Source organism: Shewanella sp., from assembly GCF_048265805.1.
Lineage (GTDB): Bacteria > Pseudomonadota > Gammaproteobacteria > Enterobacterales > Shewanellaceae > Shewanella.
The window spans coordinates 1-55,582 of the sequence record NZ_JBLXAT010000023.1; the positions used below are offsets into that span (position 1 = coordinate 1).

Consider the following 55,582-nt stretch of genomic DNA (forward strand, 5'->3'; position numbering starts at 1 on the left):
TCATTTGATCACATGACAAGATGCGCATCTACCTTAATTTGATGATTTTTATCTAAATCATCAGGGGATTCCTCAGGGCTAGATACCTCCGGCTACCCGATTAGGTTCTTATTCACCTACATGAATTTTTAGCAAAACTTCACTACCATCTAAATTTTTAACTAGCAATGGTAATATTTCTCCTGCTTCTTTATCCATTAACTTTTTGGCTTTATTCGCTGGGCAGCCAGGGATTTTACAACCATCAAGTTCAATAACTAGCTGACCAACTTTAGCTCCCGCTTTTTCTGCGGGGGATCCAGTGTGAACTTTATCGATCTTAAACTCAGTTATTTCAGGACTAAAGAATCCATCAACAGACACACCTGCGGTAATACCAATTTTACCTTCTGCGAAAGCACCAAATGATAAAAATAAGCTTAAAATTATAATCTTCCTAATTGACTTCAAGAGCCATACTCCTTTAAAAATCTAACGCATTACTAATGGGCTGCCGCAGCGCAGGCAGTCCCGTGGAGGCCACGTTGTTTGTGGCCGGAACGAAATTAAGTAACTTGTTATAAACCATTAAATGCAATCCAATTGTGTATAGCAGCCAAGTACAAGGGCGAAGAAGGGCCAAGCGAAACAATTTATCAATCCAAATCCTGCTGCCCATACATGCCTGCTACTTGCACTAAAATGCTTTGTAAACAAAGCGATAAAATACAACGCAACTGCCGGGGTTAGGTAGGCGAAAATACTAAAAGCTACTAGTGAGACGGTTTGATTGTCTCTCACGTACTCGGCCACACTTAAATACGAATAGAAAAAACCTGCGATTACACCCAGCACAGAAATTCCAGCTGTTGTTACCTTGCCAAAGCGATTCAAAGCTAAATAAAGTAACTCAGCCCAGCAAAAGGTAACAATAAAGACGATAAAGAATAGAGTCGCCAAATGTGATTCCCTATGGCTTATAACGATCATAACGCAACGGCGCGATTTTTCGTGTCCGTTGCCGTGGCTTGTTTTGTGAGTGACAGATGACGTAGGAGGTGCGCATGATGATGGGCTATTTGACTTCCTTGTATCTGAACTCTCCGTATTCCGCCAACCTTGAGAATGTTTGTTCCTTACTTGAAGCTGGCTGGCGGTGGCTGCGTGCAAGCTCGCTTCACCTGCGACGCTAACGCTTCAAGCGTGCCTGCATAAAGTTGTCCATGTTGAGCGTTTTGTTATGTTTTTAACCATAGTAATCTACTTGATTAATTACAGTTAAGTCGTAACAAAATTTTTTAAAGTTCTCCTCACCAAACAGGGAAAGAAGGCTTGGGACTGAAGGATCCCCTCATAAATCCGCCAGTGCATAGCCATTTTTTAAGAGCTGCTCAGCTAGAACTACCGCCGCTGCTAAGAGGTGTTGAGTAGTCATCTCGTAGTCTGGCCGCCTGAGGACTTCCATACCTAATCGAACGGTAGACAGAACATTTCGCTCTCTGACGGTATTCGCTTGAAAATGTCTGTCCCATCCTTGTTGCTGAGCATGTATTCCTGCCAGCCAAAACATGAGTTGCAGCATTAAAGCTATCAGCAAAATAACATCGAACCTTTTGGGACAACTCGTGCGGCTTTGACGCAGGCCTAATCCGTAAGCGGGACTCTTTAAGTCTCGGAAGGTTTCCTCGATTTGCATACGCTTTGCGTAAAGCCTCACTAACTGCTTGGGAGTATGAGCCGCTGTCGGTAAGTTAGTTGCCAATACCCATGGCTCCTTGGCTGAGTCAGCGTACACCTTGGGCGATGGATGGTGACAATTAGTTCGGGTAGAACGCTGATTCTTACGGCCTTTAGGCAAGGCTCTATACAGCGCTATTTGGCAGTGAATGGCATTGCTTTTGGTCAGTTTTTGATACCCAAGACTTTTGGCTCTGCTAGAGGCTTTGTTATGTAAGCTGCTGACGGGTTGCCAGTTTTCGGCACCGAGTTCAGCAAACTGGACTTTCCCTCTGACTCGACTCAACCAGTACCATCCGTGCGCCTCAACAGACTTGTACCATGGCACTTTAAATCCAGCATCACTGATAATGAGTGGGGTCACAGAGGAAGGTAAAATGCTTGCTAAGTCAGATAAAAACTGGTCATGAGCAGACTTAGAACACTGCTTTGAAAGTGGAAAGGCCTTTTCATATAAAGTGACCGAACGCCCTTGTAGCGCCACTGATGCACGGAGCACCATAAGTCTCTTGTGTTCACGGATATCAGACCAATCAACGAGCACCACCGGCATGGGGTTGCCCGCACAGATAAAGCTTGCGTGCCAACGATAGACGGCGAGTCTTTCTTGGTGCAGGTGATGGTTACCTAAAAGACGATCCATCCGCTTGATGTTGTGCTTCGTTCTCGCTTGGCAGGGTAAGTTACGACCAAGCTCGGTGAGCGTAAGCGTTTTGCTATCAAGCAATGCTCGACAAGCTAGCATCAAACTATTCAGTCGCTTTAAGTGCAGTTCAGGGCAGAATTGGTAGAGAGAATCATGTAAGATATTGAGTTCGCGCATCTTGTTGTCTGGTTGTTGTTTTTTGGCGAAATCATTTGATCACATGACAAGATGCGCATCTACCTTAATTTGATGATTTTTATCTAAATCATCAGGGGATTCCTCAGGGTGTAGTAGTCATCACGTTGATCATAGGTCTTTACCAAAATATGCTCAGGATCATCTCTCAGAGTAGAGGCAAGCGAATAGTCAACGTATTTAAAAAATGTCTCTTTTCGGTTTTTACTGTTCGAAAGTTCTCGAATGTCTTTTGTTTTAATATCAAGGCGATATAGGCGCTCAACTCGAAATGTATCACCTCGGTAATACTCAGGATATGACGCACCAATAATAAGATAGCGGTTACCTGACCAAGCGAGGGTTTCGATACGATCTTTATCTCTACTGAGCTGGGCTAGAGGGGTGAATTCTGTTGTAGGAAAATCCATCAACACTACCTGTGGGCCATCTTTGCTGTTGTAAACGGCGGCAATATTATTGCCATCAGGAGAGATAGCTGGCGATTGCATTATCGGTAGCGATGCAAATTTCTCATAAATATCTGCTGCTTCAGCAAAATTAAAACAAGATACTACGAGGCAATAGGCGAGTAAGATGATGGCCCGTTTCATTAACACTCCTTTGAATACTAAAACGATTCCTGATGGAGCATCATCTTACATTTTTATAACTTAAAAAATAAATAAGTTTAATAAAGTGTTATTTAGTTGCTCTTAGAATCACAAATTTGCTGTTACCTGCGACGGTCTCGCAGTTGCCAAATAACCGTTTGAGTTTGATGTGATAGCCCAAGTGACGATTGCCAACGACTTGTAACATACCACCTTGCTGCAACCGCTTTTTGGCATCAACAAACATCTGCCACGCAATATGGTCGGTGATGGCTTCGCCCTGATGGAACGGTGGATTACACAGCACTAAATCAGCGGCGACATCAGCTGGTAAGTTGGTGAGGCAATCATCCCAATGAAAATGCAACCGCTCCGTTGCGAGGCTATTGGCTAGCGATGCTAAACTTGCGCTGCTGACCGCTTGATAAGCGTCATCAACAAAATGTACGGACGCATTGGGATAACGCTGCGCCGCAGTAAGTCCAAGTACGCCGTTGCCACAACCCAAATCGACCACTTGTTTAAATTCGCCTTGTGGCAGATGTTGCAACATAAAGCGCGCGCCAATATCCAGCTTAGTCGCTGCAAACACATTGGCCATGCCGATTAAGGTCAGTTGTTCATCAGTTTGCCAGCGGACAGGCGGGGCGAGTGGGCGCGCCTTACCATCAGCAATGGCGGTGATTACCCGTGTTTTTTTCCACGTCAGGCTTGCACTGGCTGGGCCAAAATGTTCGGCAATTAATGCCAACAATGCTTGGTTTATATGCTTGGCTTTCGCCCCAATGAGAATACGGCTACCCGCAGGGAGGCTCTGACTCAACGCCTTGAGCTGCTCGGCAAAATAGTTGAGATTTTTAGGCAGTTTTAGCAAGGTCAGTTCAGCAGCAACATCGGTTAACGCTTCATCAGTTAACCAGTTGATAGCGTCACCACTCAGACGATTGACCTGTAGGTTCTCTTGCGCGCCTAAATGGCTAGTTTTCGCATCGGCGACCCAATGGATCTGTATCATCGGTTGGCGTTGACGTAGGCCACAGACCAATGCACCAAAGCTGTCGTTAATTATCAACGCGCTACCGGCGGCGGGTTCGGCGGCGATAACCTTAAGCAGGTGTTCATCGGCGGCATCCCAAGCTTGGAGGTTGGCATTAGCGTTGGCGGGGTAGCGCGTTAGCGTAAGCTGTAAATCATCTAATTGAAACTGGGTCGTCATAACGTTATTGGTTAACTCTTGGCTGCGGCAATTATCGCAGTAATTGGACTAAATGCCACGGGTTTAGCGTATCGCGGCGAGATCAATTAAGCTTGCAGCAAGAGTGAATGATGGAGTTAGGCTTGGGATATGTCGCAGCTTTCGTTACTTGAGACACCACCGAACAGAGATTGCAGCGCGTTGCCGTGGCAACATGTGAGGCAATATCTATCGCTTAAGCAGCAACAGTTACTGCAAGCGGAGGCGGCGCAATATCCGTTTGAACGGCCAACATTAACAGCTTATGGCAAACAGCATGCGATTCCGCGCCAACAAGTATGGTTTGCCGATGATGGATGCGATTATCTTTATTCCGGCTTGATGATTTGTGCGCAGCCTTGGCCGCACTATCTACTGCGGCTACGCTTGCAGCTTGAGCAGGAATTTAACCAGCCGTTTAATGGTGTGTTGGTTAATCATTACCGTGATGGCCTAGATAGAATGGGGTGGCACAGCGATGATGAACCGGAGATGGTGGCGGGTAGCAAGGTGATTTCTGTCTCTATCGGGGCGGAGCGCGACTTCGATATTCGCCATAAACAGCGGGCTGAGCAGCATCGTATCTCCTTAGCTAGCGGCGACATGCTGGTGATGCATGCAGCGATGCAGCAGCAATGGCAGCATAGCTTACCGCAGCGTAAAAAATTGCGTGCAGATCGGCTCAACCTAACATTTCGCCAGTTGATTCCGTTTTATCATCAACGCTGATTGCGCGCATGCTTGATTGATCTTTAACGGCTGACGCAGTAATCTGCCGCGCAGTTACTACTGGAATGGGTGAATATATGTCTGTTGCCGCTGTTATTGAGCAAAAGTTACACGCCGCACTGCAACCAAGTTATCTACAGGTGATCAATGAAAGCCATAATCACCATGTGCCGCCGAACTCCGAAACCCATTTTAAAGTGGTTATTGTTAGTGATGAATTTGATGGCTTGCGCTTGTTGGCGCGTCATCGCAAAGTGAATGAAACCTTAGCCCATGAGTTGGCCAATGGCGTTCATGCTTTGTCGATGCATACCTATACCGCCGCGGAGTGGACGTCTGAGCAACAAGTGCCAGCATCGCCAAAGTGCAAAGGCTAATTAACCTTTGAATGCCTGAAATAATTTGAATTAGAGGTCAGAAATTATGCCATTGTTAGATAGTTTTACCGTTGATCATACCCGCATGCACGCGCCAGCTGTTCGCGTTGCCAAGACCATGACCACACCCGGTGGCGACACTATCACAGTGTTTGACCTACGTTTTTGTGTGCCAAATAAAGCGATTTTGAGTGAACGCGGTATTCATACCTTGGAACATCTGTTTGCTGGTTTTATGCGTGACCATCTGAACGGCAACGGTGTGGAAATTATCGATATTTCGCCAATGGGATGTCGTACCGGTTTCTATATGAGCTTGATTGGTTCACCGTCTGAACAACGGGTTGCTGATGCTTGGTTAGCGGCAATGGATGACGTATTGCAAGTGCAAGATCAGTCGGCCATTCCTGAGCTGAACGAATACCAATGTGGTACTTACAGCATGCACTCATTGGAACAAGCGCAAGCGATTGCCCGCGAAGTGATCAGCGCTGGCGTGCAAGTAAACCGTAACGATGAGCTTAAGCTCAGCGACGAGATTTTACGAAAACTGTAATTTAGCAACAAATGAACTAGCGGTTCGAATTTTCGAACCGCTTTTTTTTTACGCAGAATTCCGTATAAGTTACTAAAATGTGATACGAAGGTGCTTATCAATCAGCAGTCTCAGGCTGTTGGTGATTGATTAATCACTAGTGGTAACAAAGTCACTAGCAAGATTCACTATTGCTGCTTTAGTGACCAAGGAAATGAGATTGCTGAAATAAATTTTCGTTTTGCGTATACAACTTTAGTTGTAAAGAGGTTGCGGAATATGAAAATGGTGGCGTGAATTTATTCAAATATACGCCTTATCACGAAAATGAATTGGTTTGCTGAATAGCCGCTGAATCTCTTAGTTATCAAACTGTTGCGTTGTCTGCTTGATTGTTCGGAATTCGCAAAAATGTCGGCGAAGTAACTGAAATGCCGAATATTTATGCAGAGGGATAACACCACAATTTTCGTGGCGATAAGATGTTAATTGGGTTAGAATGCCGCCGTTCAACGTGATTGCGATCGCATTTCTGAGATAAATCTGCGCTAGCTCAACGGGCTGGAATTTATAAGTGTGATTCCTCTGTGTTGACAGGAACGCGGCGCATTGTCTTTCCTCCAAAACGTAGTGCATGTGGATATGATTACAATCAAGAAAGGATTGGATCTACCTGTTGCAGGTACTCCAAAGCAAGTTATCCATGATGGGCCAGCCATCAAACACGTAGCTACATTAGGTGAAGAGTATATTGGCCTTCGCCCGACCATGAAAGTTCGTGTCGGTGATAAGGTGAGCAAGGGACAGGTAATTTTTGAAGACAAAAAGAACCCTGGCGTCAAATATACCGCTTTTGCCAGTGGCACAGTTACCGAAATCAACCGCGGCGCCAAACGTGTTTTACAGTCTGTCGTTATCGAAGTTGAGGGAAATGAGTCTGTTTCATTTGCTCAATTTGATGCGCAACAGTTAGACACTCTGGCAGCGGAAAAAGTACGAGAAAACCTTGTTGAGTCCGGGATGTGGACTGCATTTCGTACTCGACCTTTTAGTAAAACACCCGCAATAGATTCTACTCCGGCAGCAATTTTCGTTACTGCCATCGATACTCAACCGCTCGCTGCAGACCCTCAAGTTGTGATTGCCGCTCAAAAAGAGGCGTTTAGCAACGGTTTGAAGGTGATCTCTCGTCTAACTGACAAAGTTTTTTTGTGTAAAGCGCCAAGTGCGGATATTCCGTCAGCAAATGCACAGGTAGAAGAGTTTGCTGGTCCGCATCCAGCAGGTTTAGCCGGAACTCACATTCACTTCCTGTTGCCAGCTTCTTCCAAACGCACGGTTTGGCATATCGGTTACCAAGATGTCATTGCTATCGGTCAGCTGTTTACTACCGGTGAACTGCACGTAGAGCGCGTTGTGGCAATTGGTGGACCTAAAGCAACTAACCCTCGTTTGGTGCGTACTGTTGCTGGTGCGAGTACTGACGCGTTGTTAGCCAATGAAAAATCGGCTGGCGATGTGCGTGTTATCTCAGGTTCGGTACTTTACGGTGCAACTGCTCAGGGGCCTCATGCTTACCTTGGCCGCTTTGCTAATCAAGTGACTTTGTTGGAAGAAGGTACTGAGAAAGAATTCTTCGGCTGGGTATTACCAGGTGCCGATAAGTTCTCAATCACGCGCGCATTCCTCAGCCATCTGACTCCGAAAAAGCTGTTCAATATGACAACCAGCACCGGTGGTTCAGAACGTGCCATGGTGCCGATTGGTAACTACGAGCGCGTAGTGCCAATGGATATTCTGCCGACTATGCTGTTACGCGATCTTCTTGCTGGTGATACCGACGGTGCTACTGCCCTTGGCGCATTGGAGCTAGATGAAGAAGATTTGGCACTGTGTACATTCGTTTGCCCAGGCAAATATGACTACGGTACCTATCTGCGTGATTGCCTCGATACTATCGAGAGGGAAGGTCTATGAGTTTAAAAGATTTTCTTGAGCGTATTGAACCGCAGTTTGAAAAAGGCGGTAAATACGAGAAGTTTTATGCGCTTTATGAAGCCGCAGCCACTATCTTCTACACCCCAGGTAAGGTCAATAAAGGTGCGACTCACGTTCGTGATAACCTCGATCTGAAACGCATGATGATTACCGTGTGGGCATGTACTTTCCCTGCCATGTTTGTCGGGATGTACAACGTAGGTTTACAAGCGCAGATCGCTTTAGCCGCTGGATTCGGCACACCAGACGTATGGCAAGTGGGTTTATTCCAGTTGTTGGGTGGTGAGCTGACCGCAAACTCTGGCTGGGCTGGCTTGATGTTTTATGGTGCTTGTTTCTTCCTGCCGATTTATGCAGTGACCTTTGTGGTCGGTGGTTTCTGGGAAGTTATTTTCGCCTCAGTGCGTGGCCATGAAATCAACGAAGGCTTCTTCGTTACCTCGGTGCTGTTTGCCTTGACCTTGCCTGCAACTATCCCGTTGTGGATGGTGGCATTGGGTATCAGCTTTGGTGTGGTGATGGCCAAAGAGGTATTCGGTGGTACAGGCCGTAACTTCTTGAACCCAGCGCTGGCCGGTCGTGCGTTCCTGTTCTTCGCTTACCCACTGAATATGTCAGGCGACACCACTTGGGTGGTGGCAGATGGTTTCTCCGGTGCGACAGCGCTGAGCCAAGCTGCTGCAGGCAAGATGAGCTACGCCCTAGATCAAAGCTGGTGGAATGCTTTCTTAGGCTTTATCCCTGGTTCAGTAGGTGAAGTATCAACCTTAGCCATTTTGATTGGTGGTTTGATTATCATCTATGCGCGTATTGCGTCATGGCGCATTGTTGGTGGTGTGATGGTGGGTATGATTGCCGTTTCACTGCTGCTGAACGTTCTCGGTTCTGACACTAACCCAATGTTCGCTATGCCTTGGTACTGGCACTTAGTATTGGGTGGTTTTGCTTTCGGTATGATGTTTATGGCGACTGACCCAGTATCGGCGTCGTTTACCAATAAAGCTAAATGGGCTTACGGTATGTTGATTGGCGCCATGGTGGTGTTCATTCGCGTCGTTAACCCAGCGTTCCCTGAAGGCATGATGTTGGCGATTCTGTTTGCCAACCTGTTTGCGCCATTGTTCGACCATTTCGTGGTCCAGGCGAATATCAAACGGAGGATTGCTCGTGGCTAAGAAAGAATCATTCGCACGGACGCTATTTATCGTTGTCGGCTTGTGCTTAATTTGCTCAATCTTCGTATCGACCGCCGCGGTGTTATTGAAGCCTACGCAGCAAGAAAACAAGTTATTAGACAAACAAAAATACATCCTTGAAGCGGCTAACTTGCTCGACAGCAAGTCGCAGGTTACTAAACAAGAGATTTTGAATAAATACGAGAAGTTTGTTGAAGCAAAAGTGATCAACCTTAAGACCGGTGACGAAGTGACGGGTGTTAATGCCGATACTTTTGATCAACATAAAGCCTCTCGTGATCCAGAAACCTCTTCAGTGCCTGAACACGACATCGCTTCGATCAAACGTGTGGCCGATAATGCTGTTATCTATCTGGTTCACGACGAAGCGGGTAAAGTGACTAGCGTTATCTTACCGATACACGGTTACGGCCTTTGGTCAACCATGTATGCATTTTTGGCGGTAGAGCCAGATTTGAATACAGTACAAAACCTCGTTTATTACAGCCAAGGTGAAACTCCAGGGTTGGGTGGCGAAGTGGAAAATCCAAAATGGAAAGCTAAGTGGCACGGCAAAAAACTGTTTGATGAACAGGGTAATATTGCCATTTCAGTAACCAAAAACCCTGCAGTAGCCGAAACTCCATACGGTGTCGATGCATTGTCTGGTGCAACGCTGACCAGTAACGGTGTACAACACTCACTGACCTTCTGGTTAGGTGAAGAAGGGTTTGCTAATTTCATTAAGAAAGCACGCAATGGAGGATTGAGCTAATGGCCGACGCTAAAGAACTCAAGCAGGTTCTCACCGGACCGATTCTCAGCAATAACCCAATTGCGTTGCAGGTTCTGGGGATTTGTAGTGCGCTGGCAGTGACCAGCAAAATGGAGACTGCCTTGGTAATGGCGCTAGCGCTTACCGCGGTAACTGCATTTTCAAACCTATTTATCTCTTTGATCCGTAACCACATTCCTAATAGTGTGCGTATCATCGTGCAGATGACCATTATCGCGTCACTGGTAATTGTGGTGGACCAGTTCCTGCAAGCCTACGCTTACAACGTGTCTAAGCAGTTGTCGGTGTTCGTTGGGTTGATTATTACCAACTGTATCGTAATGGGCCGTGCTGAAGCCTACGCGATGAAATCACCACCGATGATGAGTTTCATGGACGGTATCGGTAACGGTTTGGGTTACGGTGCAATTTTGCTGACCGTTGGTTTCTTCCGTGAACTGCTTGGTAGTGGCTCGCTGTTTGGTTTCCAAATCCTGCAGAAAATTTCTGACGGTGGTTGGTATCAACCGAACGGCCTATTGCTGTTGCCACCAAGTGCCTTCTTCCTGATTGCTTTCGTGATTTGGTCGTTGCGTACTTATAAGCCAGAACAAGTTGAAGCGAAAGGATAAGCACAATGGAACATTATATTAGTCTGTTCATCCGTTCTGTTTTCATTGAAAACATGGCGCTGTCCTTCTTCTTGGGTATGTGTACTTTCTTGGCGGTATCTAAGAAAGTGGAAACAGCGATTGGCTTAGGTATCGCCGTTATTGTGGTAATGAGTATCTCAGTACCTGCGAACCAGATCATTTATCAAGGTTTGCTAGCACCAGGCGCATTGTCTTGGGCTGGTTTCCCTGATGCTGACTTAAGCTTTTTGAAGTTCATTACCTTTATTGGGGTTATCGCTGCACTCGTTCAGATCCTTGAAATGGCATTGGATAAGTATTTTCCACCGCTTTACAACGCGCTAGGTATCTTCCTGCCGTTGATTACGGTGAACTGTGCCATCTTCGGTGCGGTATCTTTCATGGTCGAACGTGATTATAACTTGGGCGAAAGCGTGGTATTCGGCTTTGGTTCTGGCGCTGGTTGGGCGTTGGCAATCATGTTGATGGCGGGTATCCGTGAAAAACTCAAATATGCAGATGTGCCTGCGGGACTACGAGGCTTAGGGGTAACCTTCCTCACTGCTGGTCTGATGGCGTTGGGCTTCATGTCGTTTTCTGGCGTGTCTTTATAAGACGCAGCGGTCAACGGCCGAACAGGACCTTCTAAGGATAAGTTAATGGATATTCTTGGTATTTTTAAGTCCACTCCACTTGAGGTATACCTCGGTGTGAGTATGTTTACCGTCATCGTATTGGTTTTGGTGTTAGTGATCTTATTCGCTAAATCTAAGCTGGTATCTGAAGGCGATGTAACAATTTCAATCAACGGTGATCCTGACAAAGCGATCACCACACAAGCCGGTGGTAAATTGTTGGGCGCGCTAGCTAACAACGGTATCTTCGTGTCATCTGCTTGTGGTGGCGGTGGCTCATGTGGCCAATGTCGTGTGATTGTGAAATCGGGAGGTGGTGATATTCTGCCAACCGAACTGAACCACATTAACAAGGGTGAAGCTCGTACTGGCTGCCGCTTGTCATGTCAGGTCAACGTGAAATCTGACATGGATATCGAATTAGATGAACACATCTTCGGTATTAAGAAGTGGGAATGTGATGTTATCTCTAACGATAACAAAGCGACCTTTATTAAAGAGCTGAAGCTCGGTATTCCCAAAGGTGAGTCTGTACCATTCCGCGCGGGTGGTTATATTCAGATTGAAGCGCCTGCTCACCACGTTAAGTACGCTGATTTTGACGTGCCAGAGAAATACCGTGGCGACTGGAATCACTTTGGTTTCTTCAAGCTGGAATCAAAAGTGGATGAGCCAGTGATCCGTGCATACTCTATGGCTAACTACCCAGAAGAACACGGCATCATCATGCTTAACGTGCGTATTGCTACGCCACCTCCACGTAATTTGAGTCTGCCTTGCGGCAAGATGTCATCTTACATCTGGAGCTTAAAAGCAGGTGATAAAGTGACTATTTCTGGTCCATTTGGTGAGTTCTTTGCCAAAGATACTGATGCAGAAATGGTATTCATCGGTGGTGGCGCAGGTATGGCACCAATGCGCTCGCATATTTTTGATCAACTTAAACGTATCAAAACCAACCGTAAGATAAGCTTCTGGTACGGTGCTCGTTCAAAACGTGAAATGTTCTATGTAGAAGATTTCGACGGTTTGGCGGCAGAGAATGAAAACTTCGAGTGGCACGTGGCCCTGTCTGATCCTCAACCTGAGGATGATTGGGGCGGTTACACCGGTTTCATTCATAACGTGCTGTATGAGAACTATCTCAAACATCATGAAGCGCCAGAAGATTGTGAGTTCTACATGTGTGGACCTCCGGTGATGAACGCAGCTGTTATTGCCATGCTGAAAGACTTAGGTGTCGAGGACGAAAACATCCTGTTGGATGACTTCGGCGGTTAGTCGATACACAAGAAATCTCGGCACAGCATTCGCTGTGCCGTTTTTTTTAGGGAAATCTATGATGCAGTTTGTTTTGCCGTTTAAGGCGACACTTACCCAGCCTATTAGGCAGCTGTTGCTGTTAGTCACCGCTTTGGTGGTGCTGGCAGGGTGCTCGCAAGCGCCGGAAGTGATTTCACTGTCAGGTAGCACCATGGGCACCACGTATCACATTAAAGTGGTCAGTAATGAGCGCATGCCTGAAGCGCAGTTGCTACAGGCGAGGATTGATCTGCTACTTGATAATGTTAACAATCAGATGTCGACCTATCGCCCTAACTCTGAACTGTCACGTTTTAATCAACTGGAACCGGGTCAGCCGATTCAGGTCGCAGATGACACGGTTAAAGTGATTGAAGAGGGGATTCGACTCAATCAGGCGACTGAGGGGGCATTAGATATCACGCTAGGCCCATTGGTGAATTTATGGGGCTTTGGCCCAGATAAGCGTCCAATCAAGATCCCATCCCCCGAAACCATTGCTGCCGCTAAAGCACGTACTGGCATCGATGGTATTGACATTGATGGCAATCAACTCACTAAAACTAAACCTTCGCTCTATGTCGATCTGTCATCCATTGCGAAAGGGTTTGGGGTCGACAAGGTGGCCGAATTATTAGATGGCTATCAGGCGGAAGGCTATTTGGTTGAAATCGGTGGAGAGTTGCGTGCTAAGGGAACTAAACCGGGGGATCTACCTTGGCGAGTAGCGGTTGAAAAGCCTACTCAAGAAGACCGTGAAGTACAGCAAGTGATTGAGCCCGGCAATATTGCGGTGGCGACGTCAGGTGACTACCGTATCTACTACGAAGAAGATGGCGAGCGCTTTACTCATATAATTGACCCTCGCTCTGGTTATCCGATCAAACATAGGTTAGCCTCGGTAACCGTACTCAATAAGAGTTGTATGACTGCTGATGGTTATGCCACGGCGATGATGGTTCTTGGAACTGAAAAATCGCTGGCATTAGCCGAAAAAGAGCACTTAGCCATTATGTTAATAGAGAAACAAGATGATGGATTTAAGGTATACTACAGCTCAGCCTTTAAACCCTTCTTGAAGCAGTGAGGTAAATTTATGGCAACCTTTATTGCAGCATTTTTATTCTTGTTAGTTTTTTTCCTTTTGATGTCAGTTGGTTATCTCATTAAGCGTAAAGCGGTGCAAGGCAGCTGCGGCGGGCTAGGGGCGTTAGGCATTGAAAAGGCGTGCGATTGCGATGAACCTTGTGATCGCCGTAAAGCACGTGATGCAAAAGAACGTGCTCGACAAGAAAAGCTAGCTAAGCATCGTATTATTTAACGGCGTTGTAAGCACTTGGGGCTGTTTAGCTTTGCTGGTTGTTTTTGCAGCAGGAAGAGCGTGATTTAGGCAAGGCAGATGGTGTGCCGTGTAGTTATTTATTCTCCACCAACAACACCTAACGCTGAATAAATTGCGCTCAGTCTCTGCCCGAAGGGTTCATTTAAACGCCTCCTTAACTTGTTTCGCCCCGCTTGATTAGTTGACTAAACGTCGCAGGACGAGACTCGTTCATAATGCGGTTAATTTGAACAAAAATTAAACACTAAAGATAAACAGCTTCTAGCAAAGGCGACTCCACTGAGTCGCCTTAATGTGATGGTCCGCCTCCCTTCTCAGCGACTATGCTGAGATTAGGCTTAGACAAGAGGTAGACCATCATGTTTATTCAAGTACTCGGTATCGATTTAGGCAAGTCAAACTTTCATATTATTGGCCATGACCGTGCAGGTAAAACGGTTGTGCGTAAGAAACTTTCCCGTAATCAACTCATTGTTTTTCTTCAACTACCACCACCCACCACTATCGCCTTTGAAGCTTGTGGAGGTGCGCATTGGCTTGGACGGCTTTGTCAGCAGTTAGCGCATCAGGTCAAACTCATTCCCCCACAGTATGTAAAGCCCTACGTCAAAGGTAACAAGAACGACTTTATTGATGCCGATGCGATAGCAGAAGCAGCCGGACGGCCATCGATGCGCTTTATCGCGGTAAAGACAGAAGCGGCACAGATGATGTCAGCCGTTCATCGGGTAAGACAAGGCTATATCAAAGAGCGCACTGCCTGTATGTCACGTATTGGCGCTTTGTTATTGGAATTTGGTGTCAGTCTGCCAAGAGGCCACAGTGCCACGAAGCGCTTATTCATGGAGCGAGGGCGATTTTAGCAAAACCCGAGAAGACGGGCGCGGTGTTTGGCGAATGGCTGATAAAGCTAAGAGCCACCAAACCATTCAACGTAGCGTGTGTGGCGTTGGCGAATAAACTGGCGAGAATTGTGTGGTCAGTGTTGAGAACGAAAGAGCAATTTAACGCAGCGAAGCTGCAACCTGAGTTTGCATGAATAGAGTGAAGATGACGAAAACGGTAGTACCACCGGAGTAAAACCTGACATAACAAACAGCAGTAAAATGCTTTGGGCTTTTTGAGGATATTCCGGCGCGGAACTCATCGTGGAGCGGTAGGCGAGAGCCTCCAATAGAGACTCCGAATACATTAGCGCAAACCCACCTCGTTATTGAATTTTATTCTTGCAACAACGAGGCGGACCATACATTTTTATGCCTGATGACAAGCTATTGATATCTGGGTTAAAAATAGTCTATTTTTTATACTAATGATAATGATTTGTATTTGTAAGTAATTGAAATTGTAAGTTTTATTGAAACTTGGTTCATTTATATATAGGCTTAAATCATTGATGCAGATCAAGCTTTATCCATAAGGAAATCATTATGAAAGGCCAACCTAGTGTTATTGCCCAACTCAATAAAGTGCTGATGACTGAGCTCACGGCGATTAACCAGTACTTTCTCCACGCCCGTATGTTTAAAAACTGGGGCCTCGCTGGGCTAAATCATCACGAATATAAAAAGTCGATTCAGGATATGAAACACGCAGATAAGGTGATCGAGCGTGTATTGTTTCTTGAAGGCCTGCCTAATTTACAACAGCTCGATAAGCTGCGTATTGGCGAACATCCTCAAGAGATGTTGAGCTGTGATCAAGCGATGCAAGAAGATGAAATCGCTTTGTTGAAGAATGCCATCGCGGTATGTGAGACGGAAAAAGATTTTGTAAGTCGTGATTTGCTGGAAGATTTGTTGGAAGACGAAGAAGAGCATCTAGATTGGCTGGAATCTCAGTTCGAGCTGATCAAACTCACCACGTTAGAAAACTACCTGCAATCACAAATGGACAAGGAATAGGAGTATCCCCATGAAAGGCAATCCAAAGATTATTGAAGTATTGAATCAACTGCTCAATGGAGAACTCACAGCCATGGATCAGTACTTTGTACATGCGCATATGTATGAAGACTGGGGCTTAAACGAGCTGTATGAACGCATTAACCATGAATCACAAGATGAACGTGGTCACGCCGCTAAGTTGATTGCACGTATTCTATTCCTTGAAGGTAAGCCAGATATCGAGAAGCGTAATGCACTGACCATAGGTAAGGACGTGCAAGAGATGTTGGAACTTGATCTGCAATATGAATATAAAGTCGCCGCGAGCTTGCGTACCGCTATCGACCTGTGTGAGCAACATAACGATTACCAGACTCGCGAAATTTTAGAAGTGTTGCTAGAAGAAACCGAAGACGACCACATGCATTGGTTGGAGCAACAAGTTACCTTAATTAAAATGATTGGCTTGCAAAACTATATTCAAACAAAGATGTCTTAGCTCTCAAGGGGCCGCTATCGGCCCCTATTTCTTTATAACTAGTGCAGATATTCAGTAGTTGTTCAGAAAATAACCGTTAGTCTGTAATTTATTTGACAGATTAACGGAGTGTGCTATGAGCCTGCTACAGCGAATACAACGGTGCTTTCTGGCGGAATCGAAAACTCCTGCACCACAACCTACTCCTACTTCAGAGCCTGAACCACAACGCTCATCAGTACCGCAAGCTATTTTAACTGACGAAGAGTTACGTTTTATTTTAGATCTTTACAACTAACCCCCAAAAATATCACCTTTTATCTATTTTTTATTCACTATTTACGCAAATGCATCTACTACCTTAGTCTTCCCTTCTGATAAAGTGTCAAGTGCTTGGAATAAAAACTCTAAAAAAGGAGCATTGATGTTTTCTGTCAGACGTTCACTCAGTATGCAGTTGATGGTGTCGATTGTCGGCGCCTTAGCAGTATTACTATCGATAGTGGCTGTGGTACTGGTCAAAAACGATAGTGATGAAACCAAATCTCGGATCGATAACGATATCTCCTCCATGATCCAGCTGAAAGCCGAGGAGATCCGCGGCTACTTTTACGCTAAAGGCCAAATCGTCCACGCTATTTTTGCCAACCCCAACGTGTTGCAATGGTTTTCTGATTACCAGCAACGCGGCGCAGATTTGACTGGTGACCAGCAATATCAGCAGATTGTTAAATACTTCCACTTCTTCTCTGAAAAAGACAAAGATATCAAATCGGTATTTTTGGGTTCTGCCAACACCTTCGAATACTTCGACCTTGGCGGGCGCTACGACGGTGACCCTACTTACTACACCAATAAGCGACCATGGTGGCAGGAAGGTATAGACAAGGGCGGCTTATACGTGGCCGACCCAGCGGTGGATGCGAACGACGGTTCAATCTCTGCCACCGTAAAAACAGTAGTCAACAACCAGCAGGGGCGTTTTATCGGCATCGGCGGGATGGACATCCTTATTGATACTATCGGCAAAAACTTGTTGGCGCCGATCAAGTATCAAGGTGCTGGCCAAGCATTTTTGATGACAGAGCAGGGAAAATTAGTTTATTTCCCGGGCTTCAATCAGCAGTTTACCCCGGGAACTGATATCAGCGCAGTGGAGCAGCTCGCTGGTGATAACCAAGGCTTTAAGCAGTTGAAAGCCACTATGCTCAAGCAATCCAACGGCATAGCCACTGTGACCTATCAGGGCGAAACCCAACAAGTGCGCTTTGTGGCAATCAATAGCGACTATCCGAAGTTGCATTGGTATCTTGGTTTTATGTTGCCGGAAAGTATTTCAGTTGCTCCCGTTCGCGCGAACTTTTTGACCACCACCGCCATTGCTATCGGCATAATTCTGTTGGTTGCGCTGATTGTTTGGGCGCTGATGGTGCCGTTTAAAAAGTATATCGATGCATTAGCATTTGCCATGGAAGATATCGCCAACGGCGATGGCGATTTAACCCGCCGCATTGAGCTTAAGCGCGAAGATGAACTTGGGCGTATGAGCCGAGCCTTTAATCAGTTTGCCGAGAAAGTGCAAAGCATGTTGCTAGAAACGCGGGAATTAGCCAGCGGTGTCGAGCAAGGTGTAGATTCTGCGGTGGTGGTGTGTGACCAAGCCTATTCCTCAGTAAAAGCGCAGAAAGCGGAAATTGACTCGGTGGCAACTGCCGCAGCCGAACTGGCACAAACTAGTCAAGTGATGGCCGCCAATGCACAACGTACCGCAGATTTTGCTGATGCTGCCAAATTGCGTTCAGCCGAAGGCACTGCCACTGTTGAGCAGGCTGCACATGGCATACGTGCGTTGTCTGAGCAGGTGCATGCTGCAGCGAGTGTTATTGGCGAGCTACGCACCAGTTCGGAACAGATTGGCGAAGTGCTTGGTGTGATCCGCGCCATTGCTGAGCAAACTAACTTGCTGGCGCTGAATGCCGCCATTGAAGCCGCGCGTGCTGGCGAGCAGGGCAGAGGATTTGCCGTGGTAGCAGACGAAGTACGTACCTTAGCGTCTCGCACTCAAGATTCAACCAGTAATATCCAAGGCATTATTCAAACATTGCAGGCGCAAACCATTCAAGCACAGCAAGTGATGGAGGAGGGGGTTAAAGAAGCTCAGCAAGGCATTCAGCATACTGAAAATGTTGATGCCGCGCTGATGGCGATTACGGAAGCGATTGATGAGATCCAACAGCAAACCATTGCCATTACTACGGCGATTGGTCAGCAAGCGGTAGTCGCTGATGAAGTGGCGACGAATGTGGAAAACGTTCGAGCGCGGTCTGATGAGTCATCGCAGGCCAGTGAGGAGTTGTCGCAAAAAATGCATCGGTTCAATCAGTTGAGTGATGCGCTGGCGACTAACGTACAACGCTTTAAAGTCAGTTAACAACCTTCGTTGCTGTATGAGGGAAGCCGATAGTGCTTCCCTTTTCTCTGCCTAAAATTTGCCACTCATATCGCTGTGGTGCCGCCTTTGAGTGTGTTCCATCAGTGCCAAGTGAATCAATGTTGTTGTGCTCGCGGCGCGCTGTTATCACGGCCAGCAGCGATATTTATTTGACACTGTTTTTATATACAGTATTCTGATGCGGTGATAGTTGCTGAGCTGATACATTTGCATGAGAAAGATCATCCACATCGATATGGATTGCTATTACGCTGCAGTAGAGATGCGGGACTTTCCCGAGCTACGTGGCAAGCCTATCGCTGTTGGCGGCGCTCGTGAACGTCGTGGTGTTATTGCCACCTGCAATTATGAGGCACGTAAATTCGGTGTCCGTTCAGCAATGGCGACTGGCTATGCTTTCAAGCTGTGTCCCGATCTTATTATGCGTACTGGTCGTATGTCGCTCTATCGTGATATCTCGCAGCAGATCCATCAAATCTTCCAGCGCTACACCGAGATCATCGAGCCGTTATCCTTGGATGAAGCTTATCTGGACGTCAGTGACTGCTTACTCTATCAAGGTTCCGCCACGCGCATTGCCGAGGCGATTCGGGCGGATATTCTACGTGAAACTGGCCTAACGGCCTCTGCTGGCGTAGCGCCGGTAAAGTTTCTCGCCAAGGTTGCATCGGATATTAACAAGCCGAATGGCATCTTTGTTATCACGCCCAATGAGGTGGCGGAATTTGTCTTGCAACTGCCACTCAAACGTATTCCCGGTGTCGGCAAAGTGACAGCCGAGCGTTTAGCGCAATACGGCTGGATGACCTGCGGTGAATTGCAGGCGGTCAACCAAGATCAGCTGTCGCAATTACTGGGTAAATTTGGCATGGTGCTGTACCAACGAGTGCGCGGTATTGATGAGCGGGCAATTAATCCGACCCGTATACGTAAATCTGTCGGCGTGGAAACGACCTATGAGCAGGACTTACCCGATCTCAACGCTGCTCAAGCGGCTTTGCCTGAATTGCTTGACGAGCTCCAACGGCGCTACGGTAAATATCAGCAGGAGCGTCCTGTCCACAAGTTGGTGGTTAAAGTGAAGTTTGCCGATTTTCAACAGACCACGGTGGAAAGCCGCAGTGAGCAGATTAACGCCGAGCTTGCCAACGAGCTGTTAGCACAAGCAGTGGCGCGCGGTCAGGGAAAGGCGATTCGTTTGCTCGGGGTCAGTGTGGGGTTAAGTGAGCCAGTTAGCTTGCTGCAATTCCCACAGCCACACCAATTGGCACTGTTGTAACTGGTGAGTGGTTGCCAGATACGACAACCTAGCGGTTTCAACTTGTTTATAGAACCAGATTGGTTGCCTGCACGTCCAAAAATATCCGCTTCAGTGAAATGACTATTGGGCAGTTTTTTACTGCGTGATACAAACGCGGCTTCCATATCCAGTTGGATGAGGATGACTTTGAGGCACTTTTGTAGCAAGCAACTCGCATGTTCGTCATGAGCCCGCGTATCTGATGCGTTAAGGTCAAGCACAGGGGCTGCTCAGTAATAATATCCTGTTCCGAGCAAGTGCAACCAAGAGCGGCAGCGCGATTTGTGCCAATGTGGCAATTGTTGAGTGGCGGCTAGCGATGTGCTAACCCATTAACTCGGATAGTAAAGCGAAGTAAGGCGCGAATAAGTTTGCGCGCTACGCGGACTTATTCGCGCCTTCGCTCAGCGCTGGCGGACGATCAGAACTGATATTTAATGCTGATTTTGGCGCTGCGAGGTTCGCCCGGTTGTGTCCACAGTGGTGAGTATGAACTGCTGAAGTAGGTTTTATTGAGCAGGTTGTCGATGGACAGCTGTAACTGCCAATGTTGCCCGAATGGCTGCTGGGCAAATAGTCGTACCAGCGTATAGGATGGCAACAGATAGCTCGGCGTTACCGTATCACCAAGGCGCTCGTCCACGTAAGTGGCATTCACTCCAATATTGGCATTTTGGGCAAACAAGCTCACCTCTTGGGTCAATGTCAGATTCAGTTTATGTTGGGGAATATTGACGAGGCGGCTGCCCGCGGGAATATCCACCCCCCAATCGATATTCGTTACCGCATTCTTGGTGCGCGCATCGGTATAGGCGTAGGCGATGGCGAGCTGCGTGGTGTCGGTTAGCCATGCGTTGGCGTCTAGTTCAATCCCTTCGCTCTTGGCTTCTCCCAGTGCGGCGGTATAACCCGCATTCACCGGATCGGCGGCCAGAATATTGGATTTCTCTGCGCTAAACAGTGCTAAGGTGCCAGACAAAGCGCCATCAAATAGCGCGAATTTTACGCCCGCTTCCAGTGATTTGCTGCTTTCTGGGTCAAATGCTTGATTGTTGATATCTCGGCCAGTGTTAGGGCGAAAGCCCTCGGCATAGCTGACATACCAGCTGATATCGTCACTGGCTTGATAGACCAATCCCGCCCGCGGATTTAACTGATCTTGTTGCTGGCGACTGTGGCTGAGTTGCATATGGTTATCAATGGCTTGCGTGAAATGATCAAAGCGCACACCCAGCAGCGCTTTCCAGCGTTCAGTTAGGTCGATTTGATCTTGCACATAGACACCATAAGCACGTTGTTGCTCTCGGTCATCTTGGGTGAGCGTCAGCGGCGGTGCCACTTGGCCATATTCGGGCTGGTTGATGTCAACGCTGTAGGTATCATCACCCGCTGTGACGCGCCAATGGCGTTGCTCTGAATCGAGTTGATAACGATAGCCGTCCAACCCCATCAATAAGTGGTGCGTTACCAACCACTCGGCGGCGCCGCTTAACTCCACGCGGGCGGATAGGTCTTCAGCTTGGTAGTCACGATAGCGGCGTTGCCGAGATAAGGTGTGACCATCTTGGTTGAGCAGTTGCCGCGCGCTAGAAAGATCCGCTTCGGTGGAGTATCCCTCTAGTTGTGAATCACGATAGTTTACACCGGCGATCAGCATCCAGTGATTGTTCAACTCATGGTTCACGCTGAGTTGGTGGCCTTGAGCGTCAATCTGCATCGGGCCATCACTTGGTTCACCATAAAAACGGTGAATATCAACAGCACTAAAGTCGTTGTTTTGTACAGCGATGCCGCGGTCAAATGGCATCTCTTGTCGCAATAATTCCAACTCGTAGCTCAGAGTTGTGCGCTCGTTAATAAGGTAGGTCAGTGACGGTGCAACAAACCACTTTTTGGCGCTTACCGTGTCGCGAAAACTGCCGTTATCTTCATAAGCCCCGCTGACTCGAAAGGCCAGTTGCTCATTTATGGCGTTGGTATAATCGGCCTCTGCGCGATAGTGGTCATAGCTGCCGGCGGTGAGTTGCAGGTAACCGTCGGGCGTAAACTGGGGTTTTTTGGTGATGATGTTAATGGTGCCACCCGGTTCACTGCGGCCATAGAGCGCTGAGCCGGGGCCTTTTAATACTTCAATGCTTTGAATATTGACGGTATCGCGGCGACCGCTGTAGCCACGGCCTGCACTATAACCATTGATAAGATAGCCGCCGGGCAGGTTTTCATCTCCGGCAAAACCGCGAATGGCAAAGCTGTCCCACATGCCGCCGAGCGAGTTTTGCCGCGAAATACCGCTGCTTAAATCGATACTGTTTTGAAAGCTGCTAATGCCTTGGCTAGCCAGTTGGCTGGCTTCCACAACGTTGACGGCTTGTGGCAGCGAGTTGAGTGGTGCATCGCCTCGAAACGGTAAGCGTTGCGCTGAAATCGCAATATGTTCTATGTCATGGCGCGGAGCCTCATCGGCGACCGCACTGGCCGCCATTAACGCTAAGGTGAGACAACCTAAGCGCCACGGTGTTTGACTGTGAGCAACAGGAAAAATCTTCACGCTGGGTAATCCTTGAGAGGGATGATCTGATCACACACTTTTTGCAGTTGGGTGAGGTCGTGGCTGATTAGTAGCAGCGCACATTGTTGCTCGCGCGCCAACTTGACCAATAGCTGTGTGAGTTGCTGCGCGGTGATCGGGTCGAGCCGAGAGCTAGGTTCATCCGCCACCAAAAACTTGGGCGATAGCAGCATGGCGCGCAGCAGCGCTATGCGTTGCAGTTCGCCGCCACTCACGTCATTACAGCTGCGCGTTAATAAATCGGCATCAAGATTCAGCTGTGCTAGCAAGGGCGCAACCGCGTCACTCGGTAGTTTATGGCGTTTGAGCAGATCGTTAACTAAGGTGCCAAGGCTAACCGCACTGCTGAAACTGGCGGGGGGATCTTGATACAGCTTGAGCATCTGCGAGCGTGTCAACGGTTGTTGCCATTCAATTCGACCGCTGGCGGGCGGCAGTAGACCCAGCAAGGTATCGCCTAATGTGCTTTTACCACAGCCACTGTCGCCATATACCCCAAGGATTTCGCCCGCGTGTAGGCTAAATGATAATCCTTGGAATAGCCGCTGCTCGCCTCGGCACTGCGCTAAATTGCGGACTTCGAGTAATTTGGGTTGGGATGGTGCTGGCTCTGCGGCTGGCCAAAATTGCGCTTGCGCGTTAATTAATGCACGGGTGTAATCTGCTTGCGGTTGATTGAGCACTTGCTCCGCCGTGCCGCTTTCTAGCAGTTGTCCTTGGCGCATCACCATAATACGGCCGCCCAGTTGCCGCGCTACGGCGACATCGTGAGTAATCGTCAGGAGGCCGCCGTCAGCCGTTTGGCTTTTCAGTAGCTCAACAATGCCATCGCGCTGGCTGGTATCTAAACCTTTGGTGGGTTCATCAGCAATGATAATCTGCGCGCCGCCTGCCGTGGCAGCGGCAAACGCTAGCCGTTGCGCCATGCCTCCAGACAATTGCTGCGGCAGTTGTTGGCTGACTTGGCTCAGCCCCAGTTGGTTCAATTGGGCACGAGCGGCAATTTGTGCCGCATTGGCGTTGGCTTGGCCCACATAACGATACACTTCGCTGACTTGTTGTTCGCTCGGCATCACTGGATCAAGCGCTTGCCACGGCTCCTGCGGTAACATGCTCAACTGCTTGCCCCACAGTTGCTGGCGTGTGGCGCTATTCTGCGATTGCTGTTGAATGCTGACGCTGCCGCGTTGGGTTAATGCGGCAGGTAAGGTGCCCATAATCGCTTGAGCTAATAAGCTTTTACCTGAACCGGTTTCACCAAGAATGGTCAGTGGTTCGCCGCGGTTTAAGCTTAGCGATAGCGGTGCTACCAAGACTTTATCGGCGGCAGTAACGCTGAGATTTTCTATGGTAATCAATGCGCTCATGCCTTTTGCCCCGCCAGTAAGTTAAAGCCCAACACCATCAATACCAACACAAATAGCGGTTGCAGCAGTACCCAAGTGGCTTCGGCAAAGTATGGGAACAGTTCAACAATCATTAGCCCTAGCTCGGCTGTCGGTGGCTTGAGTCCGGCATAAACAAAGCCAGTTGAGGCCATCATCAGTACCGACGTGGCGGCACCAAAGGCGGCGAGCGTCAGCACATTATTGGCAATGGCAGGCCAGATATGGCGTTTGAATAGATACCAACGGCCAAAGCCAAGCAGTCGTGATGCTTCAATCTCGGGACTGTGGATCAGCGGTTGCACCGTAGCGCGTACCACGCGGAAGTACTCCACCCACAGCGTCAAGGCAATGCCGAGATACAACATAATGAATGAGCCGGGGGCAATGCCGGTAATCAATAGCACCAGCACTAAGCCGGGCAGTGACATTACAGTATTAGCAATAAAGTTAATCAGCTTGTCACACCATGGACGGCTCCATGCTGCAATCACGCCGAGTGATACGCCCAATATCGCCGCAGAGCCGACACACAACAGGCTCAAACCAAAAGATAAACGAATGGCCGCCGCTAAGCGGGCTAGCATGTCACGGCCAAACTGATCGGCGCCGAACGGCTGTGCATGGTTCATCGGTGCAAAGGCGGCATTAAGGTGTTGTAGATTGGGTTGATTATGTCCCAGCAATGGCACGACCCAAGCAAACGCCAGCAGTGCCAGCAATAACAGCGCGCCGCAGCGCTGCCCCACGGACAAACCTTGTATTAAGCGACTCATGCGATGCGGCTCCGTGGATCGAGCAGATAGCAGGCGCTGTCTACTAAGGTGTTGATAATGACAAACAGTGCGCCGCAGGTGAGCGCTGTGCCTTGCAGCATCGGAATATCGCGGGAGAACACCGCATGTGATAGGCCATGACCAATGCCCGGCCATGCAAATAGACTTTCGACCATGATGACGCCCTCGATCAACCCGACCAATTGCATCGCCATAAACGCCACCACTGGCAACGAGATGTTGCGGATACCGTGGCGATGAAATGTATGCCATGGGCTTAAGCCTTTTAGCTTGGCAAACAGGTAGTATTCACTGTTGATCACCTTGGCGGTGCTGTTGCGAATCACGCGACTCGACAGCGCGGCTAAGCTCAGCGCTAAGGTGAGCGCGGGTAAAAATAGGTGGGCAGGGCGTTGAAAACCGGCCACGGGAAACCAGTTGAGCATCAGCGCAAATAGTAAAATCAGCACTAACCCTAAGCAAAAGACCGGTTGTGAGCGCAGCAGGGTCGACAGCAGTAAACTGAGTCGGTCAAACCAGCTGTTAGCACGAAAACCGCAAGCCAACCCCCAAGGTAGAGCGATTAGCGCGGAGATAACCAGCGCCGCCACCGCTAATATCAAGGTGTAGCTCAGTTGGTGTTGCAGCTCAGAGATGATGGAATTGCTGCTGACAAGGCTATCGCCTAAATCCAATTGCAGCAGTTGCCACAACCAGTGACCATATTGTTGCCACAGCGGGTTATCGAGCCCTAACTCTTGCCGGACAGCGCTTGCTGCCGCAGCACTGACGGCATCATCACCATAGCGACCAGCTGCAATACGATAGGCCATATCGCCCGGTAACATACGGCTCAAAATAAAGGTGATGGTGCCTACGCTCCACATCATCATGACGAACTGCACTAAGCGTTTAAGTAAGATCTGCTTCATTATTGCAGCGCCATTTGTGAGATGCGGAACGAGCGCTCATAGGGATCGAAGCTAAAGCCTTGTACCCGCTTAGCCACCGCTGACTGTTGTACGTAATACAACACGGGGATCATCGGCAATTGCTCGGCTAACTCGCCGCTGAGCTGGTACACCTGCTGCGGATAATCCGCGGCAGAACTGTTGGCGGTGGCCTGCACCGCGGCAAAAAAGTGCGAATCTTGCCAGTTCATCGGCCCCCAATCACCACCTTGTTGGCTGCTAAAGTCTGCCAGTATCACTGACAGCGGATCAGGAATATTGGCAAAGTTGCGCGCCATTAACGCAGTTTGTAGCGTGCCTTCAACATGGCCAAGCGGAATGGCGCTGGCGTTTTCCATCTGCACGTCGAGCTGAACCCCAAGCTTGGCCCATTGCGCTTGAATCGCGGTAGCAATCACAATTAACTCTGGGCGGTTAGCGTAAGTGATCATGCTTAATTGCAACGGTTGACCTTGTTTCATCAGTTGGCCGTTAGCCTCTTTCTGCCAGCCAGCTTGTGCCAGCAATTGCACAGCTTGCACAAGATTTTGTTGAATGGTGGGCAGATCATCACGATGCCAGATGCCCATCGCGGGGCCGAATAGCTGGTTGGCCTCAGCGCCGGGTTGATGCATGATGCCCTCGGCAATGCCGCGTCGGTCAATGGCTAAACTCAATGCTTGGCGTACGTTTAAATCTGCCAGTGCTGGCAGACCAGCGTTGAGTTTAATCAGAATCGAGCGCGGAATTGGCGTGCTGTTTACGGTGACATTTTGGCTGTGTTGCAGCAGCTGTACTGCGGCCGGGTCAAGGTTATAGACAATGTCGGCGCTGCCACCTTGCACCATCAGCGCGCGGCTTTCCGCGCGGTGGCCAGTAATGTAGTTGGCTTTGGCAATGTTGGCGACTTGGCCATGATAGTCATCAAAGCGGCTGACACTGATCGAGTGCGGCGGCTCAAACGCCGTAAGTTGATAAGGGCCTGTACCAATTAATTGTTTGATACGACGGCGTTTATCATAGGACTCTGGTGCCAAAATTGCGGTAGTGTAGTTGGTTAGCACTGCCGCGAATGCACGATAAGGGCGGGTGAGGGTGAACTGCACTTGATGGTCGTTGAGTTTGCTGGCACTGCGGATTAATGAGGTATCAAACGGCGCAGGCTTGCCCATAGCGATGCGTAAGCTGTTGATCACTGCCGCTGGCGTCACCGTGGTGCCATTATGAAATTTAACATTAGGTTTCAGTGTAAACTGCCACACGGTAGCATCGTCATTTGCTTGCCAACTCTGGGCTAAGCCGGGAATGAGTTGGCCGTCATCGGCCACATCCACTAAGGTTTCTACAATCTGCATGCGGCTGTAGATATAGCCCGCTTTGGCGAGATCGAGACTAATGGGCTCAAATGGGCCGCTAATGGTGAGTAGATCTTGTGCGGGCGGTTCAGTACAGGCCGACAACCCAAGCAGGCTCACTAAACTAAGCGCTAATAATAGTGGCGTTTTAAGTGCAGAAAACATCATGCGTCACAATGAGAAAGAGCCAAAAAATGTGCGGCTATTTTTTCTTTTACTAAGATAAATGGCTAGCGATTAGATCACACTATTATTGATTTAGTAATACTGATGTTTAATTATAAAATTTAAAATGTATTTAATTGATTGAAAAATATATAAATGATGTTTTTCAAATAATACATATTTACAAATTAATCATAAATATCTGCTGTTATCACATTTAGGGACTCTTTCGATTTACCACACGTAACCGGTAATGGTTGCGCCGTGCTCATTCCGCTGTACCGGAAACTGCCCTGAGTGCGCCAACAGCGCAATAAACCCTGCAACATCGTTGTGCTTCGGCGGCAGTGGTCTTTTGGGATCACTGTGCGGGTCGGTAAATTGGTGCGGAATAAAAATCCAGTCAATGTCGCGCAATTCTACACAGGGGAACGGCCCGCAATCATCAAAACGCTGGTTATCGTCCAGCAAACAATCTGCCACAGCCAGCTCAGCAACTGTTGGTTGCTTATTCTTTAACAGTTGCCATTGCACCCCGCCGAGCTGAGGCTGCATGCGCGCCGCCGCCTCAAACAGCTTGCGCCATTTGGCGTTACTCATCAGTGAGGCGGTGGCGCTTTGGCGTAACTTGTCGAGTTGTTGTTGATTCATCAAGTGTTACTCGGCTGCATCGTGCACATCAAAACCCAGTTCGCTACTAGCAACTTGGCAAAAATGCGTAATCCACGCGCTAATATCGGCTTCAGGGAAACTGCTAAGATGTAAGCCCGCGGGTTCAACTGAGGCAATGACTTCGCATTGCGGCAGCCGCCAACGGGGGCAGTTGTCATAGGCATCGTATCCCTGCCAACCGGGCAGCTGTCGATATACTTTTTCTAAGGTTTCACCGGTGGTGTCATCCATTGCTAAATGGATATTAAGACTGGCTTCATGCATCTGCTTGCTCCAATAGTTGTGGTAACTGGTGTTGCTGCCAGGCGGCGATGTCGGCGTCGGCGGGCAGGGCTTGGTAGGCGTGGTAGACTGCCGCTGCATGGTGTAACCCGACACTTTGCGCCAAGGCGATATGGTCGGCTAAGGTCATCTGTTCATCAAAGCCTACGTAATCCAACAGTATGTACGCCAGTACTCGTTGGAAATCGGCGCCAAAGTCGTTGTAAATCACATCGGCTTCGAGTTCAAAACGGACAAAGCGGCGTTCTCGGGGGTTACTTAGTAGCACGTATAACTCGTCGTCGCCGGCCCCGTTACACAGCGGCGTGACTTCATATCCTGCAAGGAAGCTGTAATCATCGAGAATCGACGGCAGGTAGTCATAAGCGGCGTCACTGCTGCGGATCAGATACTGTAATTTACCGAGCGGTGTTTCCTCTGCCACGGCGTTCAAAAAGCGTGGGTCAACGCCGACCGAGACTAATTTAGCTACGCGGGCGGATGTAGGGGTTAACAAAGGGAGTGTCATTAATACGCTTCCGTCATTGGGGACAGGTCATCCATAGGCATAAACGCAACTACCACACCGAAGATAAATACTAATGTAATCAACAAGCTCACTATACTAATGCCAAACACTTGGCCATTAGACTGAAACTCAAACTGCGCTTGCTGTTCAATCTGTTCGCGGGTTAGCTGGTTTTTCTCTACCCAATAGAAAGCTAATGCGGTGTAGGCCATCGGCAGAACCATACTGGGAAAGTTTTCAGGTAACAGCCAAGCGATAGTGAAAATGAGCAGGGTCATCAGCGCGCCATAAATACTGCTGTTCTTCTGTGCTTGCGGCATTCCCATAGCTCGGTAGTTCTCTTTGACCATGTAGGTGGTCGCTAGCGGCCCACCGACAAACGTCGCTACCGTGATCTGCGTTGGTGAAAAGAGCTTTTCTATATCCATAATTCAATATCCTTGATGGCAGCTGCAAAACTTTGGGTAATAGGTGCATGCTACGCTGCGGTTATCATTCAAGTGCAAATTGATAGTTAACATCCGCGCTGAACTCCGGCGCTTGTGCTACTGGCTGCAAGCAAAACTCAATCACGCTGGTGCAGTCTTCATCGGGCATATCGCCAACGTTGATTTGCAGGCGATACCAGCCATTTGCTAGCGGCGCACAAGGATGTGTCGTGCTAGTTGCTGCGAGTAGGCGCGGTGAATGCGCAGACCAATCAATAAGGTAGGGCACAGTAAACAGGGTGATTTGGCCGCTAATGATTTCAATCACATAGCCATCTTGCTGATGTGTTGGGGTCAATCCTGCCTGCGTAAAGGTTGATGGTTCATTCACATTGAATACGATAGTGTAGGGCAGGTTATCAATGCCCATCAGCGGAATGAGTATCCCTTCGGCAGCGACCATGTCACCGATTTCGGTGGTGGTTAACACTTCGAGCAGATTGGTGCCCAGATTACGTTGTTCTTTTAAGCGGTTGATATTGGCAACATCGGCTAATAAAAACCAATCGTAGGTGTCATTAACTGCACCAACATAACGGATCATACGGGGATCTCCTCAGCGATGGCGGGCGAGTCTAGCGGCACTTGAATAAACTGTGGCGGCACAGATTCGGTTAACCAAACATCGTTCGCGGTATGGTAAAAGGTGTGTCCGGCCGCCACCATGGCGGCGGCATCAATACGCAACAGCACCGGTTTGCCATAGCGTTGCCCTACAGCAAGTGCCGCTTGATGATGCTCAGTTAAATGCACATGCTGGCGTGCCATTTTTTGCAGGCCTTGTGTCTGAATCGATGCTAAAAAACGGCTAGCGGTACCGTGTAGCAAGATATCCGGCGGCACCGTTGGACTGAGTTGTAGATCAACCGTAAAAGAGTGGCCTTGATTGGCGCGGATTTTTTGACCATCGGCGGAGATAGCAAATCGTTGCTTATCGCTGCTGGCAACCACGGCGAGTAGCTGCTGATGATCTAGCGGGGTGCCAGTGGCATTAACCTGTCGCAGCAGTTGTTGGATATCCGCCCAACCGCCAGCATCGAGGTCGATCCCCAGCTGCTGCGGTTGGTGTCTGAGTACAAAGCTGAGTAGCTTAGATACTTCTTGGTGATTGGGCACTTAGAAACTCCTTTTCTTCAGTGCGAGTTCAGCGTGTTAACAGGTACCGATATCAAAATCGCGATTATCAGCCAAACCTTTATCGTAAATGGTACTGATGCTTTCCAGTGTGGCGGCATAGCTGCGGCTGTCACACTCTACTGATACATCAAAATCCTGCAGCATGACTGATACCCGTTGCCGGACGACATTATCGCGGCCATGGCTCAGCTGTTGCCATTGGCGCTCGCTACCGAAGACATCATAAAGTTGCTTATCGGTGAGCTGAATGGCAATGGCTTTGGCCGGCGCGCTGTACGGGCCTTTAACCACTTCTGGCAGTTTCTGCCGTTGGTCGCTGTCAGGGATAAATTGCATGGCAATGATATCACCGTTAGCTTGGGTTGGCGTCGCCATATCGAGCGTAATGTGCAGTTCTCCCGTGAGTGACACAATACCGCTGAAATGGTAATGGTCATTGGCAACGTCTTTTTGCTGCAGTGATAGCGGGCTGTCATAGTCAGAAAAAGCCACGTCTTCGGCCGCATGGCTAGCACTGGCAAACAGTGTGGCACATAGCAGGGTGGCGCGTAGTTTATTCGTCTTCGAAATCATCTTCGGCATAACAAAAGTGCTCCAGAAATTGTTCAAAACTGTCGGCGAATTTATTGCTGTTGCCCCATTCAAAATTCACGACGGGTGGGCAGGATTTATCAGATAAATCCAAGCAATATGCACCGTCATCATGGCACTGTATCACCACAAAATGTGGTGGCAGTGAAGGTTGTTCATCACGTAAAAACGCGGTATCGGCAAAGATATTGCCACCTTCCATTTCGAGCGGTTGATTGTCGATGATGCCACTGATGAAGCGATCCCCGACACCGATCGCTCCATAACGACTTAGCCATTGGCATAACGGCTCTGGCAATGGATAACCGATGGCTGATTGTAGCTGTGCGATAGCGTCAGCCGAGGCTGGCTGGCTATACCAAATGTCGTCGCCAGATGCTGCCGCCTGCTGTAAAAAATGTTCCATATCTGTCATGTTCATTGGGCTAACTCCGCTAATAATTGTCGCAATTCTTCACCTTCAGGCGCCACATAGACGTCATCAAAACACTCTATAAATGAGCTATATAATGGTTGGGCACAGGGCGCAATGAGTTGACGTTGCTGCAGTTGTTCATCGTTGAACGCCAGCAACTGTTCATGATCAAACCAAACAATGGCGGCGTCTTCCAATGGTGTCGCTCGCTGACCGACATCAAAACACACTGGCCCATAGCCAAGCCAATCGGTAAGTAGCCAGCTTCCAATAGCGGTAGCGCGCTGTTAATGAGGTGCGTTAACGGCGCTAATGGCGCATTTGATGGGGTGTGGGCAAGGTAGACATTTCAGCAAAACCTTGTGTTGGCATCTCATCAAAAAGATGGCAGCACGCCAGCAGATACTGTTTAAATTGCTGTGGTAGAGCGATGGCGAACCGCTGCTCAAACGCTGCAATATCGGCCTCCGTTAGCGGGCTGGCAACGGTATGCCATTCTATCCAGTCATCTTGTTGCCACGTTTGCTCATGAGCGTTGGGGCTACCACGCATGTCGAGCGGAATTGCGTCCAGCGGTGCGATATTGGCATTGCCCAATAGTGTTTGTGTGGTGAGGTGCTTTGCATAATCCATTACTGTATACCGTCCTTAAAAATCCTCATCGCTACTAAGCGTTAGGCCAGCGGCTGGTGGCTGGCATCATCGGTGAGTTTACGCTGTTGCCCGTGTGCTTATTCATCCACCCGTTCGGTGACCGCTTGCGGCGTGACCTGTTGCTGAATATAGGCCAGTTCTTCAGCAAACAGGCCGCTGGCAAAGGCGGCTTGCTCACTCTCTATCAAACTGGTGGGCTGCGCTTTAAACTCCTGCTGACAACGCAGTAGCTCTTCATGTAACCAGTGGCACACATCGGCCATGGCGCTAATTGCTTTCTTTAAAAAAGACGCCCATTTGGTTTTTTTAATACCTTGCTGATAAAGTGCGACGGCAATCTGACCAAAGGCTTGATGCAGCGGTAATATTTCAGCTTCGGTGGCAACATTGGTTGCACCTTTAACAACTTTGGCGTCAAGCAACGCCTGTTGCAGCGCCGCTTGTTGCGATACGGTTAGGAAAGTGTCAGTCATCACCTGTATGTGGCTCCTGCAAGCTGATTATTGGTTATTAAAAAGGTCGCCATAATTACTGTGGCGCGTGCGTCACACCGTATGTTCTTGGGTAGCGAATCGATAATTGACTACCCGTATTCGCTGAGCTTGACCGCAGTTGTCGGCGTAACGTTTTACGCGCGGTGGTTGGCTCAGCGCTTTGCGACCAGCACCACCTCGAGTGGTTTACCTGCTGCTCGCGATCATTCCTCACGCATGTTTTTTTAGGGGCGGCATTCTGCCATAGGCAGACAGGCACATCCAAGGGCGATCTTGGTCGGATCGGGCATTGGGCCATGTACTCGCTTAAAGCTTGTTCGCCCGCATCGCTAAAACCGTCATTTCGGCGTCCAGCATAGCGTTTAATGTCACAGTTATGGGCGCTTGTCGGCGCATTCAAGGGCTGCGGGTTAGTAAAATTGGGCGGCCGATGCTGTGTCATGTGGTGTAGCCGTTCTTTGAGCATCCATCGCCTCCGTTAGCGCCAACTGATGTTATGCGGCAAACTCGGATACTCCTGCGCTAAACGTTGGAACAAGAGTTTGAGTTGCGTTGTGGCCTCTGGCAACTTACGCGTTAATGCTGCCGTATCAGTAAAAATGATCTCATCGGGCAGAGATACACTGGCCGATATCATGTCCCAAAATGCGTCCCAGTTATGGCCATAAAACTCACCAAACTGCAACGCCTCAGCGAGCTTGCGTTGCAGTTGCGCTTCGCTATCTATATCGGCGAGGGAGATAACCACCGGTGCCGTCGCGGATGGGAATAAGAACGCACCATCGCCGCCACCCATCGCTTGTACGGTCAAACCTTCAGTTTGTACTCCAAGACCATGTTCATCATCCCAGCTACAACCAAACAACATACCGATATATGGCAGCTTACTGCCGTTGTGGCGGTGATGAATAAACACTTGGCTAAGCCCAAGCAATGGCTTGAGTTGTTGCGGTTCAGTGATCTCGGGCATATGGCCGCTAAAAAATGGCCAACTGATAAGCTCTGAGCGTTGTTGTTGATAATATTCAAAAATCGCGTGCAGCACGTGCTGACTCAACAGCTCATGATGCTGCGCAAACCAGTCGATCAGTATTTGTTCGGTTGCTGTCAGCGGGGCATGTTCGCGGCGGCCATCGGGGCCAAAGATTACAGATACAGTGCCGTCAGACACATCGTCACCTAGCGCTGCATAATTGTTGTGGGCACTGGCAAAGCCTTGCCAGAACGGAAGTAGATAGTCACACAACCAGTGACCATTGGCGGATAATTCAAACTGCATGATGTTTCCTTAACTCTTTGACTTCCTATCGCTGCAACGCGCGGCTTAACGGCGTAATGCGCTCAACAGTAGCGATGCCTATGCAGCGCTGACCAACTCAGTTGAATTTGCAGCAAATGCGGCAACAAATGTTGAGGGTAAAGTGATAACAAAATCGCGCTGACTGATAGCTGAATCGGCCGGTGGTCCGGAGCGCGAATCTGCTATGGTGACACCGTTATTTGATCGCTGTGGCACTCAGGTTAGCGGCGGGTTTGTTTTTTTAATCTGAGTAGCGCCTGATGTTGCGCTTCACTCAATGGTTTAGCGCTGGGTTTGGCGCGCTTGCTTAAGTGTTCAATCAATGGCGCATCGGCCGCTTTTTGCCAGTTAAGTCGAGGCTGTGCCTGTAAGGCCGCATCTAACGCCTCTGCGTCATCGTGTTGATTGATTAACTGCTGTTGCCCGCGGCGGAATTGACGATTCACCTGGGCTTTACGGTATTTAATCGCCTTGCGTGAGCTTTTATCGTTTTCGCCATAACAGTTCTTGCTGTGGTTCAGATAATCCAGCACCTTTTTTTGCTGCGGTGTTTGGCGGTGAGTCATTAGCTGTCCTTGTCTAATGTGGTGGTATTAACGCTGTGCAAGTGGCCTAGTTTATCACGTGGCTGTCGGTGAGTGGAAAGCAGCGTTTGCCCTTTATTGCTAAGCAACTTCCATGAGCCGTTGACTGAGTTGGCGTGATGTTCCAGCACGCGCTCAGGCAGCATTGCAGGGCATTGCTGTCACAATGCCAATCACCGCAACCCATGTCTTAGTCGGACACGCCAAAGTGCAAAAATAAAGTGGCATGTTCGCCTTCTAGAATGAAGTCACACCAACTGGCTTCGTACCAAGCTGGGCTGTGCATTGTCACGCTGATGAGTTGTTTTATCTGGATCGCGTTATCAATGTCTTGGCAAAGCTGGTTGACCAGCGTGGCACGGGCATCGGCGTCGTAGAGGGTAAAGCTATGGTCGACATCTTTCAAATAGGCAAACGCCGAGCCACAGCCGCCCCATTGTTGTTGCTCTGCTGCGTTAAGCCGAGGTTGAAAGCTAAATAACCATTCATGCAGTTGCTGGCTTAGCTCAGCGTGCCAGTTTGGTAATGGTAGGTATTCAAAGCTGGCATGTTCGTAGTAGGCGCTGAGGCATTGCTGCACCGCTTGTTCGGCACTGGTGCCCGCGGGAAGTGGGGTCAGTTCATAAGTAAATTCATGGTTCAGTTTACTATTGAGCAGAGCGAAGGCGATGAGTTGTCCGTCAATTTGCCCAAGTTGGTAGCTGAGTTTGTCCATAAGACTCCTGTTGTGTGTGGCAAATGCATCAAGCGCGACACTATAGCGAAAGAGTACAAGCTAGCCAATCAGCAGGATAAACTTGAGTGAATACTGCCACAATGACGTCTTTTAAAGGATAAAAACAGGGCAAGAGATGCTCTTGCCCTGTGGGTTGCTAATAGTGACCACGCTTGGCACTATCGTTGTGGCTTTTTCCCTCTCAGGCGGATAATCCCAAATAGCGTCAACCATATCAACCATGCAAAGCTCAATGCTCCACCGTGAGGTTTTCTTGGAATGATAGGCTCGCTACCGCCATCACCACCATTGTCACCGTTGCTATTAGCAACAGCTACGCCACCTGGATCAGCGATGCTACCGTTAGCTTCGCCGTCCGCATCATTAGGACCACCATCTTCAATGGTTAACTGCACACACCAATGGCCAGCGGTTAAGCCTGATTGCCAGCTTTCATCGCCTGGCGGCGGACAGAAGCCCTCGCTGCCTGCTGCTGAAGATAGCGTGTTATTACTGTCTTCGACAAAATTACGCCAACTACCATTACTAAATTTACGGTACACCGCTTGTGATGGAAGGCTCACAAGTTGCGGCACCACGATAGCCACGCTTTGACCTGTATTTGGTAGTTCAGCCATTTCAAAGTCGAACAGTCCAGAAGAGGTGTAGCCTACGTCGTCGGAAAGTGTCGAGAAGCGGTTCATCTCTTCTGGCGATAATAATGCACCGCCACTGTCTGTTTGAATTGCCAACTCCCCAAGGCGACAGCTGATGCCTGGCTCACACTCCAACAGGAAGCTATTGGTGCGACGAGCAACCTCTGGCAACACGTTCGCCGCTTCAATATTGTCTAGGTAATCAGGAATACCATCATTGTCGCTATCGGCCATCCCCTCAGTGGCATCATCAATACCATCTGCATCGCTGTCGACACCGGAAGATAGTGTCGGTAGTGAGCTAACCACAACAAAGCGGAAAGTGGCCGTAGTGCTCGCGTTCTGCTCGTCGCTGGCGACAACATTCACGTTATAGCTGCCGCTAGTTAATGCAGCAGGCGAGAACACAAAGCGAGTAGGGTCATCGCTTAGATTGATTAAGCTACTGTTGTTGCTCCAATCAAGCGTGACATTGTCTCCCACGTTGGCATCGCTGGCTGTTGCCGTGACGGTAACATCACCGTTTGTCGGCGTGATTTTGATAGTGTTTACGCCGCCTTGTGCCAGCGTGAGTGTTACCCGTGGTGGCAGGTTGCCCTCAACGATAGTGGCGGTAAAGCGTGCGGGAACACCAGCGTTGATATCGTTGATATCAGCATTGTTGCCTTGCGGCAGATCTTCGGCGTCACTGGTATGGTCATCCAATAGCACCACTAACGTTTCGTCACCTTCCAAATTGTTATCTTGGATAGTTGAGAAGCGAATCGTTGCGTTAGTCTGATCTTGTTCAAAGATCACACTGCCATTGACTAAGGTATGGTCCTCTACACTAGCGCTGCTAGCGCCTTCATCGATGATGAATGGTACTTCCAGCGGATAGAATGGCGATTTACCGTTGAGCAATATGTTGAATTCAACGTCTGAACCTTCCGCCACGGTTTGTGACTTGCTGAAGCTCACTAGCGGACGAATATTGACAATTTGCATGGCATTCGCTTGATTACCTTTTCTGTCAGCCGCTTGCCACACGACCTCGTTTCGCCCTGGTTTGAGATGCAGTAATCCATTGTTCATACCGACAACAGCAGGTGAACAACAGTTGTCACCATCAATGTTATCGCTGGCGAGGCTATTGAGCGCAGCTTGCATCACATCGTCTGTGGTATTTGCATTAACGCCCAGTAGTTGTCGTAAGGTAATTGGCGTAAACAGCGCGGTAGCATCTAACAATACAGTGTCTGGCGCCCGCAATTGAGGTGATTCTGTATCGAGATAGTCTTCGGGGTCGTTTGGATTGGTACCATCCAGTCCCTCTTGGTAGTCGCTCACCGTATCACCGTCAGTATCAAGACCAGCTTGTACGCTTATGTTGAATGGCGGCAGTGAGGCTCTGGCGATGCCGTCACTCACACTAATGCTGATATTGTTGTACTGACCAACATGCGCATCCGCAGCAATCCCTGATAATTCACCAGTCGTCGCGTTGAAACTCAACCAACTTGGTAGCGAAGAGATACTAAAGGTTAAGCGGGTATCTGCATCGGGATCACTCGCCGTTGCGACAAAGCGATACGGTTGTCCGACCGTGATACTGGTTGTCGGCGTACCACTAATTACTGGTGGCTGATTGGTATTCACCACCGTAATTGAAAATGCTGACAGGCTCGCCGATAGCTCACCATCACTGACACTAATGACAATATTGTTGTAATCGCCAGCCGCGGACAGCGATGGCGTACCGCTTAGCGTCCCAGTATTGCTATCAAAGCTGGCCCAGCTAGGTAGATTGGTGATGCTAAATGTTAACTGATCTCCATCCGCATCACTGGCGGTAGGCGTAAAGCTGTAACTCACACCTTCTTGCGCAGCATTGCTAGGTGAACCGCTAATCTCAGGCGCTCGGTTACCTAACATTACATTGGCTGCACTGGCAATAGCTAAGCTGCTGCTATTGTTATCCGCACCACTATCGACGATGGTAGTTAGGGTAACAACACGTTGTGCATCCGCTGCCAAAGCGCTGTTGTAACGATAGGCTAGACCGTTGACCAAGATTTGTGCGCTATCAGCACTGATGGCCCCAGTTAAGGTTACCGTGGCAATGGCGTTATTGACCGTGACCAGATAGCTCAAGCTATTGTTCACCGTGGAACCATTGCCAGCAATCAATTGAATAGCTGTACCATCTGCGACAATGAACTCTTCAGCACTGCTATCCACATTGCTAACCGTCAGCGTCAGGCTGTTGATGGTTTGATTGGTATCTTGGGTACTTACCGCTGCGCCCACAAAGAGTGTTGCCGGTGTAGCGTTACCTGCGGTATAGCTTGGGTTTGTTGCGGTAGCAGTTAGCGTTGGCGCCGTGTTGGTCGGTGTAAGTGCTAATGCCGTTGTGGCCGTTGTGGCGATTGCAGCGTTGCCAGCGGTATCCGTGAGCACTGCTGACAATGTCAATGTGCCATTACCCAGACCGCTAACATCCAATCCAAACACTTGCATATTCGCAGTGAAGATAGTGCCATTGCCGATAACTGCTGTACCGCCACCAGACGAGCTGATGCTGTACCTGTAACCAGCGCCTACTTCTGCACCGGCAAAGGTGAAGCTAATAGGTGAAGCGCTGTAGCTGTTACTGTCAAAGGTGACTGAATGGCCGCTTGGAGGCGTAACATCAAGCACCGCAGTAGACGTCACCGCTACTGCACTGTTACCTGCGCCATCCGTGACAACAACTGAGAGTGTCAGCGTGCCATCCGCTAAACCACTCAGATTCAGCCCAGTGATTTGGTCAGTGGCCGAGGCTAAAGTACCGCCGCCTGTCACAGCGGTGCCGCCACCTGATGAGCTGATGGTGTAGTTGTAATTACTACCCACTTCCGCCCCTGCGAAGGTAAAGCTTTGGGTGCTACTTTCTACTGCATTGATTGTGTTGTCATCAAAACTCACACTATGACCTGATGGCGGGGTGCTATCGACGGTGGCATTGCTGTTATCTGTGGTTGAACTGGAACCGCCAGAGTTGCTGGCAGTGATAGCAACATTGAGATTAGAGCCATTGGTAACACTGTTGGTGAGCTGATAGGTTGCAGTCCACTGACCACCTCCCATATCCGTGGCGATAACGTCACTTGGGCCACCGAAGGCACTGAAATCAACCGTTACGCCGCTGACACCAGCATTATTATCACCGCTACCAGAATTGTTCCACGTGACAGTTACGGTATCGCCCACTCGATAAGCACCATTAGTCCCTGATGCGCCAGAAATCGATATGTTGCTGCTACTCACCGTTGGTAACTGCACTGCAGTTAATACGGTATCAGCACCGGAGCTACTTACGCTAAAACCTAAAGACCCGCCAGCAGCATTACTCAGAGTAAGGCTCACTTCTGGCGCTGCGAAAGTGGTAGCGTTAGTATCAATTTCCAATATGGAACTGCCATTAAAGCGCACATTGGCTTGGCTCAGCCCTGTAACGCCGGAGATGACGATACGGTCACCAGCGCTAACATCGGTAATGGTATCGCCGTTCAGTTGTGCGGCACTGCCCACAAAACTGTCGCTGCCCAAGTTACCTGTCATGGTATCTATGCCAGTACCGGCGTGCAGCGTGTCGTTATTACTGCCACCAATAAAGGTGTTGGCGCCGCTAAAATTCTGCGCCGTCATGTTGAGTGAACCGTTGACTAGACTTGCATCGATTGTCACATCTTGGGTAATTGTCACCCCGTTAAATTTACCAATATCGATGCTGGGCGTACCGAGAGTGCTTGGTAGGTTAAGGTTAAAACCATTATTGTCTTTCAACTCGATACGGTTAATGCCGTTGAAACTGCTAGACGTAAAATCAAACGTACCACCGCCACTTAATTGCAGGGTGTTATTGCTGCCACTGAACGACGGCACAGCATTAGCGATGTTGCTATCTAGCGTCACGGAAATGTTGTCGGCTAGATTAAGCCCACTAATATTAGTAAATTGCGTACCGACAAGATTAGTATCGGCCAGCGTGAGGTTAACCGTGGCTGATTGGCTATTGATTGCGCTCAAGTGACCGTTAAACACATTGCCTTGAACAACAAAAGTAATGTTTTCATTGGGGACGTTATTACCATCCAGAGCTGAGTTAACCGTCACATTGGTATCTGTGCGGGCCGGATTTAGCGTAATTTGTCGTGTGTTGGTGCTGCTGTCGCCAATGACATAGTTCTCTACATCCGCGAAAGTGGTGAGATTGCCATCCCCGTTGACTGTAATTGTTTCAATGCCTGCCGCGATTACCGTACCCGTGAATGCAGTATGTTGGTCACCGGTCATGGTAACACTGGCGTTACTCTCAAGTGTTAGGTTCGTAATATTACTAATCGTTGCGGCGCTGATATTCGCGCCGTTTGCGAGATGCAGTGTATCGCTAACAGTATTGTCACCAGTTAGTGTGCCCGTGTAAGTTAAGCTGCCAATATCAAAGGTAATCGCGTCAGTAGCTGATATGGCCGAAACCGATGTGTCTGCTGCTGCAACCGTGATCGTACGCGTGTTCGTTGATGAATCATTGACGGAAATTGTTTCAATGCCAATTGGCGTTGTAAAGTCGCCATCGCCATTAACGTTGATGGTTTGTGAGCCAGTCGCCGTCACAGTGCCGGTAAACTGTGCCAACTGACTGGCAGCGACCATGGTGGTGGCGCCGCCCGCTTGGGTAAAGTTTTCAAAGCCTGAAATGGTAGCGCCGCTGATATCAGCACTTGCCCCCAGAATCAGCGTATTGGAACCCGCATTGCCTGCAAGTGTACCAGTAACGGTTAACCCACTAATGTTTACCGTATCATTACCTGAGCCACCCCCTACCGATTGTGCACCACTGCCTAGGGTGAATGTACCGCTGTAACTGGCTCCTAGCTCATAACTATCAATATTGACGTTACCAGTGACATTGTCGCTACCCGATACTAACTGGATGGTTTGGTTGATATTGTCGGTAAAGGTGGTAAAGCTCTGGTGCTGAGAGGATGACATTGCCACGGTAGCATTTGCTGGAATCGTCAGGGTTTCAAAACCTGTCAGCGCTGCGAGTTGACTCAGATCCGCGCCATCGATAGCAACTAAAGTATCATTACCGGTGCCGCCATTAGCGGTTGAACCTGCTGTGTGGGCGGCAGCTGCTAGCGTTAATGTCTCATCGTTACTACCGAAGTTAAATGAGGGCGATAAGTTGGTGCCAGTGGTGGTGTTAAACGCTGCCGCGGTAGTGGTTGCGCTGGTAGCTTGATTAACGGTTACCGCAAACGTTTTTTGAAACGTGGTGGTGCCATCATTGGTTTGCACGCACACGTTATAACTGCCTACTGATAAGCTGCTAGCCGTGCGTAAGTTGCTACCGTTAATATTAAAACTGGCATTGTTGTCATCGCCACTGTCACCACAACTACCATTGGCAGAAGCGCCGTTGCTCACCAGTGAGTAAGTATGCGTATCACCACTATCTGCATCGGTCGTACTCAAACTACCAACGGTAACATTCGTTCCTGTGCTGGCTTGATTGATGCTGGTCGCACTTAAACTGATATTGGTTGGGGTAGCGTTAACTTGCGCCGATGTCAGGTTGGCGATCGCAATGTCGTCAATCTTTACCCAATGCATTGTGGTGCTATCAGCGTACTGAATCGTGAATTTTTTAATACCGGTCCATTGAGAACCTGAAAAATTTATAATTGTCCCTGATGCTCCACCAGCATAGTCTTGTATACCGCCTTTATCTGAAGTTATACGGATAGTTTTTGTCGGTGCACCATATCCTTGATATACGTAGATAGAGGAAAGATCGAAGGTTTCATTACCTGAAAAATATACATAACTCTGTGTTTGGGAGGAGGAGCCAGTAGATATGTAAACGTAGCCAGGGCTATAGTTATAAAGATCTTGGTTACCTGAACCTGCTGATTTTACATTAAAGGTGTAGCTGGTTCCGGATACTACGTAAGATTTGTGGTTAGCATATCCAGTTGGCATCTGGTTTAGTGTTAAGGTGCCAGTAAAATTCAGCAGATGAGAAAAGTCGCGCATCGCGGCTGAGTCAAACATCGGCGTGGTTTCAATATCGCCGGTCTGAATTTCTAAGTGCCAGTCACCGTGTTTAACTCTACTACCGGTCGGGTTATTTGATGCGGTAACATCCACATGAGTATGACCGCTAATCACTTCTAAGAACGCTTCGCCTTTGCTTGTTGCCGCTAAGTCACAGCCGTAAAACAGCAGGTCGCCGCCTTGGCGAATCGCGCCATTCAGCTTATTGAACAAGCTCAAATCTTGCTCCAGCACTGCCTCATCAATGCGTTGATTACCGAGCAAAATAACGCCATCGCTGGCGTGGGACACCAAGTGCACCGCCGCAAGGTCATGGTAGCGGTTAAGGATCTGTTTCAGTTGGCCGAGACCATCACGGTTCCCGTCGATTTCTACCACATCAACACCGGGGCGAATATTTTTATACAGCAGGTGTTTATCCGGCACCGCCGCATCAATAATGACCAGCTCATTGACCACTTGACCTGCTTGAATATCAAGTTTTTCGGCGGTTGCGGCTGGGCGAGGTTGTGGGCTGCTGGCAAGCGATTGCTTCACCAAGGTGTTGCTCCGTAATGGCGTTGCCTGACTGACCAGATAGCTATTGGTGGGACGAATATAACCACTGGCATAGCCAGACATTGGCATTAGGGTACCTAAGATGCCCGATAACACATTCTTCTTCATGCGGATTTCTCGCAAACTCAATAAGTAGGCACATGGGCCAGTTAACCATAGGTTTAAGTGTCGAAATCCGTCTCATGCTCAAAACAACTAGCGCGCAGACATCCATTGCCTGCGCTGTGTTTTACATTTTACTGGGGGCAATAATATTGGCAGCGGTGCCACTGCTATCTTGCCAAAAATCCATTTCTTGATATTTATCGAACAGATCGGGCGGTAATATGGTCCTGCGTGGGCTAAAGGCTACTTGGCGTTTTACGCGGTGTAGCCCAGTGGCACCAAGGTTTTGATCAAATTCGTTTTCTTCATATTCCACGTTGTCAAAATCGTGGACGTAGTGTGGCTCGCCTAGGAACTTATAGATGAGTTCCAGTGTTTTTGCAGGATATTGCGTCAGTATTTCGTAATCGACTAGCAATAAGCGGTCGGAGTATTCGCCGTAATAGGCTTCTTTTAATGATGTCCAAGCACTGCCAACCGTGCCAGCGGCGTTCATCATCGATTCACACCGTGAGTACACTGTTTGGCGACTAGCAGGTGAATACATGCGACTGTATTCAAACGGATTACGACGATAGATCCCCTCAAAACTGTCGGCAATCCATGCAGGATTACGCACACAGCAAATCACTTTGAAGTCACCAAACAGTGGTGCCAATTGGTGTAAACGCGCGGTCCACTGGCGGCTGGTATCAAAAATCACATTGGTGGAGCACAGTTGCTGCTGGTAATAGGCGGAGAACAAGGCGTGGCAGATGGCAATACGGCGTTCGTCATCGAAAAAGTTGGCAAATTCGTGGCCAGCGCCCATCAACTCAAGGTTGGACTGCATAAGTGACGAAATAGGGCTACTCATGGCCGCATGAAAGCGTGGATTTTGTTTCAAAATTCCCGCAAGCAGAGTAGAGCCAGAACGGGGAAGACCAGAGATAAAATGAAACTTAGACGGCATAGCAACAGCCTAGAAATTCGAGTTGCACGAATTCTAGCTAAATGTATCAAAATGTCACAATAAAATATTTTTGTTTAACAAAAAATAAATAGAGTAGTTACTTTAAAACGGGGGGCTGCGCTGGTCGTCGAACACAGATGTTTGGAGTGAGAGCTACGCTTGTGCCAATAAGGCTGTAATAACCGCCATAGACGACAGAATGGCATGCTGGAAAACCAGAGCGTACAGGGATTACCTTGCTCCATTTTTTGGCTTGCGGCGCTGCGTTCTCAGTAAAAAACGGCTGACGGCTGTTACCAGTAACCCCGCTACTAGCACTCCGCTGATGAGTCAAATTATGCGCAATGTTAGCCCGCCCACTGAGCCATCGTGTAGTGGGTGCAGCCAACTTAGGATGACCTCTTTACTGCCTGCGTTTTGAATGGTCTGTGCGGCAACAATTACACCAGTGTTGGGATTGACTTGCACATAGCTGTGGGGAAAGCGGCGGGACGGATCGCTGGGCAGTTGCAGTCTAAATTGGTAATACCCGCCGCTGGTGGGCGGTACTTCAATCCACGCTAAGTGGCTGAGCGGGTACTGTTGCTGCAAGGTGTTAATGGCGTTTGCCAATGACATTCGCGTTGGCTGTGTGGTGGCGGGATTGTGGCTGAACAGCGGCGGTTGGGGGTGTTGACTCGGCAATATTGATAACACGGTATTTGTAGGGTTGGGCAGCGCGAGCATTGCGCCTGTGACCGTGAGTGTGAGTAACGGCACGCTCACCGCTAAGCCGATGAGCTTATGCCAGTCGTATAACAAACCCACCGTGTTATTTCGCGGTTTAAAGGTCAGCCCTTTACGCCATTGACCACGTTTGGGCCACCATGCCATCAATCCTGAAATAATTAATAGCAGCGACACTAAACCGATATATCCGACCAGCAGGGTGCCTGTATCACCTAGCAATAGCTGAAAGTGCAGATTGTACAGCCAGGTCATCAGGGTGTGGCCCCAATAATCTTGTCGCAGCAGCTGCTTGCCATCGCTGGATAGCCACACGAGTAGCGGCGCAAATCCTTCGCCTTGGGTTTCTGGTGGATTGTAATAGCGGGCGGGAATGGTGCTACCGCTTGGGGTCACTTCAAAACGCCATGGCCCTGTTTTATCTGGATATTGCAGCCGTACTGTGGCGAGCGCCTGATCCCAATTCGGGGATTGTTTGCTGCTGGTGGCGCTGAGTTGCTCGGCATGTAACCCTTGGTCGATTTCGACATAAAACATCACCGCGGCACCAGAAAGGCAGATCAGCGTTAGCAGCACTCCCACCGATAAGCCGAGCCATAAATGGACTCGACGCATGAATTTGCGCAGAGGTAATTTACTGCTCATATGAGCCTTGGCGCTGTGCCGAAAGGAGAAAATGCTGTACTGCTGTAACCATGTAACACCGCGTTGTGTTGCCAAGTGACCAGAATGAGACGGTCAGTTGCGGCAAGGCTATGAACCGGCTCAGCCGCTGCTGGCTATCTGCGGCGGCATTATAGAGGAATTTTTCGAGCAATGCCGAGGGAAACTTAGGGCGTCATCTGTGTCAATGGCTGCCACAGCGTTGCCAGAATATATTGTCGTGCATCTTGTTCATCATCGGCGGGGTACACCACAAAATCGGGGTTATCGAGGAGTTCAACCAAAGAGATACTGCTGTCTTGCAGCAGTGCTTGTAGTTCATCACTCAGTTGTTGCCGCCGCTGTTGCTCGCTGAGCCAGTTGATGAGGGCGCCATGGGCGGCGGCTTCTTCCAGCCCGACATCAACGGAAAATAGCGATAACAACTGACGAACAGTTGGGTAATTTGGCATGGATAACGTCCTTGTGGCATCAGCTATGGCTGATGAGCAAAACCTAGATAATGTAAACGGCGGCTTATCTGTACTGCTGTGCGATAATTACCGCGGCGGCATTATAAAGCAATTGGTCGATAAATGCTGAGTCGCTATCTACGGTGGTGATGAGCGGCTAAGTTACCACGCCAGCACGTTTAGAAAATTGCTGGCGGCTTGTGGACTACCTAAAAACTCGCTGAGCTTTTGGAAACGATAATCCAGTGCTTGTTGGGTATAGGTGCAGTCGTCATCGTCCCAATATTCATCAGCGTCACACTCTGCTATCGCTTGTGCCATGGTGGCAAAAGCACCGAATGCGGTGGCTAAGTCTGGTGCGAGCGGCTGAAAATGCCATTCGCCGCCGTGGATATCAAACAGGATCTGCTCAGAGGCTAGGTCAAATACGATGGGGTCAGCATTATTGTTCGCGATGACGAGCCAGTTGGGGGCCAGCCGTCGATAGTTGCGCCATTGCGACCATGCCAACGATAGCCTGCTTGATAGTCCCACAGTTTTGCCAAGCTTGGTATTTCGACTAACTCATCACAGCACAGTTGTAAGTTATTGGGGCCGACCTGTTGATAAAAATCGATTAAGGTTTGCGGCAGGGGAAAATCGCCACGCCAATCATTGCTGGCTTGTGGTTGCGGTTGCCCAAATGGCGCGAGTTGTGCGGCTAAGTGGGAAAATCGGCTCATGTTCATTACTCATATCCGTGATATTGCTGTGTGTTATCCATTGGTGCTAGCTGCTCAAAATGCGGTTGCCCTTGTTCATCCAGTTCATAACGCAGCAGGAACAGCCACAGTTGTTCTTGGTATTCGGTTGGATCTTCGGTCATCACCCCTATCAATAGCTGGTGCTGTTCATCGACCGCCACCAATTCGCTATGTTGTTCATATAGGCTAAACGCTTCAACAAAATTGGCATGAGGGGCTACCCGCATGTTCATCCAGAACTCACAGCTGTTGACGCTGGCTTTGAAAGATAGCCCTTGGGAAATATCGACATGTTGTTGGATACGTTGCCAAAACATCGCGGAGGCGCGTGCATAAACCTCATCATCATTCGGATGCAGATCTAATTTGGCAAAGCTATGGTCTTGCACCAGAATGCACGGACGCCACCAGCGCAACATAGGTGACTCATAGGGATGTTTGCCAACATAGGTTTTACTGTCGAGCTCGACGCCTTCGGTATATTTAAATCCGTCGATAAGGTCTTCAATATCTTCTTTGCTGTACTGCACTGTATGGCATCCTAGTCGTTATGGCTTGCTAAGCGCTTAAAGGTGTCGAGTTCGTTGTAGAACCGCACTAACAAATCCCACTCCAACAGCGAGAGCAACTCGGCACTTTGCTGGCGTAGTTGCTGCCAGCCGGCGCTATCAAAGATGGCAAGCTTATGGCACTGCATCTCATCAGTGGTTAATGCCTTAAAGCTTTGCTCAAGTGCGCGTAGTTTTTCCAGCAGCGGTGGCGCAGTAAATTCGCCCATCACGTTGATAAATTCAATCACGTGAACGCAGTGCTCATACCACACATCGCAAAATGGGCAGTCATTAACGTGTTGTTTTTGCTTAGCAGAATCTGTGCTTAGAAATACTAAGGCGAAGCCCAACTGGTAGAGCTTTTCGAGTTTCTCCTGCTCGTTATAACTGTCCCATTCCCAGACCTTGGCGGTAAAACTCACAGTGAATTATCTCCATATCATTCCTTGCGAGGTTGGCGCTCGCTTAGTGTTGGTGATTGCCGTTCGCGCCTTCTGCTAAAATGATGTCGGCTTGCGCGCGGCAGTTGGCATCAAACTGCTGATAACGGCTACGCACTAATGCTAAAGGCAATGTTAGACCGCGATAACAGCAAAAGCTCAGTGCGTTCAGTAGCGCTTCCATCACCGAGAGATTTTCTTCACTGGCTAACTGTTTGCTGAGCTGGTCGATGATCTGCTGCTGGGTGGTAAGATCAACGGTTTCATATTCCAACATGTCACCTAGATAGGCGCTTGCCAGTTCACGAGTTGTGGCATCTTGATGATGGAGTTGTGCCAAATAGTGCGGCAGTTGTTGCTTAAGCGTGGTCATCATTATCCTTAATCGGCAAACCAATAAATCGATAAGTTCTCATTCATCGCTTGCTGTAATACCGCAAGCATCTGCCGCAGCGTTTGGGCTAACGCCGTTGATAGTTGCTGGGATAGCAGCAAATTGAGTTCCTCACGCCAGCGTAGATGAAGCTCACACGGCAGGTGTTGGTCTTGGTAGTAATCAGCCAGCTTGAGCGTCACGGGCAGCGACAGCCCGCGTGAGCGAATCACGCTGAACAGTTCATCGTGCAACTCTTCGGTTAATGACAAGCGATATTGCTGCTGACGGCGGCTAATACCACTATGAAGATCGTAGGCCATGGTTACTGCTCCAATAATGCTTGTTGGTGCAGCCAAGTGGTTAACTGCGTCAATTCAGCGGGTGTTGCGCCTGTGATGGTCACCGCCATGCTATGAAACCACGGATTGCTGTGGCTGGTATCAACATCAAACGCTACCGCAATGGATTTATTCGGCCGAATAATATTGAGTTGTTCGATGATGGCATCAGCGGCTTCGTCCCACTGTTCGTTACCAAAGCGTTGTTGCAGTAAACGCAGTGGTAAGGCGATTCGGTCGGCGTGATACAAGAGATGAGCTTTTGTCATTTAATACGCCTCGTTTTCTGGGCAGCTGATCGCGCTAATCGCCTCAATCTGTGTGAGCTGCGCGGCTAAATGTTGACTTAAATCCACCCATGTTTGCCTTGCCGTATCCGCTTTGGCGTGCGGCGTGATCTCCAGTAAATACTGCTGGGTGGCGGCGTCATTGAGCTGCAATGTCAGCGGAATCCCCAATACTTGCCCTTCATAGGTGATGAACTCCTCAAAGCGGCCACTGCTATTGTGTAGCAACTGGCAGCCAAGCTGGCCGCTGAGCTGCTGAGCGAGTTCGGCAGGTGCTAGCGTGCTGTAAAAGCAGACCAAGGCACGAAAGTTCAACGGCGCATTATCCATACCGACGATCGTTGGTGGAATAAGTAGCTGCGCTTCAACGCGGTAGTGTTTGATGGCATCGCTGGCCTGTTTTAGCGATATACCAAGGCGATCACGCAGCTGTAACGTGGCATTTTTGATATCGCCTTGCTGTACCAGTTGTTGTTCCGCTTTAGTTAATGGGTAATTCATTCGGTGGCCTGTTAACTTGGTTGGCACAGCCAATAGCGTTTGCCACAGTGTGGGCAGCTAAAGGTCAGTACGGGGTCTTCACCAGCGATCAGGCGGGTCAAGAGTTGCTGGTGATTGGTCTCTGCTTCTTGCGCTGGCCATGGCATCAGTTGCTGGATGTCGCCCTGATAGCTGTGGCCGACCTTCCCCGAAAATGGGGCGTAATCAGCGCAACAATGCGGCCAGTCACTCAGTTCAAGTACGATAGCTGGCGTATGTAATAGCTCATCTAATATCGCGGTCGCGCGCGCCTTTTTTTGCTGTTTATCAATACTGCCCTTGGGAAAATAGCGATTGAGCATGCGCTGCGCCACCTCAATATTGAGCCAGCTATCGGTTTTGATAGTGACATGTTGCAGGCAATCAGCACAAAGCTCGTCTACCTGTTGCCATTGCTCGTTGATGAGCACTTCACGGCCCAAACGATAGATTGGCTTATATTCCCCGCAGCATTGGCAATGCTCTGTAATGGCTAAATCAGCTAGCGCCATTTGATGAATATATTTAAATCTCATGTTTATCATCTCTTTTTAGCTTTTTATTCGATGATGTTGGCATAGTTACATTGCACTATCACATGCTTTGCAATTTGCACTAGTTCTTGCCACTGTGCGTCTTCTAATTGGTAACGAATATGCAGTGATTGAATCCCAATTTTCTCAGCAGTTGCGCTATCAAATTGACAACGTAATTGGCTACGGCTAATTGCCAGTGAGGTGATACCTTCATAAAAGGTCTGCAGTTGTGGTTCTTGCACCACGCAAATACCTTCATCTTCTTCGCCCAAGCTTGCGAGTGCTCCATCCTCTCCAAGCGCGCGTTGAAACTGCCAGTTCTGGTCTGTTTCGTTATCGGACTCACTAAAGCAGAGGCTAAAAACGCAAAAATCTTCGCTAAAGACATTGGTAATCCCAGCAACTTGAGTGGCATAAAATTGAATATGTTGCATACCTACTACGTCCTGGCGGGTCGTTGCCCCTGATACTTGGCATTGCGGCTGCTTCAGCGCCATTAACTGCTCACTGAGTTTTACTAGATAATCGTGCCCATAAGTGCCGCGCTCTAAATCACGAGTTAAAAATGCCGGCAGTGTTTGCTGGTATTGTGCGCTCTGTGAGGCAATGGCGAGCGCGACGGCGGTGACGGTATCCACATCGCCACCGAAATTCACCCCCTGCAACAATATTTGCTCGGCACTGTCGCAGTGAGTGAGTAACGTCAGCACGGCGTTAACGGTTTCCCACGCGCTGCATGGCACTTCGGCGTGCCAGTTGTCATCCCACATTGTCGCGGTATGCTGGCTGACAAAGGCGGTTAGCACGGATTTATCACCAAGGTCATAAATAAAGAAGTGGGCGGCGAGGGCGATGGCTTGTGCTGATGCAATCCCTTCCGGCGTATCGTGGGTGATTTGCGCCTGCATTTTGGCAAACTGCAACAGCTGCGCAATGTCAGCAAGAATACCGATAGGTGCCGCCCGCATAGCGGCGCCGTTACGATCACTGTGGGGATTAATCTTTTCCAGTAATTCGGCGCCATCCTCAATGCTATCTAAAAAGTGTTGAAAACCGCTGGAATAACCTAAGCGGCGGTCGCGCTGGTAGCAGCTCACAAATTTATTGGCGATGTTTAGCGGCGTCCATGGCTGTTGCTCGATGAGCAGTTCGCTAATCGCTAGCGACATTTGGGTATCGTCGGTATAGCAGCCTGGCTGAATACCTAAACCGTGCTGTTCATAGTGGGTGAGATGGTTGTGTTGCTCGATTTTGCTGCGCTCGGCAAATTCAAAGCCAGCGCCGTAAGCATCACCAATGGCTAGAGCTAATAACATGGGACTTCCTTTTGAACGCTCATGGGTTACTCAAAACCACCGGTCAGCCGAAATTGGTGGCAATGGCAACATTGAAACAGTTGCACGGCAAACGGCGCATCATCTTGAGCAATTAAGGCGTTGAACTCGTCTTCAGTCAGGTCGTTCTCCTGACACACACGTGTAATATCCGCTTGCAGTTGCTGTTGATGCGCCGCGACGGCTGCTGTGGCGGTGATTTCTGTCGTTGGCACTACGCGGCAATAATCGCCGCAGTGGTGTGGCCAACTGTCATTCATCGCCAGATAAAAATAGTTGGGCGTGCGTTGCATCAGCTCGGCGTCTTTGGCGCTATCGCCCAATTGCTCCATGCTAAATTCATCAATAAACGTGAGATCAAATTGCTGCGCCGCGCGGCCATCAGCAATGCACCATGGGCAGAGGTTTTCTACCTCATCTACACAGAAAAACGGCCCAACATAACCCCAACCGCGTTGTTGTTGGCAGCAGGGACAATGGCCGTCAAAACGGATTATCACCCCAGAGGCGATAGGGTCGGGGTGATATTTAAATATCGGCCAATTTGCCGGGAAACGGATTGACATAAAATGTCCTTAGCAGTTGCCATGAAATACGCGCTGCAAATGTTGCAGCAGTGCAAGTAAGGTCTCACGGCTAAAGTAATTGTTGAGCTGATCACTGTCATAGATTGCGGCGGGGGTACGTTGGATTTGCTCAATCAGTGCCGCCAGTTGTTGCGACAAGCTAGCGTGAGATAGCTGGGCGGTATGCGCCAGCACATCTTCCGGCCACAAGCCAAAGGCATCAATACCACAACACGCCGCAACGCACTCAGTTTCTAGTGCTTGCCACATGGGCAGTAACTCGCTCATCAGTGGGTCGAGCGCAACCGCTTGGCTAATGGGCGCGCTGAGGGGCGGCACTTCAATCCATTGGTCGGGGCCGATGCTGATGTCGTTGTCATGGGAAGTATTCATGAGTGACCTTGTCCTGTGAATCTCATTAATGGCATGACGTTTGGCTAAATACAGATATCTTGAAAACCAACTTCAACCACTTGGTTATGTTGGATTTTTACTGCGAGGCCATGTTCTGGCTCCCATGAGCATTCAAACAATAAGCCGATTTCGCCGTGCTCAGGGAACAGGTCTGGCACCACAATGCCAGCGGGTGTCAGCAGCGGTTTAATCTGCGCGACTTGAGTGATTTCAGGCAGCGCTTGTTGCCAATCATGCTGTTGATATTGGTCGCGATATGCTGGGGCGACGCTTTGGTAGTAATCAAAAATCGCCTGATAGACTTGGGTGGTCAAGCGTTCGCTGTGCTGCATAAATTCATCGTACACCGCACGTTGCCACGCCGCTGGGGGCTGGTCTGCTTCGCCATCGACACTCAGGGTGATCTCTGCCGCCATTAGCGGATGATGCAGGTCGATATTCCAGCCAAAATCTTTAAACACTAACTGGTCAAATGGATGTTGCGGTTGTGGGCTCATTAGGCGTCACTCCTTTGCAGTAGTTGCAGCGCGAGTGCCGCAGACAGTTCTGGTGCAGGATGCAATGAACGTTGCCGTAAAGCTTCGGCCGTTGCGGGCACCAGCCACTCGCATTCGCGCTGCTGCAGCTGTTCTAAAAAATACAGCATCAGTGCGAAATAATCTTTGACCAGCGTTTGGTAGGCCAAGGTGTTTGGCTGCGCCTCAAAGCGTTGCATCTGCTGCATAGCCCGCTCGATAAAGCGCGGGATCATCGAGTAATTTTTGCCAATAAACAGTGCAATCACCTGATTGGTAAAACACACCATTGCGTAATAGTTATCACTCATGCGATAGCACTGCTCGGGGATGACCGATGGATGGTTGAGCAGTTGCTGATATTGATTAAGGGCTTTGCGTGCGGCATTGCTGTTTTCTGGGCGATAGGTCATCGGTTTACTCGTTAAGCCATGGTCTTGCGTTGCTCGCATGGCTCGGCAAATAGTGTTGAATGTAAATACTCGGGTTCAGTTGCTGCCAGTGAGCGATGGTGGCGCTTAGCTGAGCATGTTCAGCGCAAACTAACGCCAACTTGCCTGTCAGCATGGCGCTGATTAATTTGTCTAAGCTAGGCCAATAGGAATAACTGGCGTTAACTACTAGGTGAATGTTTGGCGTAAAACCATAGACCGCAATGCCTTGCTCAAGCTGTTGCAGCAACTGCTCAAGGTCGGCAGCGCTATAGGCGAGGGTATTATCAAGCGTCACTTTGGTGATAAACGGCGATGCGGAATGTTGATATTGATGCATCAGCGTTACCCTGCGTCACCGTGGCGCGCCATGGCAGCGTCGGGATATTCAAGCCAAGCCTCACCAAACAGATCTGAGCTTAACTTAATGCCTTGTTCGGTGACTTCTAGCGCATAAGGCGGATCGCACGGTGCTCGCGCTACCATCTCGCCATCGGCACGATACAACATACATTCCACTTCACCTTGTTCAAGGACATAGCGCTGCTCTTGGACTTCGTTGAAGCCCCAAAACAGCAGCGGGTGGCATTGGCCAATCAGTGTGCGAGTAGGAACGTGAATGCGCGCGCTCAGAGCGCCAGCACCGATAAATAACACTTGGCTGGTGGGCATATACAGCAATTCAAAGCTGTAATGGTTGGCCCAGTGGAGTTGTGCCAGTAGCGTACCATCAATGAAGATTTTACTGACGATGTCGTTATCGCCTGCGGCAATCAGCGTGAGCGGCAGCGCCTCGCTTAACCGCAAGCAGCGATGATGGCTCACGTCAATGTCAGCACCATGGTGAACGATGAGCTGTTTAATGTCCATATTATTGCGCATCCTTGGCGTGGCTAAATCGCATGCCAGTTAATTGTGCTTGGTTTACTGCATCTTTAAAGCGGTCACTGACGATATAAACAACATAGCTGCATTGCGCTAACTGGGTGAAATGTACATCGGTCAGTTGCTGCTCATCTAACACCAGTTTATCTAGGGTATCAATGTCACCGTATTCATCGCGAACGAACTGCGATTTTTGCTCATCCAGCGCCGCATGTTCTCCAATAAAATGCGCTACAAAACGTGACTGCTGCTCGCCATTATGTCGCCAATTTACGGCAAAACGTTGGTGCGGGATCTGGAACTGATCGAGTAGGGCCGCTAACGGTTCACTGACAATATTGAGTACGCCGTAGCGCAGATAGTCCGGCAGGATAAACTTGCCTTGGCTATTAAACTCCAAGGTAGGGAACGCACCAACGATCGGCTGCGGCAAGCTCATCTTCAGTGGCAGTAGTGATTTAATATTGGCGCAATTAACCGAGTGGTTATGCGTTATGCCATTTCCGTATAGCAAGTAATGCATCAGTTTAGTATGTCATTTTATGTCAATGGCGCCATTATGTCGGTCATAGGATAAAACTGCAATTACTAACAGCAAGCTAGGGGCTGTTTATCTTTGCTGATTGTTTTTGCAGTAGGCAGCGCGTGATTTAGGCAAGGCAGGTGATGTGCCGTGTAGTTATTCTCCACCAACAGCGCCTAACGCTGAATAAATTGCGCGCTGTCGCTGCCCGAAGGGTTCATTTAAACGCACTCTGAACTTTGTTGCGCCCAGCTTGCTTAGTTGACTAAGCGTCGCAGGTCTCGCCTCGTTCACAACGCGTTTAATTTGAACAAAAATTAAACACTAAAGATAAGCAGCCCCTAGGTTAATGGATAGACAAAATATTGCTGCTTTGTCATTGATAATTGGTGCTGCTACGCGCGCATCAAGGCTACCCAATAGTTAGGCGTATTTGGCGCCAGCAGTTGCGCCGCTTGGTCGAGCGCCTGCAAATTGTTGTCAAATAAGGCACTGGCAATCAATTGCCCAACCGGGTGCTGTTTAAGGTCATCAGTCAACGCTTGATATCCGATAGCGGGCGTTTCGCTGTTGAGCTTAGCGTAGAGCAAGGCATCAATTAATTGCCCATATTCCTTCCTACTGAGGTTTGGTGCGGTGGCCTGTTGCGGTTTAAAACAATGGTCACTGTGTTTAGCTGATTGACTCATATTTCCCTCGCTATGCCGCGGGCTAACTGGTCGACATATTTAAGTAAACTGGGCAGTCGATGTTTACCATGCATCGACAATATCCACTGTTTGGCTTGCTCAAGCTCAACGCCAATACTGCTGATATAGAGCGGATTGTGGCTGTTGCCACGCAGGATCTCAGTCGTTTTAGGCGTGCCAATAAATGGCTTTTTAGCCACACCGATCACTGGCACTTGTTCATTAAGCGCGTGATACAGGTGCCAACCTAAACCGGGACGCTGTTGCTCGCCCAACGTAACGTAGCCATCGACAATGATAAGCTCTGGCAATGAGGCTAACGTTGGTAGCAACGCCAAAATACACGGTAGTTCACGTTGGTAAAATTGTCCGGGAACATACGGCGCAATGGGCGTTACTTGTTTGGTCCACGCCCGCGTGGCTTGTGCTGCGTCCCAGCGGGTAAACGTAATGCCCGCCGCTACGGCGCTGTTCTCAGCATACTGACAATCTACGGCAAATATCAATGCGGCTTAACTCCTGTTGCGGGGCAAATAAAGGTTGGCTTCAATCTGCGCGGCACCAATGGTAATACTTGGCTGTGGCTGCACACGTGCAGGCGCATATTGCCAAAATGTGTGTGCAAGTTCCACCGTGGCGAGGCTTGGCGCTTGTGCCAGATGTGGTGCAATGGCGGCAAAGGTCTGCACCGCGTGGTTGAACGGTTGCCTGAACGCCATCGCTTTCAATGTGTTGCACGCCGTCATTGTTGCGGGGCCAGTGCAATAAACGGAAATTGTTGGCAAAAGCGCTGTAATAATTGCGGTGATTGTTGCAACGCTTTGGCTGCTTTAGCCGGTGAGGGCGATGGCTCAAAGCGAGCAATACCACGCAGATCTGCAATGCCTGCCAGTGCCTGCTGTTCGGTGGCACTGAGATCAGATTCTGCGATGTCACCTAGCATGGATGCAAGCGCTGCTAAGGTGCCATCAAAGCTGAGCAACTCCAGCAGATAGTCTGGCGGTGTGGCTAACTCCGCTACGTGCATTTCCGCCCATTGTTGTAGCTCCGCAAAGCTAATGGCCTGCGTAAACGCCGCATCGAGTGCCAAGCCGAGTTGGTTGGGCAGTGGCACTGGTTCGCTGGTGTTAGTCATCGGTTAATTGCTCAGCCGTTGATAGCTAGTGACTTGGCCATCTTCGCTGAGTTCAATACTGGTA

The 55,582-nt window shown here is 49.1% G+C and carries 66 protein-coding genes and 1 pseudogene (1 of these 67 cut by a window edge); 17 read left to right on the forward strand and 50 right to left on the reverse strand.

Annotated elements, in window-relative coordinates:
• Nucleotides 1–108: 108 nt before the first annotated feature.
• The 5 genes from ACN0TT_RS15050 to ACN0TT_RS15070 all read right to left on the reverse strand — a co-directional run bounded on the left by ACN0TT_RS15050 (nucleotide 109) and on the right by ACN0TT_RS15070 (nucleotide 4,366).
• Nucleotides 109–450, reverse strand: a complete 342-nt coding sequence (locus ACN0TT_RS15050) for a hypothetical protein (RefSeq protein ID WP_417762966.1) — start codon at nucleotides 448–450, stop codon at nucleotides 109–111.
• Nucleotides 451–567: 117 nt separating this feature from the next.
• Nucleotides 568–939, reverse strand: coding sequence for a hypothetical protein (locus ACN0TT_RS15055; protein ID WP_417762967.1), 372 nt, complete (start codon nucleotides 937–939; stop codon nucleotides 568–570).
• Nucleotides 940–1,330: 391 nt separating this feature from the next.
• Complete coding sequence (locus tag ACN0TT_RS15060) at nucleotides 1,331–2,539, reverse strand: IS4 family transposase (protein WP_417762968.1); 1,209 nt, start codon at nucleotides 2,537–2,539, stop codon at nucleotides 1,331–1,333.
• Nucleotides 2,540–2,622: 83 nt separating this feature from the next.
• Nucleotides 2,623–3,150 (reverse strand): hypothetical protein, encoded by a 528-nt coding sequence (locus tag ACN0TT_RS15065; protein WP_417762969.1) that lies wholly within the window; start codon nucleotides 3,148–3,150, stop codon nucleotides 2,623–2,625.
• A gap of 88 nt (nucleotides 3,151–3,238) precedes the next feature.
• On the reverse strand, nucleotides 3,239–4,366 hold the full coding sequence (locus ACN0TT_RS15070) for a methyltransferase (RefSeq protein ID WP_417762970.1): 1,128 nt from the start codon (nucleotides 4,364–4,366) through the stop codon (nucleotides 3,239–3,241).
• A 129-nt stretch (nucleotides 4,367–4,495) separates the two neighbouring features.
• Here ACN0TT_RS15070 and ACN0TT_RS15075 point away from each other — a divergent pair, with 129 nt between their 5' ends.
• From ACN0TT_RS15075 to dinB, 16 genes and pseudogenes are all read left to right on the forward strand, one after another.
• Complete coding sequence (locus tag ACN0TT_RS15075) at nucleotides 4,496–5,113, forward strand: alpha-ketoglutarate-dependent dioxygenase AlkB family protein (RefSeq protein WP_417762971.1); 618 nt, start codon at nucleotides 4,496–4,498, stop codon at nucleotides 5,111–5,113.
• Between the two features lie 77 nt (nucleotides 5,114–5,190).
• Nucleotides 5,191–5,490 carry a BolA family protein gene (locus ACN0TT_RS15080; protein ID WP_238894506.1) on the forward strand — a complete coding sequence of 100 codons (300 nt, stop codon included), beginning with the start codon at nucleotides 5,191–5,193 and terminating at the stop codon, nucleotides 5,488–5,490.
• Nucleotides 5,491–5,536: 46 nt separating this feature from the next.
• On the forward strand, nucleotides 5,537–6,046 hold the full coding sequence (luxS, locus tag ACN0TT_RS15085) for an S-ribosylhomocysteine lyase (RefSeq protein ID WP_417762972.1): 510 nt from the start codon (nucleotides 5,537–5,539) through the stop codon (nucleotides 6,044–6,046).
• Between the two features lie 621 nt (nucleotides 6,047–6,667).
• Nucleotides 6,668–8,002: a Na(+)-translocating NADH-quinone reductase subunit A gene (locus ACN0TT_RS15090; protein ID WP_417762973.1), complete on the forward strand. Its 1,335-nt coding sequence runs from the start codon at nucleotides 6,668–6,670 to the stop codon at nucleotides 8,000–8,002.
• Complete coding sequence (locus tag ACN0TT_RS15095) at nucleotides 7,999–9,198, forward strand: NADH:ubiquinone reductase (Na(+)-transporting) subunit B (RefSeq protein WP_417762974.1); 1,200 nt, start codon at nucleotides 7,999–8,001, stop codon at nucleotides 9,196–9,198. The genes ACN0TT_RS15090 and ACN0TT_RS15095 overlap by 4 nt, the downstream gene beginning before the upstream one ends.
• Nucleotides 9,191–9,973 carry a Na(+)-translocating NADH-quinone reductase subunit C gene (locus tag ACN0TT_RS15100; protein WP_417762975.1) on the forward strand — a complete coding sequence of 261 codons (783 nt, stop codon included), beginning with the start codon at nucleotides 9,191–9,193 and terminating at the stop codon, nucleotides 9,971–9,973. The genes ACN0TT_RS15095 and ACN0TT_RS15100 overlap by 8 nt, the downstream gene beginning before the upstream one ends.
• Entirely contained in the window at nucleotides 9,973–10,605 is a 633-nt protein-coding gene (locus ACN0TT_RS15105) for an NADH:ubiquinone reductase (Na(+)-transporting) subunit D (protein ID WP_417762976.1), read from the forward strand. The genes ACN0TT_RS15100 and ACN0TT_RS15105 overlap by 1 nt, the downstream gene beginning before the upstream one ends.
• Before the next feature lie 5 nt (nucleotides 10,606–10,610).
• The gene (nqrE, locus tag ACN0TT_RS15110; RefSeq protein WP_417762977.1) at nucleotides 10,611–11,219 is read left to right on the forward strand and encodes an NADH:ubiquinone reductase (Na(+)-transporting) subunit E; all 609 of its coding nucleotides are present in this window, start codon (nucleotides 10,611–10,613) and stop codon (nucleotides 11,217–11,219) included.
• A 45-nt stretch (nucleotides 11,220–11,264) separates the two neighbouring features.
• On the forward strand, nucleotides 11,265–12,521 hold the full coding sequence (gene nqrF, locus ACN0TT_RS15115) for an NADH:ubiquinone reductase (Na(+)-transporting) subunit F (RefSeq protein ID WP_417762978.1): 1,257 nt from the start codon (nucleotides 11,265–11,267) through the stop codon (nucleotides 12,519–12,521).
• 61 nt (nucleotides 12,522–12,582) lie between these two features.
• A complete protein-coding gene (locus ACN0TT_RS15120; RefSeq protein ID WP_417763051.1) occupies nucleotides 12,583–13,629 on the forward strand; it encodes an FAD:protein FMN transferase in 1,047 nt (348 codons plus the stop codon).
• A 9-nt stretch (nucleotides 13,630–13,638) separates the two neighbouring features.
• On the forward strand, nucleotides 13,639–13,863 hold the full coding sequence (gene nqrM, locus ACN0TT_RS15125) for a (Na+)-NQR maturation NqrM (protein WP_417762979.1): 225 nt from the start codon (nucleotides 13,639–13,641) through the stop codon (nucleotides 13,861–13,863).
• 377 nt (nucleotides 13,864–14,240) lie between these two features.
• A pseudogene (locus ACN0TT_RS15130) lies at nucleotides 14,241–14,923 on the forward strand (IS110 family transposase).
• 391 nt (nucleotides 14,924–15,314) lie between these two features.
• Nucleotides 15,315–15,788, forward strand: a complete 474-nt coding sequence (gene bfr / locus ACN0TT_RS15135; protein WP_417762980.1) for a bacterioferritin — start codon at nucleotides 15,315–15,317, stop codon at nucleotides 15,786–15,788.
• Between the two features lie 10 nt (nucleotides 15,789–15,798).
• Nucleotides 15,799–16,269 carry a bacterioferritin gene (gene bfr / locus ACN0TT_RS15140; RefSeq protein WP_417762981.1) on the forward strand — a complete coding sequence of 157 codons (471 nt, stop codon included), beginning with the start codon at nucleotides 15,799–15,801 and terminating at the stop codon, nucleotides 16,267–16,269.
• 403 nt (nucleotides 16,270–16,672) lie between these two features.
• Nucleotides 16,673–18,679 (forward strand): methyl-accepting chemotaxis protein, encoded by a 2,007-nt coding sequence (locus ACN0TT_RS15145; protein ID WP_417762982.1) that lies wholly within the window; start codon nucleotides 16,673–16,675, stop codon nucleotides 18,677–18,679.
• 232 nt (nucleotides 18,680–18,911) lie between these two features.
• The gene (gene dinB, locus ACN0TT_RS15150) at nucleotides 18,912–19,979 is read left to right on the forward strand and encodes a DNA polymerase IV (RefSeq protein WP_417762983.1); all 1,068 of its coding nucleotides are present in this window, start codon (nucleotides 18,912–18,914) and stop codon (nucleotides 19,977–19,979) included.
• 442 nt (nucleotides 19,980–20,421) lie between these two features.
• Here dinB and ACN0TT_RS15155 read toward each other — a convergent pair whose 3' ends face one another.
• From ACN0TT_RS15155 to ACN0TT_RS15265, 23 genes are all read right to left on the reverse strand, one after another.
• Complete coding sequence (locus ACN0TT_RS15155; protein WP_417762984.1) at nucleotides 20,422–22,548, reverse strand: TonB-dependent siderophore receptor; 2,127 nt, start codon at nucleotides 22,546–22,548, stop codon at nucleotides 20,422–20,424.
• The gene (locus ACN0TT_RS15160; RefSeq protein WP_417762985.1) at nucleotides 22,545–23,936 is read right to left on the reverse strand and encodes an ABC transporter ATP-binding protein; all 1,392 of its coding nucleotides are present in this window, start codon (nucleotides 23,934–23,936) and stop codon (nucleotides 22,545–22,547) included. Before ACN0TT_RS15160 ends, ACN0TT_RS15155 begins: the two co-directional genes overlap by 4 nt.
• Nucleotides 23,933–24,730: an ABC transporter permease gene (locus ACN0TT_RS15165; RefSeq protein WP_417762986.1), complete on the reverse strand. Its 798-nt coding sequence runs from the start codon at nucleotides 24,728–24,730 to the stop codon at nucleotides 23,933–23,935. Before ACN0TT_RS15165 ends, ACN0TT_RS15160 begins: the two co-directional genes overlap by 4 nt.
• Nucleotides 24,727–25,662 (reverse strand): ABC transporter permease, encoded by a 936-nt coding sequence (locus ACN0TT_RS15170; protein WP_417762987.1) that lies wholly within the window; start codon nucleotides 25,660–25,662, stop codon nucleotides 24,727–24,729. Before ACN0TT_RS15170 ends, ACN0TT_RS15165 begins: the two co-directional genes overlap by 4 nt.
• Entirely contained in the window at nucleotides 25,662–27,203 is a 1,542-nt protein-coding gene (locus ACN0TT_RS15175; protein ID WP_417762988.1) for an ABC transporter substrate-binding protein, read from the reverse strand. Before ACN0TT_RS15175 ends, ACN0TT_RS15170 begins: the two co-directional genes overlap by 1 nt.
• Nucleotides 27,204–27,434: 231 nt before the next feature.
• Entirely contained in the window at nucleotides 27,435–27,851 is a 417-nt protein-coding gene (locus ACN0TT_RS15180; protein WP_417762989.1) for a DUF6678 family protein, read from the reverse strand.
• A gap of 6 nt (nucleotides 27,852–27,857) precedes the next feature.
• The gene (locus tag ACN0TT_RS15185) at nucleotides 27,858–28,136 is read right to left on the reverse strand and encodes a hypothetical protein (protein ID WP_417762990.1); all 279 of its coding nucleotides are present in this window, start codon (nucleotides 28,134–28,136) and stop codon (nucleotides 27,858–27,860) included.
• Entirely contained in the window at nucleotides 28,129–28,662 is a 534-nt protein-coding gene (locus tag ACN0TT_RS15190) for a hypothetical protein (RefSeq protein ID WP_417762991.1), read from the reverse strand. The genes ACN0TT_RS15185 and ACN0TT_RS15190 overlap by 8 nt, the downstream gene beginning before the upstream one ends.
• Nucleotides 28,662–29,090 carry a hypothetical protein gene (locus tag ACN0TT_RS15195; protein ID WP_417762992.1) on the reverse strand — a complete coding sequence of 143 codons (429 nt, stop codon included), beginning with the start codon at nucleotides 29,088–29,090 and terminating at the stop codon, nucleotides 28,662–28,664. Before ACN0TT_RS15195 ends, ACN0TT_RS15190 begins: the two co-directional genes overlap by 1 nt.
• 64 nt (nucleotides 29,091–29,154) lie before the next feature.
• Complete coding sequence (locus tag ACN0TT_RS15200; protein WP_417762993.1) at nucleotides 29,155–29,694, reverse strand: hypothetical protein; 540 nt, start codon at nucleotides 29,692–29,694, stop codon at nucleotides 29,155–29,157.
• Nucleotides 29,691–30,266, reverse strand: coding sequence for an RNA 2'-phosphotransferase (locus ACN0TT_RS15205; protein WP_417762994.1), 576 nt, complete (start codon nucleotides 30,264–30,266; stop codon nucleotides 29,691–29,693). The genes ACN0TT_RS15200 and ACN0TT_RS15205 overlap by 4 nt, the downstream gene beginning before the upstream one ends.
• Before the next feature lie 36 nt (nucleotides 30,267–30,302).
• Nucleotides 30,303–30,869 (reverse strand): hypothetical protein, encoded by a 567-nt coding sequence (locus tag ACN0TT_RS15210; protein WP_417762995.1) that lies wholly within the window; start codon nucleotides 30,867–30,869, stop codon nucleotides 30,303–30,305.
• A complete protein-coding gene (locus ACN0TT_RS15215) occupies nucleotides 30,841–31,299 on the reverse strand; it encodes an SMI1/KNR4 family protein (RefSeq protein ID WP_417762996.1) in 459 nt (152 codons plus the stop codon). Before ACN0TT_RS15215 ends, ACN0TT_RS15210 begins: the two co-directional genes overlap by 29 nt.
• Complete coding sequence (locus ACN0TT_RS15220; protein WP_417762997.1) at nucleotides 31,296–31,523, reverse strand: hypothetical protein; 228 nt, start codon at nucleotides 31,521–31,523, stop codon at nucleotides 31,296–31,298. The genes ACN0TT_RS15215 and ACN0TT_RS15220 overlap by 4 nt, the downstream gene beginning before the upstream one ends.
• A gap of 79 nt (nucleotides 31,524–31,602) precedes the next feature.
• The gene (locus ACN0TT_RS15225) at nucleotides 31,603–31,926 is read right to left on the reverse strand and encodes a hypothetical protein (RefSeq protein ID WP_417762998.1); all 324 of its coding nucleotides are present in this window, start codon (nucleotides 31,924–31,926) and stop codon (nucleotides 31,603–31,605) included.
• Between the two features lie 98 nt (nucleotides 31,927–32,024).
• Nucleotides 32,025–32,420 (reverse strand): hypothetical protein, encoded by a 396-nt coding sequence (locus tag ACN0TT_RS15230; protein WP_417762999.1) that lies wholly within the window; start codon nucleotides 32,418–32,420, stop codon nucleotides 32,025–32,027.
• A 499-nt stretch (nucleotides 32,421–32,919) separates the two neighbouring features.
• Nucleotides 32,920–33,720 (reverse strand): DUF6985 domain-containing protein, encoded by an 801-nt coding sequence (locus ACN0TT_RS15235; RefSeq protein ID WP_417763000.1) that lies wholly within the window; start codon nucleotides 33,718–33,720, stop codon nucleotides 32,920–32,922.
• 242 nt (nucleotides 33,721–33,962) lie between these two features.
• A complete protein-coding gene (locus ACN0TT_RS15240; protein WP_417763001.1) occupies nucleotides 33,963–34,307 on the reverse strand; it encodes a hypothetical protein in 345 nt (114 codons plus the stop codon).
• A gap of 208 nt (nucleotides 34,308–34,515) precedes the next feature.
• The gene (locus ACN0TT_RS15245) at nucleotides 34,516–35,040 is read right to left on the reverse strand and encodes a hypothetical protein (RefSeq protein WP_417763002.1); all 525 of its coding nucleotides are present in this window, start codon (nucleotides 35,038–35,040) and stop codon (nucleotides 34,516–34,518) included.
• 179 nt (nucleotides 35,041–35,219) lie between these two features.
• Nucleotides 35,220–42,446: a DUF4347 domain-containing protein gene (locus ACN0TT_RS15250; protein WP_417763003.1), complete on the reverse strand. Its 7,227-nt coding sequence runs from the start codon at nucleotides 42,444–42,446 to the stop codon at nucleotides 35,220–35,222.
• A 121-nt stretch (nucleotides 42,447–42,567) separates the two neighbouring features.
• Nucleotides 42,568–43,395 carry a sulfotransferase family protein gene (locus ACN0TT_RS15255; RefSeq protein ID WP_417763004.1) on the reverse strand — a complete coding sequence of 276 codons (828 nt, stop codon included), beginning with the start codon at nucleotides 43,393–43,395 and terminating at the stop codon, nucleotides 42,568–42,570.
• 330 nt (nucleotides 43,396–43,725) lie between these two features.
• Nucleotides 43,726–44,766, reverse strand: a complete 1,041-nt coding sequence (locus tag ACN0TT_RS15260; protein WP_417763005.1) for a PepSY-associated TM helix domain-containing protein — start codon at nucleotides 44,764–44,766, stop codon at nucleotides 43,726–43,728.
• Nucleotides 44,767–44,951: 185 nt separating this feature from the next.
• Nucleotides 44,952–45,236: a hypothetical protein gene (locus ACN0TT_RS15265; RefSeq protein ID WP_417763006.1), complete on the reverse strand. Its 285-nt coding sequence runs from the start codon at nucleotides 45,234–45,236 to the stop codon at nucleotides 44,952–44,954.
• Between ACN0TT_RS15265 and ACN0TT_RS15270 the strand changes: the two genes are divergently transcribed.
• On the forward strand, nucleotides 45,235–45,366 hold the full coding sequence (locus ACN0TT_RS15270) for a hypothetical protein (RefSeq protein ID WP_417763007.1): 132 nt from the start codon (nucleotides 45,235–45,237) through the stop codon (nucleotides 45,364–45,366). The genes ACN0TT_RS15265 and ACN0TT_RS15270 overlap by 2 nt on opposite strands.
• A 32-nt stretch (nucleotides 45,367–45,398) precedes the next feature.
• Here ACN0TT_RS15270 and ACN0TT_RS15275 read toward each other — a convergent pair whose 3' ends face one another.
• From ACN0TT_RS15275 to ACN0TT_RS15380, 22 genes are all read right to left on the reverse strand, one after another.
• Entirely contained in the window at nucleotides 45,399–45,746 is a 348-nt protein-coding gene (locus ACN0TT_RS15275) for a hypothetical protein (protein ID WP_417763008.1), read from the reverse strand.
• Nucleotides 45,653–45,958: a hypothetical protein gene (locus ACN0TT_RS15280; protein ID WP_417763009.1), complete on the reverse strand. Its 306-nt coding sequence runs from the start codon at nucleotides 45,956–45,958 to the stop codon at nucleotides 45,653–45,655. Before ACN0TT_RS15280 ends, ACN0TT_RS15275 begins: the two co-directional genes overlap by 94 nt.
• A gap of 5 nt (nucleotides 45,959–45,963) precedes the next feature.
• Nucleotides 45,964–46,509 carry a hypothetical protein gene (locus tag ACN0TT_RS15285; protein WP_417763010.1) on the reverse strand — a complete coding sequence of 182 codons (546 nt, stop codon included), beginning with the start codon at nucleotides 46,507–46,509 and terminating at the stop codon, nucleotides 45,964–45,966.
• Between the two features lie 11 nt (nucleotides 46,510–46,520).
• Nucleotides 46,521–46,952: a hypothetical protein gene (locus ACN0TT_RS15290; RefSeq protein WP_417763011.1), complete on the reverse strand. Its 432-nt coding sequence runs from the start codon at nucleotides 46,950–46,952 to the stop codon at nucleotides 46,521–46,523.
• A 43-nt stretch (nucleotides 46,953–46,995) separates the two neighbouring features.
• Nucleotides 46,996–47,343: a hypothetical protein gene (locus tag ACN0TT_RS15295; RefSeq protein ID WP_417763012.1), complete on the reverse strand. Its 348-nt coding sequence runs from the start codon at nucleotides 47,341–47,343 to the stop codon at nucleotides 46,996–46,998.
• An 8-nt stretch (nucleotides 47,344–47,351) separates the two neighbouring features.
• Complete coding sequence (locus ACN0TT_RS15300) at nucleotides 47,352–47,666, reverse strand: hypothetical protein (protein WP_417763013.1); 315 nt, start codon at nucleotides 47,664–47,666, stop codon at nucleotides 47,352–47,354.
• 2 nt (nucleotides 47,667–47,668) lie between these two features.
• On the reverse strand, nucleotides 47,669–47,953 hold the full coding sequence (locus ACN0TT_RS15305) for a hypothetical protein (RefSeq protein ID WP_417763014.1): 285 nt from the start codon (nucleotides 47,951–47,953) through the stop codon (nucleotides 47,669–47,671).
• On the reverse strand, nucleotides 47,954–48,472 hold the full coding sequence (locus ACN0TT_RS15310) for a hypothetical protein (RefSeq protein WP_417763015.1): 519 nt from the start codon (nucleotides 48,470–48,472) through the stop codon (nucleotides 47,954–47,956).
• Nucleotides 48,473–48,483: 11 nt separating this feature from the next.
• Entirely contained in the window at nucleotides 48,484–49,026 is a 543-nt protein-coding gene (locus tag ACN0TT_RS15315; RefSeq protein WP_417763016.1) for a CbrC family protein, read from the reverse strand.
• Nucleotides 49,027–49,049: 23 nt separating this feature from the next.
• The gene (locus ACN0TT_RS15320; RefSeq protein ID WP_417763017.1) at nucleotides 49,050–50,342 is read right to left on the reverse strand and encodes an ADP-ribosylglycohydrolase family protein; all 1,293 of its coding nucleotides are present in this window, start codon (nucleotides 50,340–50,342) and stop codon (nucleotides 49,050–49,052) included.
• Between the two features lie 26 nt (nucleotides 50,343–50,368).
• Nucleotides 50,369–50,926, reverse strand: a complete 558-nt coding sequence (locus tag ACN0TT_RS15325; RefSeq protein WP_417763018.1) for a CbrC family protein — start codon at nucleotides 50,924–50,926, stop codon at nucleotides 50,369–50,371.
• Between the two features lie 9 nt (nucleotides 50,927–50,935).
• Nucleotides 50,936–51,319: a DUF6331 family protein gene (locus ACN0TT_RS15330; protein ID WP_417763019.1), complete on the reverse strand. Its 384-nt coding sequence runs from the start codon at nucleotides 51,317–51,319 to the stop codon at nucleotides 50,936–50,938.
• Nucleotides 51,320–51,363: 44 nt separating this feature from the next.
• Entirely contained in the window at nucleotides 51,364–51,837 is a 474-nt protein-coding gene (locus ACN0TT_RS15335; protein ID WP_417763020.1) for a DUF6985 domain-containing protein, read from the reverse strand.
• Nucleotides 51,837–52,268, reverse strand: coding sequence for a hypothetical protein (locus tag ACN0TT_RS15340; RefSeq protein ID WP_417763021.1), 432 nt, complete (start codon nucleotides 52,266–52,268; stop codon nucleotides 51,837–51,839). The genes ACN0TT_RS15335 and ACN0TT_RS15340 overlap by 1 nt, the downstream gene beginning before the upstream one ends.
• A 4-nt stretch (nucleotides 52,269–52,272) precedes the next feature.
• Nucleotides 52,273–52,626, reverse strand: a complete 354-nt coding sequence (locus tag ACN0TT_RS15345; RefSeq protein ID WP_417763022.1) for a hypothetical protein — start codon at nucleotides 52,624–52,626, stop codon at nucleotides 52,273–52,275.
• A 5-nt stretch (nucleotides 52,627–52,631) separates the two neighbouring features.
• Entirely contained in the window at nucleotides 52,632–53,156 is a 525-nt protein-coding gene (locus ACN0TT_RS15350) for a hypothetical protein (RefSeq protein WP_417763023.1), read from the reverse strand.
• 1 nt (nucleotide 53,157) lies between these two features.
• The gene (locus tag ACN0TT_RS15355; protein ID WP_417763024.1) at nucleotides 53,158–53,604 is read right to left on the reverse strand and encodes an imm11 family protein; all 447 of its coding nucleotides are present in this window, start codon (nucleotides 53,602–53,604) and stop codon (nucleotides 53,158–53,160) included.
• A gap of 485 nt (nucleotides 53,605–54,089) precedes the next feature.
• Entirely contained in the window at nucleotides 54,090–54,383 is a 294-nt protein-coding gene (locus tag ACN0TT_RS15360) for a hypothetical protein (RefSeq protein WP_417763025.1), read from the reverse strand.
• Nucleotides 54,380–54,889 (reverse strand): endonuclease V, encoded by a 510-nt coding sequence (locus ACN0TT_RS15365; protein ID WP_417763026.1) that lies wholly within the window; start codon nucleotides 54,887–54,889, stop codon nucleotides 54,380–54,382. The genes ACN0TT_RS15360 and ACN0TT_RS15365 overlap by 4 nt, the downstream gene beginning before the upstream one ends.
• Nucleotides 54,890–54,895: 6 nt before the next feature.
• Nucleotides 54,896–55,102, reverse strand: a complete 207-nt coding sequence (locus tag ACN0TT_RS15370) for a hypothetical protein (RefSeq protein WP_417763027.1) — start codon at nucleotides 55,100–55,102, stop codon at nucleotides 54,896–54,898.
• 23 nt (nucleotides 55,103–55,125) lie between these two features.
• On the reverse strand, nucleotides 55,126–55,518 hold the full coding sequence (locus tag ACN0TT_RS15375) for a hypothetical protein (RefSeq protein WP_417763028.1): 393 nt from the start codon (nucleotides 55,516–55,518) through the stop codon (nucleotides 55,126–55,128).
• 3 nt (nucleotides 55,519–55,521) lie between these two features.
• Nucleotides 55,522–55,582: the end of a hypothetical protein gene (locus ACN0TT_RS15380; protein WP_417763029.1), read on the reverse strand. Its footprint extends 290 nt past the window's final position; the window shows 61 of its 351 coding nt (coding positions 291–351); the start codon falls outside the window, past its right edge; its stop codon occupies nucleotides 55,522–55,524.

Bases quoted from the DNA above. Each gene is read 5' to 3' on its own strand.
- ACN0TT_RS15060 (WP_417762968.1), bottom strand. From the start codon at position 2,539: ATGCGCGAACTCAATATCTTACATGATTCTCTCTACCAATTCTGCCCT.
- ACN0TT_RS15065 (WP_417762969.1), bottom strand. From the start codon at position 3,150: ATGAAACGGGCCATCATCTTACTCGCCTATTGCCTCGTAGTATCTTGT.
- ACN0TT_RS15070 (WP_417762970.1), bottom strand. From the start codon at position 4,366: ATGACGACCCAGTTTCAATTAGATGATTTACAGCTTACGCTAACGCGC.
- ACN0TT_RS15075 (WP_417762971.1), top strand. From the start codon at position 4,496: ATGTCGCAGCTTTCGTTACTTGAGACACCACCGAACAGAGATTGCAGC.
- ACN0TT_RS15080 (WP_238894506.1), top strand. From the start codon at position 5,191: ATGTCTGTTGCCGCTGTTATTGAGCAAAAGTTACACGCCGCACTGCAA.
- luxS (WP_417762972.1), top strand. From the start codon at position 5,537: ATGCCATTGTTAGATAGTTTTACCGTTGATCATACCCGCATGCACGCG.
- ACN0TT_RS15090 (WP_417762973.1), top strand. From the start codon at position 6,668: ATGATTACAATCAAGAAAGGATTGGATCTACCTGTTGCAGGTACTCCA.
- ACN0TT_RS15095 (WP_417762974.1), top strand. From the start codon at position 7,999: ATGAGTTTAAAAGATTTTCTTGAGCGTATTGAACCGCAGTTTGAAAAA.
- ACN0TT_RS15105 (WP_417762976.1), top strand. From the start codon at position 9,973: ATGGCCGACGCTAAAGAACTCAAGCAGGTTCTCACCGGACCGATTCTC.
- nqrE (WP_417762977.1), top strand. From the start codon at position 10,611: ATGGAACATTATATTAGTCTGTTCATCCGTTCTGTTTTCATTGAAAAC.
- nqrF (WP_417762978.1), top strand. From the start codon at position 11,265: ATGGATATTCTTGGTATTTTTAAGTCCACTCCACTTGAGGTATACCTC.
- ACN0TT_RS15120 (WP_417763051.1), top strand. From the start codon at position 12,583: ATGCAGTTTGTTTTGCCGTTTAAGGCGACACTTACCCAGCCTATTAGG.
- nqrM (WP_417762979.1), top strand. From the start codon at position 13,639: ATGGCAACCTTTATTGCAGCATTTTTATTCTTGTTAGTTTTTTTCCTT.
- bfr (WP_417762980.1), top strand. From the start codon at position 15,315: ATGAAAGGCCAACCTAGTGTTATTGCCCAACTCAATAAAGTGCTGATG.
- bfr (WP_417762981.1), top strand. From the start codon at position 15,799: ATGAAAGGCAATCCAAAGATTATTGAAGTATTGAATCAACTGCTCAAT.
- ACN0TT_RS15145 (WP_417762982.1), top strand. From the start codon at position 16,673: ATGTTTTCTGTCAGACGTTCACTCAGTATGCAGTTGATGGTGTCGATT.
- dinB (WP_417762983.1), top strand. From the start codon at position 18,912: ATGAGAAAGATCATCCACATCGATATGGATTGCTATTACGCTGCAGTA.
- ACN0TT_RS15160 (WP_417762985.1), bottom strand. From the start codon at position 23,936: ATGAGCGCATTGATTACCATAGAAAATCTCAGCGTTACTGCCGCCGAT.
- ACN0TT_RS15165 (WP_417762986.1), bottom strand. From the start codon at position 24,730: ATGAGTCGCTTAATACAAGGTTTGTCCGTGGGGCAGCGCTGCGGCGCG.
- ACN0TT_RS15170 (WP_417762987.1), bottom strand. From the start codon at position 25,662: ATGAAGCAGATCTTACTTAAACGCTTAGTGCAGTTCGTCATGATGATG.
- ACN0TT_RS15175 (WP_417762988.1), bottom strand. From the start codon at position 27,203: ATGATGTTTTCTGCACTTAAAACGCCACTATTATTAGCGCTTAGTTTA.
- ACN0TT_RS15180 (WP_417762989.1), bottom strand. From the start codon at position 27,851: ATGAATCAACAACAACTCGACAAGTTACGCCAAAGCGCCACCGCCTCA.
- ACN0TT_RS15185 (WP_417762990.1), bottom strand. From the start codon at position 28,136: ATGCATGAAGCCAGTCTTAATATCCATTTAGCAATGGATGACACCACC.
- ACN0TT_RS15190 (WP_417762991.1), bottom strand. From the start codon at position 28,662: ATGACACTCCCTTTGTTAACCCCTACATCCGCCCGCGTAGCTAAATTA.
- ACN0TT_RS15195 (WP_417762992.1), bottom strand. From the start codon at position 29,090: ATGGATATAGAAAAGCTCTTTTCACCAACGCAGATCACGGTAGCGACG.
- ACN0TT_RS15200 (WP_417762993.1), bottom strand. From the start codon at position 29,694: ATGATCCGTTATGTTGGTGCAGTTAATGACACCTACGATTGGTTTTTA.
- ACN0TT_RS15210 (WP_417762995.1), bottom strand. From the start codon at position 30,869: ATGCCGAAGATGATTTCGAAGACGAATAAACTACGCGCCACCCTGCTA.
- ACN0TT_RS15215 (WP_417762996.1), bottom strand. From the start codon at position 31,299: ATGAACATGACAGATATGGAACATTTTTTACAGCAGGCGGCAGCATCT.
- ACN0TT_RS15225 (WP_417762998.1), bottom strand. From the start codon at position 31,926: ATGGATTATGCAAAGCACCTCACCACACAAACACTATTGGGCAATGCC.
- ACN0TT_RS15230 (WP_417762999.1), bottom strand. From the start codon at position 32,420: ATGACTGACACTTTCCTAACCGTATCGCAACAAGCGGCGCTGCAACAG.
- ACN0TT_RS15235 (WP_417763000.1), bottom strand. From the start codon at position 33,720: ATGCAGTTTGAATTATCCGCCAATGGTCACTGGTTGTGTGACTATCTA.
- ACN0TT_RS15240 (WP_417763001.1), bottom strand. From the start codon at position 34,307: ATGACTCACCGCCAAACACCGCAGCAAAAAAAGGTGCTGGATTATCTG.
- ACN0TT_RS15245 (WP_417763002.1), bottom strand. From the start codon at position 35,040: ATGGACAAACTCAGCTACCAACTTGGGCAAATTGACGGACAACTCATC.
- ACN0TT_RS15250 (WP_417763003.1), bottom strand. From the start codon at position 42,446: ATGAAGAAGAATGTGTTATCGGGCATCTTAGGTACCCTAATGCCAATG.
- ACN0TT_RS15255 (WP_417763004.1), bottom strand. From the start codon at position 43,395: ATGCCGTCTAAGTTTCATTTTATCTCTGGTCTTCCCCGTTCTGGCTCT.
- ACN0TT_RS15260 (WP_417763005.1), bottom strand. From the start codon at position 44,766: ATGAGCAGTAAATTACCTCTGCGCAAATTCATGCGTCGAGTCCATTTA.
- ACN0TT_RS15270 (WP_417763007.1), top strand. From the start codon at position 45,235: ATGGATAACGTCCTTGTGGCATCAGCTATGGCTGATGAGCAAAACCTA.
- ACN0TT_RS15265 (WP_417763006.1), bottom strand. From the start codon at position 45,236: ATGCCAAATTACCCAACTGTTCGTCAGTTGTTATCGCTATTTTCCGTT.
- ACN0TT_RS15280 (WP_417763009.1), bottom strand. From the start codon at position 45,958: ATGAGCCGATTTTCCCACTTAGCCGCACAACTCGCGCCATTTGGGCAA.
- ACN0TT_RS15295 (WP_417763012.1), bottom strand. From the start codon at position 47,343: ATGACCACGCTTAAGCAACAACTGCCGCACTATTTGGCACAACTCCAT.
- ACN0TT_RS15300 (WP_417763013.1), bottom strand. From the start codon at position 47,666: ATGGCCTACGATCTTCATAGTGGTATTAGCCGCCGTCAGCAGCAATAT.
- ACN0TT_RS15305 (WP_417763014.1), bottom strand. From the start codon at position 47,953: ATGACAAAAGCTCATCTCTTGTATCACGCCGACCGAATCGCCTTACCA.
- ACN0TT_RS15310 (WP_417763015.1), bottom strand. From the start codon at position 48,472: ATGAATTACCCATTAACTAAAGCGGAACAACAACTGGTACAGCAAGGC.
- ACN0TT_RS15315 (WP_417763016.1), bottom strand. From the start codon at position 49,026: ATGAGATTTAAATATATTCATCAAATGGCGCTAGCTGATTTAGCCATT.
- ACN0TT_RS15320 (WP_417763017.1), bottom strand. From the start codon at position 50,342: ATGTTATTAGCTCTAGCCATTGGTGATGCTTACGGCGCTGGCTTTGAA.
- ACN0TT_RS15325 (WP_417763018.1), bottom strand. From the start codon at position 50,926: ATGTCAATCCGTTTCCCGGCAAATTGGCCGATATTTAAATATCACCCC.
- ACN0TT_RS15330 (WP_417763019.1), bottom strand. From the start codon at position 51,319: ATGAATACTTCCCATGACAACGACATCAGCATCGGCCCCGACCAATGG.
- ACN0TT_RS15335 (WP_417763020.1), bottom strand. From the start codon at position 51,837: ATGAGCCCACAACCGCAACATCCATTTGACCAGTTAGTGTTTAAAGAT.
- ACN0TT_RS15340 (WP_417763021.1), bottom strand. From the start codon at position 52,268: ATGACCTATCGCCCAGAAAACAGCAATGCCGCACGCAAAGCCCTTAAT.
- ACN0TT_RS15345 (WP_417763022.1), bottom strand. From the start codon at position 52,626: ATGCATCAATATCAACATTCCGCATCGCCGTTTATCACCAAAGTGACG.
- ACN0TT_RS15350 (WP_417763023.1), bottom strand. From the start codon at position 53,156: ATGGACATTAAACAGCTCATCGTTCACCATGGTGCTGACATTGACGTG.
- ACN0TT_RS15360 (WP_417763025.1), bottom strand. From the start codon at position 54,383: ATGAGTCAATCAGCTAAACACAGTGACCATTGTTTTAAACCGCAACAG.
- ACN0TT_RS15370 (WP_417763027.1), bottom strand. From the start codon at position 55,102: ATGGCGTTCAGGCAACCGTTCAACCACGCGGTGCAGACCTTTGCCGCC.
- ACN0TT_RS15375 (WP_417763028.1), bottom strand. From the start codon at position 55,518: ATGACTAACACCAGCGAACCAGTGCCACTGCCCAACCAACTCGGCTTG.